General features: G+C 62.1%; 49 protein-coding genes, 1 tRNA gene and 3 rRNA genes (2 of these 53 running past the window's edge). 32 read left to right on the forward strand and 21 right to left on the reverse strand.

Annotated elements, in window-relative coordinates:
* The 11 genes from LA321_RS07105 to LA321_RS07155 all read left to right on the forward strand — a co-directional run.
* A 23S ribosomal RNA gene (locus LA321_RS07105) occupies positions 1-2,666 on the forward strand; it begins 223 nt to the left of the window's first position.
* A gap of 119 nt (positions 2,667-2,785) precedes the next feature.
* Positions 2,786-2,900, forward strand: a 5S ribosomal RNA gene (rrf, locus tag LA321_RS07110).
* Positions 2,901-2,947: 47 nt separating this feature from the next.
* A tRNA-Thr gene (locus LA321_RS07115) sits at positions 2,948-3,023 on the forward strand.
* Positions 3,024-3,050: 27 nt separating this feature from the next.
* Positions 3,051-3,165: ribosomal RNA gene (gene rrf, locus LA321_RS07120) — 5S ribosomal RNA — on the forward strand.
* Positions 3,166-3,331: 166 nt separating this feature from the next.
* Complete coding sequence (gene ebgR, locus LA321_RS07125) at positions 3,332-4,297, forward strand: transcriptional regulator EbgR (protein WP_042072618.1); 966 nt, start codon at positions 3,332-3,334, stop codon at positions 4,295-4,297.
* A 319-nt stretch (positions 4,298-4,616) separates the two neighbouring features.
* Positions 4,617-7,691, forward strand: coding sequence for a beta-galactosidase subunit alpha (gene ebgA / locus LA321_RS07130; protein ID WP_042072616.1), 3,075 nt, complete (start codon positions 4,617-4,619; stop codon positions 7,689-7,691).
* Positions 7,688-8,143: a beta-galactosidase subunit beta gene (locus LA321_RS07135; RefSeq protein ID WP_042072614.1), complete on the forward strand. Its 456-nt coding sequence runs from the start codon at positions 7,688-7,690 to the stop codon at positions 8,141-8,143. The genes ebgA and LA321_RS07135 overlap by 4 nt, the downstream gene beginning before the upstream one ends.
* 106 nt (positions 8,144-8,249) lie before the next feature.
* Positions 8,250-9,695 (forward strand): amino acid permease, encoded by a 1,446-nt coding sequence (locus LA321_RS07140; protein WP_042072612.1) that lies wholly within the window; start codon positions 8,250-8,252, stop codon positions 9,693-9,695.
* A gap of 103 nt (positions 9,696-9,798) precedes the next feature.
* On the forward strand, positions 9,799-10,137 hold the full coding sequence (locus tag LA321_RS07145) for a tRNA-binding protein (protein ID WP_042072611.1): 339 nt from the start codon (positions 9,799-9,801) through the stop codon (positions 10,135-10,137).
* Between the two features lie 171 nt (positions 10,138-10,308).
* The gene (locus LA321_RS07150) at positions 10,309-11,751 is read left to right on the forward strand and encodes an amino acid permease (protein WP_042072631.1); all 1,443 of its coding nucleotides are present in this window, start codon (positions 10,309-10,311) and stop codon (positions 11,749-11,751) included.
* A 188-nt stretch (positions 11,752-11,939) separates the two neighbouring features.
* Entirely contained in the window at positions 11,940-12,917 is a 978-nt protein-coding gene (locus LA321_RS07155) for a bile acid:sodium symporter family protein (RefSeq protein ID WP_042072609.1), read from the forward strand.
* A gap of 62 nt (positions 12,918-12,979) precedes the next feature.
* On the opposite strand, the gene ovoA is transcribed toward LA321_RS07155, so the two are convergent.
* The 4 genes from ovoA to LA321_RS07175 form a co-directional block, all read right to left on the reverse strand.
* A complete protein-coding gene (ovoA, locus tag LA321_RS07160) occupies positions 12,980-15,130 on the reverse strand; it encodes a 5-histidylcysteine sulfoxide synthase (protein ID WP_042072607.1) in 2,151 nt (716 codons plus the stop codon).
* A gap of 251 nt (positions 15,131-15,381) precedes the next feature.
* Positions 15,382-15,888, reverse strand: coding sequence for a DinB family protein (locus LA321_RS07165; RefSeq protein ID WP_042072606.1), 507 nt, complete (start codon positions 15,886-15,888; stop codon positions 15,382-15,384).
* A 75-nt stretch (positions 15,889-15,963) separates the two neighbouring features.
* Entirely contained in the window at positions 15,964-16,818 is an 855-nt protein-coding gene (gene fghA / locus LA321_RS07170) for an S-formylglutathione hydrolase (protein WP_042072604.1), read from the reverse strand.
* 48 nt (positions 16,819-16,866) lie between these two features.
* Positions 16,867-17,994 carry an S-(hydroxymethyl)glutathione dehydrogenase/class III alcohol dehydrogenase gene (locus LA321_RS07175; RefSeq protein WP_042072602.1) on the reverse strand — a complete coding sequence of 376 codons (1,128 nt, stop codon included), beginning with the start codon at positions 17,992-17,994 and terminating at the stop codon, positions 16,867-16,869.
* A gap of 120 nt (positions 17,995-18,114) precedes the next feature.
* Here LA321_RS07175 and LA321_RS07180 point away from each other — a divergent pair, with 120 nt between their 5' ends.
* Positions 18,115-19,020 carry a LysR substrate-binding domain-containing protein gene (locus LA321_RS07180; RefSeq protein WP_042072600.1) on the forward strand — a complete coding sequence of 302 codons (906 nt, stop codon included), beginning with the start codon at positions 18,115-18,117 and terminating at the stop codon, positions 19,018-19,020.
* A 115-nt stretch (positions 19,021-19,135) separates the two neighbouring features.
* On the opposite strand, the gene LA321_RS07185 is transcribed toward LA321_RS07180, so the two are convergent.
* A complete protein-coding gene (locus LA321_RS07185; RefSeq protein ID WP_042072599.1) occupies positions 19,136-19,999 on the reverse strand; it encodes a YicC/YloC family endoribonuclease in 864 nt (287 codons plus the stop codon).
* A gap of 146 nt (positions 20,000-20,145) precedes the next feature.
* On the opposite strand from LA321_RS07185, the gene rph reads away from it, so the two are divergent.
* The 9 genes from rph (at position 20,146) to LA321_RS07230 (ending at position 29,736) form a co-directional block, all read left to right on the forward strand.
* The gene (gene rph / locus LA321_RS07190) at positions 20,146-20,862 is read left to right on the forward strand and encodes a ribonuclease PH (RefSeq protein ID WP_042072598.1); all 717 of its coding nucleotides are present in this window, start codon (positions 20,146-20,148) and stop codon (positions 20,860-20,862) included.
* Positions 20,863-20,947: 85 nt separating this feature from the next.
* Entirely contained in the window at positions 20,948-21,601 is a 654-nt protein-coding gene (gene pyrE, locus LA321_RS07195; RefSeq protein ID WP_042072597.1) for an orotate phosphoribosyltransferase, read from the forward strand.
* Positions 21,602-21,779: 178 nt separating this feature from the next.
* On the forward strand, positions 21,780-24,200 hold the full coding sequence (locus tag LA321_RS07200; protein ID WP_042072595.1) for a heavy metal translocating P-type ATPase: 2,421 nt from the start codon (positions 21,780-21,782) through the stop codon (positions 24,198-24,200).
* Positions 24,201-24,210: 10 nt separating this feature from the next.
* Positions 24,211-24,600 (forward strand): Cu(I)-responsive transcriptional regulator, encoded by a 390-nt coding sequence (gene cueR / locus LA321_RS07205; protein ID WP_026457258.1) that lies wholly within the window; start codon positions 24,211-24,213, stop codon positions 24,598-24,600.
* A gap of 192 nt (positions 24,601-24,792) precedes the next feature.
* On the forward strand, positions 24,793-25,947 hold the full coding sequence (locus LA321_RS07210; protein WP_042072594.1) for a GGDEF domain-containing protein: 1,155 nt from the start codon (positions 24,793-24,795) through the stop codon (positions 25,945-25,947).
* A 30-nt stretch (positions 25,948-25,977) separates the two neighbouring features.
* The gene (locus tag LA321_RS07215) at positions 25,978-26,241 is read left to right on the forward strand and encodes a YihD family protein (RefSeq protein ID WP_026457260.1); all 264 of its coding nucleotides are present in this window, start codon (positions 25,978-25,980) and stop codon (positions 26,239-26,241) included.
* A gap of 196 nt (positions 26,242-26,437) precedes the next feature.
* Positions 26,438-27,889, forward strand: coding sequence for a cytochrome c oxidase accessory protein CcoG (gene ccoG / locus LA321_RS07220; RefSeq protein ID WP_042072592.1), 1,452 nt, complete (start codon positions 26,438-26,440; stop codon positions 27,887-27,889).
* A gap of 100 nt (positions 27,890-27,989) precedes the next feature.
* Positions 27,990-28,979 carry a serine/threonine protein kinase gene (locus LA321_RS07225; RefSeq protein ID WP_042072590.1) on the forward strand — a complete coding sequence of 330 codons (990 nt, stop codon included), beginning with the start codon at positions 27,990-27,992 and terminating at the stop codon, positions 28,977-28,979.
* 148 nt (positions 28,980-29,127) lie between these two features.
* Positions 29,128-29,736: a thiol:disulfide interchange protein DsbA/DsbL gene (locus LA321_RS07230; RefSeq protein WP_042027154.1), complete on the forward strand. Its 609-nt coding sequence runs from the start codon at positions 29,128-29,130 to the stop codon at positions 29,734-29,736.
* A 70-nt stretch (positions 29,737-29,806) separates the two neighbouring features.
* Here LA321_RS07230 and phnE read toward each other — a convergent pair whose 3' ends face one another.
* From phnE to LA321_RS07255, 5 genes are all read right to left on the reverse strand, one after another.
* On the reverse strand, positions 29,807-31,354 hold the full coding sequence (gene phnE / locus LA321_RS07235) for a phosphonate ABC transporter, permease protein PhnE (protein WP_052445749.1): 1,548 nt from the start codon (positions 31,352-31,354) through the stop codon (positions 29,807-29,809).
* Positions 31,342-32,103, reverse strand: a complete 762-nt coding sequence (locus tag LA321_RS07240; RefSeq protein WP_042072628.1) for a phosphonate ABC transporter ATP-binding protein — start codon at positions 32,101-32,103, stop codon at positions 31,342-31,344. The genes phnE and LA321_RS07240 overlap by 13 nt, the downstream gene beginning before the upstream one ends.
* Complete coding sequence (locus LA321_RS07245) at positions 32,100-32,945, reverse strand: putative selenate ABC transporter substrate-binding protein (protein WP_042072589.1); 846 nt, start codon at positions 32,943-32,945, stop codon at positions 32,100-32,102. Before LA321_RS07245 ends, LA321_RS07240 begins: the two co-directional genes overlap by 4 nt.
* 127 nt (positions 32,946-33,072) lie before the next feature.
* Positions 33,073-34,251: a nicotinate phosphoribosyltransferase gene (gene pncB / locus LA321_RS07250; protein WP_042072588.1), complete on the reverse strand. Its 1,179-nt coding sequence runs from the start codon at positions 34,249-34,251 to the stop codon at positions 33,073-33,075.
* A 101-nt stretch (positions 34,252-34,352) separates the two neighbouring features.
* Positions 34,353-34,988 (reverse strand): nicotinamidase, encoded by a 636-nt coding sequence (locus LA321_RS07255; protein ID WP_042072587.1) that lies wholly within the window; start codon positions 34,986-34,988, stop codon positions 34,353-34,355.
* Between the two features lie 74 nt (positions 34,989-35,062).
* Between LA321_RS07255 and LA321_RS07260 the strand changes: the two genes are divergently transcribed.
* Complete coding sequence (locus LA321_RS07260) at positions 35,063-35,713, forward strand: NUDIX hydrolase (RefSeq protein WP_042072586.1); 651 nt, start codon at positions 35,063-35,065, stop codon at positions 35,711-35,713.
* Positions 35,710-36,186, forward strand: a complete 477-nt coding sequence (locus LA321_RS07265; protein WP_042072585.1) for a DUF523 domain-containing protein — start codon at positions 35,710-35,712, stop codon at positions 36,184-36,186. Before LA321_RS07260 ends, LA321_RS07265 begins: the two co-directional genes overlap by 4 nt.
* Here the strand turns inward: LA321_RS07265 and LA321_RS07270 are convergent.
* From LA321_RS07270 to LA321_RS07280, 3 genes are all read right to left on the reverse strand, one after another.
* Positions 36,141-37,097: an acyltransferase gene (locus LA321_RS07270; protein WP_042072584.1), complete on the reverse strand. Its 957-nt coding sequence runs from the start codon at positions 37,095-37,097 to the stop codon at positions 36,141-36,143. The two genes, LA321_RS07265 and LA321_RS07270, sit on opposite strands and share 46 nt — an antisense overlap.
* Positions 37,098-37,103: 6 nt before the next feature.
* Positions 37,104-38,003, reverse strand: coding sequence for an acyltransferase (locus tag LA321_RS07275; RefSeq protein ID WP_042072583.1), 900 nt, complete (start codon positions 38,001-38,003; stop codon positions 37,104-37,106).
* Between the two features lie 117 nt (positions 38,004-38,120).
* The gene (locus tag LA321_RS07280) at positions 38,121-39,635 is read right to left on the reverse strand and encodes a YifB family Mg chelatase-like AAA ATPase (protein ID WP_042072582.1); all 1,515 of its coding nucleotides are present in this window, start codon (positions 39,633-39,635) and stop codon (positions 38,121-38,123) included.
* Positions 39,636-40,019: 384 nt separating this feature from the next.
* On the opposite strand from LA321_RS07280, the gene ilvG reads away from it, so the two are divergent.
* The 5 genes from ilvG (at position 40,020) to ilvA (ending at position 46,484) form a co-directional block, all read left to right on the forward strand.
* Positions 40,020-41,666: an acetolactate synthase 2 catalytic subunit gene (ilvG, locus tag LA321_RS07285; RefSeq protein WP_042072580.1), complete on the forward strand. Its 1,647-nt coding sequence runs from the start codon at positions 40,020-40,022 to the stop codon at positions 41,664-41,666.
* The gene (gene ilvM / locus LA321_RS07290; protein WP_005306810.1) at positions 41,663-41,914 is read left to right on the forward strand and encodes an acetolactate synthase 2 small subunit; all 252 of its coding nucleotides are present in this window, start codon (positions 41,663-41,665) and stop codon (positions 41,912-41,914) included. The genes ilvG and ilvM overlap by 4 nt, the downstream gene beginning before the upstream one ends.
* Before the next feature lie 12 nt (positions 41,915-41,926).
* Positions 41,927-42,871 carry a branched-chain amino acid transaminase gene (locus tag LA321_RS07295; RefSeq protein ID WP_042072579.1) on the forward strand — a complete coding sequence of 315 codons (945 nt, stop codon included), beginning with the start codon at positions 41,927-41,929 and terminating at the stop codon, positions 42,869-42,871.
* Positions 42,872-43,017: 146 nt separating this feature from the next.
* Positions 43,018-44,859 carry a dihydroxy-acid dehydratase gene (ilvD, locus tag LA321_RS07300; protein ID WP_042072578.1) on the forward strand — a complete coding sequence of 614 codons (1,842 nt, stop codon included), beginning with the start codon at positions 43,018-43,020 and terminating at the stop codon, positions 44,857-44,859.
* 104 nt (positions 44,860-44,963) lie between these two features.
* Positions 44,964-46,484, forward strand: coding sequence for a threonine ammonia-lyase, biosynthetic (ilvA, locus tag LA321_RS07305; RefSeq protein WP_042072576.1), 1,521 nt, complete (start codon positions 44,964-44,966; stop codon positions 46,482-46,484).
* Positions 46,485-46,527: 43 nt separating this feature from the next.
* On the opposite strand, the gene LA321_RS07310 is transcribed toward ilvA, so the two are convergent.
* Complete coding sequence (locus LA321_RS07310) at positions 46,528-46,980, reverse strand: HPP family protein (protein WP_042072574.1); 453 nt, start codon at positions 46,978-46,980, stop codon at positions 46,528-46,530.
* A gap of 75 nt (positions 46,981-47,055) precedes the next feature.
* Here LA321_RS07310 and LA321_RS07315 point away from each other — a divergent pair, with 75 nt between their 5' ends.
* Both LA321_RS07315 and ompA read left to right on the forward strand, forming a co-directional pair.
* Positions 47,056-47,622 (forward strand): TetR/AcrR family transcriptional regulator, encoded by a 567-nt coding sequence (locus LA321_RS07315; protein ID WP_042072573.1) that lies wholly within the window; start codon positions 47,056-47,058, stop codon positions 47,620-47,622.
* 124 nt (positions 47,623-47,746) lie between these two features.
* Positions 47,747-48,874, forward strand: a complete 1,128-nt coding sequence (gene ompA, locus LA321_RS07320; protein WP_042072571.1) for a porin OmpA — start codon at positions 47,747-47,749, stop codon at positions 48,872-48,874.
* A gap of 63 nt (positions 48,875-48,937) precedes the next feature.
* Here ompA and LA321_RS07325 read toward each other — a convergent pair whose 3' ends face one another.
* The 7 genes from LA321_RS07325 to LA321_RS07355 all read right to left on the reverse strand — a co-directional run bounded on the left by LA321_RS07325 (position 48,938) and on the right by LA321_RS07355 (position 55,397).
* Positions 48,938-49,972, reverse strand: a complete 1,035-nt coding sequence (locus LA321_RS07325) for a YeeE/YedE thiosulfate transporter family protein (RefSeq protein WP_042072570.1) — start codon at positions 49,970-49,972, stop codon at positions 48,938-48,940.
* Between the two features lie 296 nt (positions 49,973-50,268).
* Positions 50,269-50,913: a LysE family translocator gene (locus tag LA321_RS07330; protein ID WP_042072568.1), complete on the reverse strand. Its 645-nt coding sequence runs from the start codon at positions 50,911-50,913 to the stop codon at positions 50,269-50,271.
* Positions 50,914-51,023: 110 nt separating this feature from the next.
* Positions 51,024-51,845, reverse strand: a complete 822-nt coding sequence (locus tag LA321_RS07335) for an AraC family transcriptional regulator (RefSeq protein ID WP_042072567.1) — start codon at positions 51,843-51,845, stop codon at positions 51,024-51,026.
* Positions 51,846-51,911: 66 nt separating this feature from the next.
* On the reverse strand, positions 51,912-52,814 hold the full coding sequence (gene rarD / locus LA321_RS07340; RefSeq protein WP_042072565.1) for an EamA family transporter RarD: 903 nt from the start codon (positions 52,812-52,814) through the stop codon (positions 51,912-51,914).
* A gap of 125 nt (positions 52,815-52,939) precedes the next feature.
* The gene (locus LA321_RS07345; protein WP_167335337.1) at positions 52,940-53,110 is read right to left on the reverse strand and encodes a hypothetical protein; all 171 of its coding nucleotides are present in this window, start codon (positions 53,108-53,110) and stop codon (positions 52,940-52,942) included.
* A 125-nt stretch (positions 53,111-53,235) separates the two neighbouring features.
* Positions 53,236-54,732 carry an aldehyde dehydrogenase gene (locus tag LA321_RS07350; protein WP_042072564.1) on the reverse strand — a complete coding sequence of 499 codons (1,497 nt, stop codon included), beginning with the start codon at positions 54,730-54,732 and terminating at the stop codon, positions 53,236-53,238.
* A gap of 122 nt (positions 54,733-54,854) precedes the next feature.
* The gene (locus tag LA321_RS07355; protein WP_026456339.1) at positions 54,855-55,397 is read right to left on the reverse strand and encodes a cupin domain-containing protein; all 543 of its coding nucleotides are present in this window, start codon (positions 55,395-55,397) and stop codon (positions 54,855-54,857) included.
* 185 nt (positions 55,398-55,582) lie between these two features.
* Here LA321_RS07355 and LA321_RS07360 point away from each other — a divergent pair, with 185 nt between their 5' ends.
* Both LA321_RS07360 and LA321_RS07365 read left to right on the forward strand, forming a co-directional pair.
* Complete coding sequence (locus LA321_RS07360) at positions 55,583-56,914, forward strand: aspartate aminotransferase family protein (protein WP_042072563.1); 1,332 nt, start codon at positions 55,583-55,585, stop codon at positions 56,912-56,914.
* Between the two features lie 76 nt (positions 56,915-56,990).
* On the forward strand, positions 56,991-57,671 hold the 5' portion of the coding sequence (locus LA321_RS07365) for a CoA-acylating methylmalonate-semialdehyde dehydrogenase (RefSeq protein WP_042072561.1). 816 nt of this gene lie beyond the right edge of the window; 681 of the gene's 1,497 nt are visible here — the first part of the coding sequence; the start codon lies at positions 56,991-56,993; its stop codon lies beyond the right edge, outside the window.

Genomic DNA, 57,671 nt, shown 5'->3' on the forward strand with positions numbered 1-57,671 from the left:
ATCAACCGAGATTCCCTCAGTAGCGGCGAGCGAACGGGGATTAGCCCTTAAGCATCTTGGAAGTTAGTGGAACGGTCCTGGAAAGGCCGGCGATACAGGGTGATAGCCCCGTACACGAAAACAACCTTGATGTGAAATCGAGTAGGGCGGGACACGTGACATCCTGTCTGAATATGGGGGGACCATCCTCCAAGGCTAAATACTCCTGACTGACCGATAGTGAACCAGTACCGTGAGGGAAAGGCGAAAAGAACCCCTGTGAGGGGAGTGAAATAGAACCTGAAACCGTGTACGTACAAGCAGTGGGAGCCCTTCGGGGTGACTGCGTACCTTTTGTATAATGGGTCAGCGACTTACATTTTGTAGCGAGGTTAACCGTATAGGGGAGCCGTAGGGAAACCGAGTCTTAACTGGGCGTCTAGTTGCAAGGTGTAGACCCGAAACCGGGTGATCTAGCCATGGGCAGGTTGAAGGTTGAGTAACATCAACTGGAGGACCGAACCCACTAACGTTGCAAAGTTAGGGGATGACCTGTGGCTGGGGGTGAAAGGCCAATCAAACTCGGAGATAGCTGGTTCTCCCCGAAAGCTATTTAGGTAGCGCCTCGGACGAATACTACTGGGGGTAGAGCACTGTTTGGGCTAGGGGGTCATCCCGACTTACCAACCCCATGCAAACTCCGAATACCAGTAAGTACTATCCGGGAGACACACGGCGGGTGCTAACGTCCGTCGTGAAGAGGGAAACAACCCAGACCGCCGGCTAAGGTCCCAAAGTTCTGGTTAAGTGGGAAACGATGTGGGAAGGCTCAGACAGCTAGGATGTTGGCTTAGAAGCAGCCATCATTTAAAGAAAGCGTAATAGCTCACTAGTCGAGTCGGCCTGCGCGGAAGATGTAACGGGGCTCAAACCAGGCACCGAAGCCGCGGATTTGCACTTAGTGCAAGTGGTAGGGGAGCGTTCTGTAAGTCTGCGAAGGTGTGTCGAGAGGCATGCTGGAGATATCAGAAGTGCGAATGCTGACGTAAGTAACGATAAAGGGGGTGAAAAGCCTCCTCGCCGGAAGACCAAGGGTTCCTGTCCAACGTTAATCGGGGCAGGGTGAGTCGACCCCTAAGGCGAGGCCGAAAGGCGTAGTCGATGGGAAGCAGGTTAATATTCCTGCACGACTTGTAATTGCGATGGGGGGACGGAGAAGGCTAGGTGGGCCAGGCGACGGTTGTCCTGGTGAAAGTGCGTAGGCGGTACCTTTAGGTAAATCCGGAGGTGCAACGCTGAGACACGAGACGAACACACTACGGTGTGGAAGCCATTGATGCCCTGCTTCCAGGAAAAGCCTCTAAGCTTCAGATTACAAGTTATCGTACCCCAAACCGACACAGGTGGTCGGGTAGAGAATACCAAGGCGCTTGAGAGAACTCGGGTGAAGGAACTAGGCAAAATAGTACCGTAACTTCGGGAGAAGGTACGCTCTTGTTGGTGAAGTCCCTTGCGGATGGAGCTGACGGGAGTCGCAGTGACCAGATGGCTGGGACTGTTTATCAAAAACACAGCACTCTGCAAACACGAAAGTGGACGTATAGGGTGTGACACCTGCCCGGTGCCGGAAGGTTAATTGATGGGGTTAGCGCAAGCGAAGCTCTTGATCGAAGCCCCGGTAAACGGCGGCCGTAACTATAACGGTCCTAAGGTAGCGAAATTCCTTGTCGGGTAAGTTCCGACCTGCACGAATGGTGTAACCATGGCCATGCTGTCTCCACCCGAGACTCAGTGAAATCGAATTCGCCGTGAAGATGCGGTGTACCCGCGGCTAGACGGAAAGACCCCGTGAACCTTTACTACAGCTTGGCACTGAACATTGAACCTACATGTGTAGGATAGGTGGGAGGCTTTGAAGGCGTGACGCCAGTTGCGCTGGAGCCGTCCTTGAAATACCACCCTTGTATGTTTGATGTTCTAACGCAGGCCCCTGAATCGGGGTCGCGGACAGTGCCTGGTGGGTAGTTTGACTGGGGCGGTCTCCTCCCAAAGAGTAACGGAGGAGCACGAAGGTTGGCTAATCCTGGTCGGACATCAGGAGGTTAGTGCAATGGCATAAGCCAGCTTAACTGCGAGACGGACAGGTCGAGCAGGTACGAAAGTAGGTCATAGTGATCCGGTGGTTCTGAATGGAAGGGCCATCGCTCAACGGATAAAAGGTACTCCGGGGATAACAGGCTGATACCGCCCAAGAGTTCATATCGACGGCGGTGTTTGGCACCTCGATGTCGGCTCATCACATCCTGGGGCTGAAGTCGGTCCCAAGGGTATGGCTGTTCGCCATTTAAAGTGGTACGCGAGCTGGGTTCAGAACGTCGTGAGACAGTTCGGTCCCTATCTGCCGTGGGCGTTGGATGATTGAAGGGAGTTGCTCCTAGTACGAGAGGACCGGAGTGAACGAACCTCTGGTGTTCGGGTTGTCACGCCAGTGGCACTGCCCGGTAGCTAAGTTCGGAATCGATAACCGCTGAAAGCATCTAAGCGGGAAGCGAGCCCTGAGATGAGTCATCCCTGACCCCTTGAGGGTCCTGAAGGGCCGTTGGAGACCACAACGTTGATAGGCGGGGTGTGTAAGTGCAGCGATGCATTGAGCTAACCCGTACTAATTACCCGTGAGGCTTAACCATACAACACCCAAGAAGTGTTCTAAGGCTTGTAGCAAATAGAATGAACTACTCAAATTCAGTGATAGCGAAGCCAACAGGCAAATCGTTATTCACGTCAGCTTTCTGGATTGAAGATTTTGCCTGGCGGCCATAGCGCCGTGGAACCACCTGATCCCATGCCGAACTCAGAAGTGAAACGCGGTAGCGCCGATGGTAGTGTGGCATTCGCCATGCGAGAGTAGGACACTGCCAGGCACCCAATTTTAGATTACGCGGTGAGCGTGGTCTTTACCGGTTAGTGTGCTGATATGGCTCAGTCGGTAGAGCGCATCCTTGGTAAGGATGAGGTCCCCAGTTCGATTCTGGGTATCAGCACCATTTTCAAGTTAGTTTTAAAAGCTTTTGCCTGACGGCAATAGCGCCGTGGAACCACCTGATCCCATGCCGAACTCAGAAGTGAAACGCGGTAGCGCCGATGGTAGTGTGGCATTCGCCATGCGAGAGTAGGACACTGTCAGGCACCTATTCAGAAGAGGCCTCCCATTCGGGAGGCCTTTTTGCATTTCCGGTTCGCAAAAATCACAATCCGCCACCAACATTTTAGTAAAAATGCTGGGCTATCAAGGAATTGCTCGTTACTCTTTAGCCGTTGTCGATTAACAGCTGATGCTGCCAGAGAGGTATTGATGGCCACGTTGAAGGAAATTGCACAGGAGGCGGGAGTCTCTCTCGCTACGGTATCCCGGGTATTGAACGAGGATCCCAGCCTGAGCGTCAAGGAAGAGACCAAGCAGCGGATCTTCGAGATTGCCGAGCGGCTGGAGTACAAGACCAGCAGCGCCCGCAAGGGCGTCCACAAGAGCAAGCTGTACTTCCTGGTGGTCTATGCCTATCCCCAGAGTACAGAAGTCAACGACCCCTATTATCTGGCCATACGCTACGGCATCGAAACCCAGAGCGCGCGCCTCAACATCGAGCTGACTCATCTCTACAACTGTGCTGAAGGACGCGATCTGACCGCTGTGGATGGCATCCTTGTAGTGGGAAGTCTCACTCCCGAGCGTCTGGCCCAGTTGCAGCAGTGCTCAAGCCAACTGGTCTTCATCGATTGTCGCTCCCAGGGGGAGTTTGACTCGGTCGACGTGGATCTGGCCCTGATCAGCCAGCAGGTCGTCGACTACTTCATCGCGCAGGGGCACAAGCGCATCGGCTATATCGGGGGCCAGGACGATAGCCCGGATCTGCGCGAGCTCGCCTTTCTCGATTACGGTCAGCGGTTGGGGGTCGTGCAAGAGGGCGATCTCCATCGTGGGGATTTCTCCAGTGCCTCCGGCTATCGGCTGGCGAAGGAGATGCTGGCCGGGGATTGGCCCAAGGCGCTGTTCGTGGCCTCCGACTCCATTGCCATCGGCGTGTTGCGGGCCATTCACGAGAAGGGGTTGGCCATTCCCCAGCAGATCGAGCTTATCAGCGTCAACGATATCCCGACCGCCAAGTTCACCTTCCCACCCCTCTCCACGGTGCGCATTCACTCCGAGCTGATGGGTTCCCAGGGGGTCAACCTGCTGGTTGAGCGGCTGCGTGACGAGCGGGATATTCCATTGCGGGTGTTGGTGCCGAGCCGGTTGACCCTGCGTGGTACAACACGCTAATTTTAGTAAAATACATTTTTGTTTTAGTCGCGTCATACCCTTATGGCGCGACAACATCGATCCCTTCAGATCTTTCTCCATTTAAGGATGATTCATATCTCTTTGTTTTATAGAGATATAGTCCATTACCTTGATTTTCATATCAACATCCATGCCATTCGGATGGACTGGTTCATCCTTTCTCCGTCACATCTGATCTCGCTCACAAAACAGACTCTTCTGTGTGATCAGGTTAAAACTTTACCGATCTCAAACTGATATTTAGTAAATGTTTATCTAAAGTTTACCCAGTCTATGTTGTCTTGTTCCGGGAGGACATGTGAATAACTGGGAAAACGTCCACTTCGTTGGTGAAAACAGGCTGGCCCCGCGCGCCTACTTCTTCTCTTATGCCGACCACGGGCTGGCGGCCACCATGCAGCGCGAGCTGAGCCGCCGCTTCCTCTCCTTGAGCGGCCAGTGGCAGTTCCACTATTTCGACCATCCCCTGCAGGTGCCGGAGGCCTTCTATCACAGCCCCATGAGCGATTGGGGCCAGATCACTGTGCCCAACATGTGGCAGATGGAAGGGCATGGCCAGCTGCAGTACACCGACGAGGGTTTTCCCTTCCCCATCGATGTGCCCTTCGTGCCGACCAACAACCCCACCGGCGCCTATCAGCGCAGCTTCGTGCTGAGCCAGGCCTGGGACGGCGAGCAGGTGATCATCAAGTTTGACGGGGTGGAGACTTACTTCGAAGTCTATGTAAACGGCCACTACGTTGGCTTCAGCAAGGGGAGCCGCCTCACCGCCGAATTCGACATCAGCGCCTATGCCAAAACCGGCGAGAACCTGCTCTCGGTGCGGGTAATGCAGTGGGCCGACTCCACTTACATTGAAGATCAGGACATGTGGTGGATGGCGGGGATCTTCCGCGACGTCTACCTGGTGGGCAAACCGGCGGTCCATGTGCAGGACTTCTTCATTCAGACCGCGCTGGCGGATGACAACCAGAGCGCCACCCTGAGCTGTGATATCCAGCTCGAAAACCTGGGCGAGTCGGCCAAGGATCACCGTCTGGTCTGGTCACTGCTGGATCAGGGCAGCGAGATCGCCAGCGGCTCACTCGACCATCTCGCCATCGACGGCAAGTGTGATTGCCGCTTCACGCTGGATCTGGCCAACCCCCATCTGTGGAGCGCCGAGGATCCCTACCTCTATCAGTTGATGCTCTCCCTCTACAACGCTCAGGGGGAGCTGCTGGAGGTGATCCCGCAGCGGGTCGGGGTGCGCGAGATCAAGGTCAAGGACGGCCTCTTCTACGTCAACGGCCGCTATCTCAAGCTGCACGGGGTGAACCGTCACGACAACGACCATCTCAAGAGCCGCGCCGTCGGCATGGACCGGGTGGAGCGCGACATCGTGCTGATGAAGCAGCACAACCTCAACTCGGTGCGCACCGCCCACTACCCGAACGACCCGCGCTTCTACGAGCTGTGCGACCAGTACGGTCTGTTCGTGATGGCGGAGACTGACGTGGAGACCCACGGCTTTGCCAATGTCGGCGACCTCAGCCGCATCACCGACGATCCTTTCTGGGAGCCGGTGTTCGTGGATCGTATCGAACGCCACGTTCACGCCCAGAAGAACCACCCCTCCATCATCATCTGGTCGTTGGGCAACGAGTCCGGCTACGGCTGCAACATCAGGGCCATGTACCAGCGCTGCAAGGCGATCGACCCGACCCGTCTGGTGCACTACGAAGAGGATCGCGACGCCGAGGTGGTGGACGTGGTGAGCACCATGTACTCCCGCGTCTCCCAGATGAACTGCTTTGGCGAGTTCCCGATGACCAAGCCGCGCATCCTCTGTGAATACGCCCATGCCATGGGCAACGGCCCGGGGGGTCTCACCGAATATCAACAGGTGTTCGACCGCCATCCCCATATCCAGGGCCACTACATCTGGGAGTGGTGCGATCACGGCATCCTGGATCAGGACGAGCAGGGACGCCCCGTCTACAAGTACGGCGGCGACTACGGCGACTATCCCAACAACTACAACTTCTGCATGGATGGCCTCATCTACCCGGATCAGACCCCGGGGCCGGGCCTGCGCGAATACAAGCAGGTGCTCTGCCCGGTCAAGGTGCGCGCCCTGGATCTGGCGAGCGGCAAGCTTGAGCTGGAAAACCGCTACTGGTTCTCCAACCTGGACGACATCCGCCTGCTGGTCGAGGTGAAGGCGGAAGGCGAACTGCTGGCGAGCCAGCAGCTGCGGGTGGAAGGTATTGCCCCCGGCGCCACCACAGAGTTGCAACTGGCACTGCCGACCCTCGACGAGCGGGAAACCTTCGTCCAGCTGCGGGTCATCAAGGCCACCGCCACCCGTTACAGCGCGGCGGAGCACGAGCTGGGCCAGTACCAGTTCCAGCTCAAAGAGTCGACTCGCCAGCTGCAGCCCTTTGCCAATCCCAACGCCACTGCGCTGCAGATTGCCGACGAGCGGCTCGCGCTGACCCTGAGCGGCAGCGGCTTCGCCCTGCGTTTCTCACGCCTCGACGGCAAGCTGGTGAGCTGGCAGCAAGACGGCATCGAACTGATTGAACGGGCGCCTCGCCTCACCTTCTTCAAGCCGATGATCGACAACCACAAGCAGGAGTACGAGAGCCTATGGCACCCGAACCACCTACAGATCATGCAGGAGCACTTCCGTACTCTGAGCTGGCGCCAGTTCGGTGAGGCGGTGGAGGTGACGGTGGAGAGCCTGATCGCGCCGCCGGTGTTCGACTTCGGCATGCGTTGTCGCTACGTCTACACCCTGAGCCCGAACGGCCAGCTGCACGTGGCCCTTTCCGGCCAGCCCTATGGTGGTTATGACGACATCATTCCCAAGATCGGTTTCGAGCTGGGTATTCGTCAGGATCTCGACCGGGTGCACTACTACGGCATGGGCCCGGGCGAGAACTATCTGGACAGCCGCCAGAGCAACTGGATCGACTGCTTCCAGAGCACGGTGGGCGAGATGTGGGAGCACTACCCCTTCCCGCAGGACAACGGCAACCGTCAGCAGGTGCGCTGGGCAACCCTGACCAACCGTCACGGTGCCGGTCTCTACGTGCGGCCCGATGCCCCCATCAACCTGAGCGTCTGGCCCTACAGCTGGGAGCATATCCACGCGGCGCAGCACATCAACGAGCTGGAACCGAGTGGCTATCTCACCCTCAATCTGGATCACAAGGTGCTGGGGCTTGGCTCCAACTCCTGGGGCTCCGAGGTGCTGGACTCCTGGCGGGTACGCTTCGAGCCGTTCAGCTTCGGCCTGACCCTGCTGCCCATCGCCCGTGGCAACCTCAATCCGGCTGCGCTGGCCGGGCTCGATCTCACCATCAACGGCGGGAGGAACCTCGCATGATCACCCTGGACAACCTGACCCTGTTCAAAAACATCTACCGGGAGGGCAAGAAGTGGGGCCGCTGCGTGGAGGCCATCAACAACGTTGGCAACCTCAAGCCGGGGATCTGCCACTCCATCGGTGACTCCCTCACCTATCGCTTGCAGGAAGGGGCCAGCCCGGCCACCTCATTGTTCGAGGGGCAACGTCGTTACTTCGACGTCCACTACTACCTGGAAGGGGAGGAAACGGTGGAGTGGGCTGCCAAGAATGAGCTGCGGGTCGAACAGGCTTACGACGACACCACAGACCGCGAGTGGCTGGCCGGCGAGGTGCGCGAGCGCCAGCAGGTGGGCAATGGCCAGGTGGTGATCTTCGAGAACGATGAGGCTTACCGGTTCGCAGGCGACGGCCCGGTACGCAAGGTGATCATCAAGGTCACCGTCGAAGGCGGCTACTTCAAAAACAAATAACAAGCCGCTGATTTTGTACTGATAAAAAGCCGGAAGGCGCGGGGCTCACCCTACAGCTCAGGCCCCGCCCTTTCGCAGACAACTACTACAGGTCTGGAGATGCACCATGTCTGATTCCAAACGGAATACGATAGGCAAGTTCGGTTTGCTGTCGCTCACCTTTGCGGCGGTATTCAGTTTCAACAACGTCATCAACAACAACATCGAGATCGGTCTGGCGTCAGCCCCGATGTTTTTTCTGGCCACCATTTTTTACTTCATTCCGTTTTGCCTGATCATTGCGGAATTTGTGTCACTGAATAAGAACTCCGAAGCGGGGGTTTATGCTTGGGTGAAGAGTTCCCTTGGCGGTCGCTGGGCCTTCATCTCCGCCTACACCTACTGGTTCGTGAACCTCTTCTTCTTCACATCCTTGCTGCCGCGGGTCATCGCCTACGCCTCTTACGCCTTCCTGGGTTACGAGTACATCCTCACTCCGCTGGCCACCACGGGCCTGAGCATGATCCTGTTCGCCTTTGCCACCTATGTCTCTACCAACGGCGCCAAGATGCTGGGCCCCATCACCTCGGTGACCTCGTCCCTGATGCTGCTGCTGACTCTCTCCTACATTCTGCTGGCAGGCGCGGCCCTGATCGGCGGCGTGCAGCCGGCCGACCCCATCACGGTGGAAGCCATGGTTCCCGATTTCAGCTGGGCCTTCCTGGGTATTACCACCTGGATCTTTATGGCGGCCGGTGGTGCCGAGTCGGTGGCGGTCTACGTCAACGACGTCAAGGGCGGCTCCAAATCCTTTGTGAAGGTGATCATCGTCGCTGGCATCTTCATCGGCGTGCTCTACTCCATCGCCTCCCTGCTGATCAACGTGTTTGTCCCGAGCGATACCCTGAAATACACCGGCGGCTCGGTGCAGGTGTTCGAGGGGCTGGCCTCCTACTTCGGTCTGCCTGAAATCCTGGTGAACCGTTTCGTGGGTCTGGTCTCCTTCACCGCCATGTTCGGCTCCCTGCTGATGTGGACTGCGACTCCGGTGAAGATCTTCTTCTCCGAGATCCCGGCCGGCATCTTCGGCAAGAAGACGGTCGAGCTGAATGAGAACGGCGTGCCGGCTCGTGCGGCCTGGATCCAGTACCTGATCGTGCTGCCGTTGATGGTGGTGCCGACCCTGGGCTCCAACACCGCGCAAGATCTGATGAATACCGTGATCAACATGACCGCAGCCGCCTCCATGCTGCCGCCCCTGTTCATCATGCTGGCCTACCTGAATCTGCGCCTGAAGCTGGATCACTTGCCGCGGGACTTCAAGATGGGCTCACGCAATACGGGGATCGCCGTGGTCTCGGTGCTGATCGCCATCTTTGCGGTGGGCTTCCTGGCCTCCACCTTCCCGACCGGCGCCGACATCATGACCATCATCTTCTACAACGTGGGCGGGATTGTGATTTTCCTCGGCTTCGCCTGGTGGAAATACAACAAATACGAAGCCTCCCTGAGCGATGAAGCGCGCGCCAAAGAGGCCCAGCCGGCCGCGCAGGTGTCGCTCCAGGCGTCATGAGCCGCATCCCTGAACAGACAGGCCCGAGGGGCCAACACAAGCAAAGCGGGTGGCCGATGGCCACCCGTACCCCGTTAAACCCAACAAGAAAAGGAAGAACACAATGAGCGAGGTGATCGAGTTTGCCGAATTCAAGCGAGTCGAGATGAAGGTGGGCAAGGTGCTGGAGGTGGTGCGCCACCCAGGCGCCGACAAGCTCTATATCGTCCAGATCGATGTGGGTGGCGAGCGCCCCCTGCAGACCGTCACCAGCCTGGTGCCCTACTACAGCGAAGCTGAGCTGCTGGGCAGCCAGGTGGTGGTGCTGACCAATCTCAAACCCACAAAGATGCGCGGAGAGCGCTCCGAGTGCATGCTGCTCTGCGCCGAGACCCCGGACGAGAGCCAGAGCGTGCTGCTGCAGCCCCGGGTGCCGATGGCGCCGGGTACCCCGATTGTATGAGTGATTGACGGCGCCGGCGCGACCACTGCGCGCCGGCTTGCCGCAAGGCCGCCACAGACGGCCAGTTTGACCATAACAAGAGAGTAAAGGGCGGGGCCGACAGACCCTTGCCGAACACATTCAGAGTCATCAGCGCCTCACAGAGGAGGCGCGATTCCATTGGAGGACATCATGTCTGAATCCGTACGCGGTACCATAGGCAAGTTTGCCCTGTTGTCGATGACCTTTGCCGCCGTGTTCAACGTGCGCAACATCGTCAACAACAACATCGAGTTGGGGTTGAGTTCCGCCCCCATCTTCCTGCTGGCGACCCTCGTCTACTTCATCCCGTTTGTTTTCATCATCGCCGAGTTCGTCTCGGCCAACAAAAACTCCGAGTCGGGGATGTATGACTGGTTGAAAAAGCCGCTCGGCACCCGGATGGCCTATCTGGGCTCGTTTCTCTACTGGTTCGTGAACCTGTTCTGGTTCGTCTCCCTGTTGCCCAACGTCATCGCCTACGCCTCCTACGCCATGCTGGGGTATGAGTACAACTTCTCACCTATGGTCACTTCGATCATCTCCATCGCCCTGTTCGCAGCGGCGACCCATATCTCCACCAAGGGGGCGAGCTGGCTCGGCAAGATTGCCGAGCTGGTAGCCTACGGCGTGTTTGCCCTGTTCGCCATCTATGTGCTGGGGGCCCTGATGGCGCTCGGCGGTGACCATGTGCCGGCCCAGCCCATCACCCTGGAGGCGATGACCCCCACCGTCAACTGGGCAACCCTCGGTATCATGTGCTGGATCTTCCAGGCGGCCGGTGGCGCCGAGACGGCGGCGGCCTACCTCAATGACGTGAAGGGCGGCCAGAAGTCTTTCATCAAGGTGATCATCAGCGCAGGTATCGTGATCGGTGCCATGTATGCCCTCGGTTCCCTTTTGGTGAACGTGTTCGTGGCGCGCGAGAGCCTCACCTATGCCGGCGGCATGGTGGAGATCTTCACCGGCATGGCCCAATACTTCGGGCTCTCCGAGGCGCTGGTGGGTCGCTTCGTCGGCGTGGTGCTGTTCATCGCCATGTTCGGCTCCATGATGATGTGGACCTCGGCGCCGGTGAAGATCCACTTTTCCGAGATCCCGCAGGGGGTTTACGGCGAGAAGACCACCGAGCTCAACCAGCACGGGGTGCCGGTGCGCGCCGCCTGGTGGCAGTTCGTCTTCGTATTCGCGATGCTGGTGGTCAACGGTTTCGGTTCAGAGTCGGTGCAGCAGATGATGAACACCGCCATCAATCTCACCGCCGGTACCGCCATGCTGCCGCCGATTTTCATCATGGTGGCCTACTTCGTGTTCCGCTGGAAACATGACGACACTCCCCGTGAGTTCCGCATGGGATCGCGCAAGTTCGGCATGGGGGTGGTGTCGGTGCTGATCGCCATCTTCGTGGTGAGCATGAGTGCCTCCGCCTTCCCGACCGGGGTGGATCTGGTGCGCGCTTTCTTTATCAACGTCTTCATGACGGCTGTCTTCTCGGCGCTGGCCTACTGGTGGATCTCCCGCTTCGAGAAGCGCCAGGCAAGCAAACTGGCGGCCGGCAAGTCCGCTGACGGCGTCAATCTGGCCCGCCAGCCTTGAACCATGCCCGTGCGAGGGGATAACCCCTGACAAGGCCAGTCACGGTGCGGCTTTGCGCCGGTAGGTGATCGGGGTAAGCTGGGGACTCGTTGCAGCAGGAGGTGTCAAACACCTCCTGCTGTGTTTTTTGCCACCCTGGCGCCCGCTCACCCCATGGTGACGGTCTGCCTCTTTGCCGGAGACGGTTCGTGCGTCTGGATCCCTTTACCTCGGTGCTGATCCTGGTGGTCGCCCTGGCCTCCTTCTTCCCCTGCGAGGGGCCGGTGGCCGTCTGGTTTGGCTGGCTGACCAAGCTGGCGGTGGCGTTGCTCTTCTTCATGCATGGCGCCAAGCTGTCGCGCCAGAATCTGCTGGCGGGCCTCGGTCACTGGCGGCTGCACCTGGTGGTGATGCTCAGCACCTTCCTGCTGTTCCCGCTGCTGGGACTGCTGCTCACGCCGCTGGTGCCCCACTGGCTGAGTCCGGCCATCTACCTCGGCTTCCTTTACCTTTGCGCCCTGCCCGCCACCGTGCAATCGGCCATCGCCTTCACCTCCATGGCGGGGGGCAATGTGGCAGCGGCGGTGTGCAGCGCCTCGGCCTCCAGCATCCTCGGCATCTTCCTCTCCCCCGTGCTGGTGGGGCTGATGATCAAGGTGCAGGGGGAGGGGATCGACACCTGGCACTCGATCCAGGCCATCATGGTGCAGCTGATGCTGCCGTTCGTGGTGGGCCACCTGTCGCGCCCGATCATCGGTCGCTGGGTCGACAGCCACAGGCCGCTCATCGGCAAGCTGGATCAGAGCTCCATCCTGCTGGTGGTCTACGTCGCCTTCAGTGAGGCGGTGGTACAGGGGATTTGGCATCAAGTAGGCTGGTACGATCTGGCCAGCATAGTGTTGCTGAGCTGTGTGCTGTTGGCGCTGGTGCTGGGCTGGAACGTCTGGATCAGCCGCCGCCTCGGCTTCAACAAGGCGGATGAGATCACCATCGTCTTCTGCGGCTCCAAGAAGAGCCTGGCCAACGGGGTACCCATGGCCAACGTCATGTTCCCGGCCGCCAGCGTCGGGATCATGGTGCTGCCGCTGATGATCTTCCACCAGATCCAGCTGATGGTCTGTGCCGTGCTGGCCCGCCGCTACCAGGAGCAGGGCGCCGAGTCCCGGGTCTCACATCAGGCGGGATAAGCCGTCCGGGCAGCACAAAAGAGAGGGAGGCCAGTTGGCCTCCCTTTTCGTTTGCTGCCGCGTCAGCGTTTGCGCCACACGGTGAGCTGGGCCACCGTGTGCTGGTGCTTGCGGGCGGTCTCGCGGATGACGAAGGGCACCTCCCGCGGCGGAATATGCTCCTCGAACTCCGCCGCCAGCAGCCGCTGCAGCGCCTGATAGGTGGTGAGCGCCTCGCCGTTTTCGCGGATGCCGCCGAGCCAGTTGGCCTTGGGGGTATACTCCGTCAGCCAGGTATAGGGACTGGTGAGCACCAGCAGGCCGCCGCTGCGCAGCCTGGGAGCAATATCCCGCAGGAAACGGGCGGGTTCCCGCAGCCGGTCGATGAGGTTGGAGGCGAGCACCAGATCGTAGTGGTCATATTTGGGCTTGAGGTTGCAGGCATCCCCCTGGCTGAAGTGGATACGTTCCACCTGCTCGCGGCCCAGATCGTGGCTTGAGAGCCGCGCTTCGCAATACTCCACCAGATCCCCTTCCACCGGCATGGCGTAGCGGAAGCTGTCCTGGCTGGCCAGCGCCAGCGCTACGTCGATGAAGCGGGCCGAGTAGTCCACCCCGTCCACGTGTGCGAAGTGGCGTGCCAGTTCGAAGCTGGCACGGCCGGTGGCGCAGCCGATGTCGAGCGCTCGCTGGTGGTTGCTGCACAGTTCACTGGCCAGATCGGCCAGAGTCTTGGCGTAGTTGGCTACCCCGAAACGGGTCGGCCCGTACTGGAAGTCGAGGTATTGCGCGACGAGGGTGTCGGTTTCGTAAGGGTTCACGATGACGGGTTCCTGATAACGGGAGACCAGATAGCGGAAGCCCGCATGCTGGAAGAAGTGGCGACGAAAGGCGTAGCGGGATGACTTGAGTGCCTCGTTGCCGGTGCTAATCCAGCTGCCGCCCTTGATCAGGGTGTGCTTGCCATCGAAGGTGGGGGTGGAGAAGTCGTCGTAGAGGGGGTGCACCTTGAACCCCTCGAAGCCGTCGATGGCGGTGCCGGTCCACTGCCAGACGTTGCCCACCAGATCGAAGAAGTTGCCCTGGGGGCAAGCATCCACTGGGCAGGAGGAGGCGAAGCGGGCGAGATTGATGTTGCCGGGCGCCTCGATCCAGTCCGGCTGATCCCCAGGCACCCGCTCACGCAGCAGCATCCACTCCGCCTCGCTCGGCAGCTGGATGGGCAGCCCGGTCTGATCCGCTTTCCAGCGGCAGAAGGCGGCGGCCTCCAGCTGGTTGACCTCCACCGGCCAGTCCCAGGGCATGGCGACCTGTTCCGCCATCAGCCGCAGCTGCAGTTGGCCGGGGTTGGCCGGGTCGCCGACCCAGAAGGTGGGCATCCGGGCCCTGGCATACTGGCGCCAGCCCCAACCCTCCTCATCCCACCAGCTTTGCGTGTCATAACCCCCCGCCTGCACGAAGTCGAAATATTCGGCGTTGCTCACCAGCATGCGGCTGGCCTGGAAGGGGGCCAGCTCGATGTGGCGCTCGCCATATTCGTTGTCCCAGCCGTAGGTGGCGTCCTGTTTGCCGAGCCGCACCCGGCCGCCGGCCACCGGCAGCAGGCTGTTGGCGGGCACCTCGTTACGGCGATGGCGCGCCTCGGCGCAGACCGGCCACTGGGGCTGGCTGCGCACCCAGGCTAGCGGCAGCTGGCGGATCAGCACGCTGGAGGTCTCGAGGTGGATGCGCTCGTGTTCTATCCCCATCAGGATGACCCAGGCCGGGCTCTGCCAGTCGATGGGCAGTTCGAGCGGCATCTTCTCGATAAAGTCGACCACCAGGGCCCGCACGCGGGCGCGATAGGTGCGCAGCTCGCCGATAGCAGGCCAGTCGTAGTGGGTCTCGTCGAGATCGTCCCAGCTCATCTCGTCCACCCCGATGGCGACTATGGCCTCGATGCGGGCGTCGAGCCTGCTCTCGATGAGACGGGCCGCCAGCAGCTTGTTGATGAAGAAGGCGGCGGTGTGGCCGTAGTAGAAGATGAGCGGGTGGCGCAGAGGGATCGCCTTGTTGAACCAGGCGCGCTCGTCGGCCAGGCAGTCGAACAGCGAGTCGTAGAGATCGAAGGTCTGACAGAAGTAGGCGAGCAGCTCGCGGCGCTTGTGCTCGAGATCGCTGCCGGTCAGCAGCGGAGTACGGGTTGGCGCGGGCAGACCGACATCGGTGGAAAACAGGGGGCTGGCTTGGGTCACGCTTTGACTCCTTGTTGGCAGTGAAGACTGACAAGGCGGTGGTAAATCCATTACCGCGCTGGCGAGCTCTGTGGGCACAAAGTATCACTATTGGCTCAACAGACCGGCGCAGCAACCAAAAACTTGCACGGGTCGTCAGCCTCGCGCGTTCCGGCGCCGTGAGTCGGCAGGGCAGTTGCCCGGCGTGATGACAGATGACAAAAGGCCCCGCAGGGGCCTTTTGTCATGTCGGGCTGTCGGGGTCTGCAGCCTCAGGCGAGCGGGATTGCGAGACGCAGATCCGCGTTCAGCCGCATCAATAGCCACTGCATGCCGGCGAGATGCTGGTGGTCGTGGCTGACGAGCAGGCGTACCAGGCCATCCAGGGTTACCTCGCCATAACCGCCATAGCGGGCGCGCCGCCGCCAGGCCGGGGAGGGCAGGGCCTTAAGCCAGTCGACCGTCTCGCGGCGGGCGGCGCGAAAGCGTGCCAGTTGCACGGCGGGATCCTGCTGCCAGTACTGGTTGTCCTGTGCCAGTTGATAGCCATCGAGGGAGGCCAGCTCGGGCAGGCTCTCCTCCAAAGTGCGGCGAAAGCGCACCTGATAGCCCAGGGTTTCGATGTCCAGCAGGTGGCAGAGGTGGCCCCGGGCGCTGAAGCGCTCGGAGGGGATGCCAGCCCAGTTGACCGGCTCCCAGTCCAGATGGTCGGCTGGAACTTGTGCCAGCAGTTGCTCAAATTGATCCGGCATGGCTAGCAGGGTAGTGAAGAGAGGCATCCTTGTTTCTCGTTCCTTGTATATCAGGGCCGCCGAATCACGGCGGCCACCGGGTATGTGTCTAATGGCGAGTCGTCACTCCTGGGCCGGCTCATCCAGATGGCGGGCATGGAAGCGCAGGTGCGCCTCGATAAAGCTCGCCACGAAGTAGTAGCTGTGGTCGTAGCCGGGGTGGCGGTTGAGCTCCAGCGGCCACCCCTTGCCGGCGGCGGCATCGGCCAGGGCATCGATATGCAGCTGCTCGGCCAGGAAGGGATCGTCCAGCCCGACATCGACCCGGGTCGGCAGTGGCTTGACCGGCTCATTGCGCAGCAGCAGGCAGGTATCCCACTCCTGCCACAGCAGGGGGTTGTTGCCGAGGTAGGCGCCGAGTGCCTTCTGGCCCCAGGGGCAGCGGCTCGGATGACTGATGGGGCTGAAGGCCGATACAGAGCGGTAGCGGCCAGGCTCGCGCAGGGCGGCGATAAGCGCCCCGTGGCCCCCCATGGAGTGGCCGCTGATGGCGCGTTTCGTCGAGACCGGGAAGTGGGTCTCGATGAGCTCGGGCAGCTCGCGGGTGACGTAGTCGTACATCTGGTAGTGATCGCGCCAGGGGGTCTGGCTGGCGTTGACGTAGAAACCGGCACCCATGCCAAGGTCATAACCGGGATCGTCCGCTACCCCTTCGCCGCGAGGACTGGTGTCCGGCGCCACCAGGGCGATGCCGAGCTCGGCGGCGATGCGCTGGGCGCCTGCCTTCTGCATAAAGTTTTCATCGGTGCAGGTGAGGCCGGAGAGCCAGTAGAGCACGGGCACCTTCTGGCCGGTGAGGGCCTGGGGTGGCAGGTAGATGGCAAACTGCATGTCGCAGCCGAGCACGGTGGAGCTGTGGCGGTAGCGTTTGTGCCAGCCATCGAAGCTCTTGTTGCTGCTGATAATGTCCAGATTCATCGAGGAACTCCTGCACCCCGCCCGCAGTGGCGGGCGGGGTGATCATGCTCAGTAGTGGATGACGGTGCGGATGCTCTTGCCTTCGTGCATCAGATCGAACGCCTCGTTGATCTGCTCAAGCGGCATGGTGTGGGTGATGAAGTCGTCCAGCTTGAATTCACCCTGCATGTAGCGCTGCACGTAGCTCGGCAGCTCGCTGCGACCGCGCACGCCGCCGAAGGCGCTGCCGCGCCAGACCCGGCCGGTGACCAGCTGGAACGGACGGGTGCTGATCTCCTGGCCGGCACCGGCCACGCCGATGATGACCGATTCGCCCCAGCCTTTGTGGCAGCACTCCAGCGCCGCGCGCATCACCTTGACGTTGCCGATGCACTCGAACGAGAAGTCGACGCCGCCGTCGGTGAGCTCGACGATCACCTCCTGGATGGGCTTGTCATAGTCGTTCGGGTTGATGCAGTCGGTGGCGCCCAGCTTGCGGGCCAGTTCGAACTTGCTCTCGTTGATGTCGATGGCGATGATGCGGCCGGCCTTGGCCAGGCGAGCGCCGATCACGGCGGAGAGGCCGATGCCGCCCAGCCCGAAGATGGCCACGCTCTCACCTTCCTTGACCTTGGCGGTGTTCATCACGGCGCCGATGCCGGTGGTGACGCCGCAACCGAGCAGGCAGACCTCTTCCAGCGGGGCGGCCGGGTCCACCTTGGCGATGGAGATCTCGGGCAGCACAGTGTATTCGCTGAAGGTGGAGGTGCCCATGTAGTGGTAGATGGGCTGGCCGTCCTTGGAGAAGCGGGTGGTGCCGTCCGGCATCAGCCCCTTGCCCTGGGTGGCGCGGATCTTCTGGCACAGATTGGTCTTGCCGGATTTGCAGAATTTGCACTCGCCGCACTCCGGGGTGTAGAGCGGGATCACGTGATCCCCCACCTTGACGCTGGTGACGCCCTCGCCGACCGACTCGACGATACCGCCCCCCTCGTGACCCAGGATGCAGGGGAAGACTCCTTCCGGATCTTCACCTGAGAGGGTGAAGGCGTCGGTGTGGCAGACGCCGGTAGCGACAATGCGCACCCGTACCTCGCCAGCCTGGGGCGGCATGACCTCGACTTCTTCGATGGAGAGGGGCTGGCCCGGGCCCCAGGCGATGGCGGCCTTACACTTGATGCTTTGAACCTGTGCCATGACGGATGTCCTTATGGTTGAGCAGGGTGAACGGAATTGGGTTCGGACATCCAGTGTAGTTTCCCGCCGATTTGGTGATAATAAGGCGAAATCTCAAATCACTTTTACACATAGGTAATAATGTTCGGCTGGGAAGGGATCTGTGAATTTGTCAGCGTGGCGGAGCAGGGGGGCTTTACCCCGGCGGCGCGCAAGCTGGGGGTGTCGGTGGCGCAGGTGAGCCGGCAGGTGGCGCAGCTGGAGGATCGTCTGCAGGCCAAGCTGCTGCTGCGCACCACCCGTCAGGTGCGGCTCACCGAGCTCGGCGAGATCTACTATCGCCACTGTCGCCAACTGCTGGACAACCTCTACGAGGCGGAGCTGGCGGTGGGGCGCCATCAGGCGGTGCCGCAGGGCACCCTGCGCATCACGGCCCCCGTCTCCTACGGCGAGAGCCGGGTCGCCCCCCTGGTGAACGACTTCATGGTGCGCTACCCCCAGCTGGAGGTGACCCTCAACCTCACCAACCAGCTGCTGGACCTGGTGCACGAGGGTTACGATCTGGCACTGCGGCTCGGCCACCTCAAGGACTCCAGCCTGGTGGCGCGCAAGCTGGCGCAGCGGGTGCCCTATGTCTGTGCCTCGCCGGCCTACACCGCCCGCCACGGCATGCCCAACAGTCTCTCGGAGCTTGCCCGTCACACCTGTCTGGTGGGCAACAGCGACGAGTGGTACTTCACTCTGGATGGCCGTTCCCACAGTGTGCGGGTGCACGGCCTGCTGCAGTGCAACAGCGGGCACGCCCTGCTCGATGCGGCGCTCAAGGGGATCGGCATCATTCAGCTGCCGGACTACTACGTCAGTGACCATCTGGCCAGCGGCGAGCTTATCGAGCTGCTGCCCGAGCTGCGGGCGCTGGCGGAGGGGATCTGGGCCCTCTATCCCCACAACCGCCACCTCTCGCCCAAGGTGCGGCTGCTGGTGGACTATCTCGCCGAGCGGCTCGGAGCCCCCCAGCAACCGGCCCTGACCCGGCCGATAGGCTAGAGGAGTGCTCCAGGAGCTTGTTCCTGGGCTGCGCTGGCCGGACAAATAAAAAGCCCTTGAAATTCAAGGGCTCTTTCAATCGGTTACTGCGGCGACAGGCTCGCCTTGCGAGGCATCACTCGATGTTCTGGATCTGCTCGCGCATCTGCTCGATGAGGACCTTCAGCTCGACGGCGGACTGGGTCACTTCGGCGTTGATGGACTTGGAGCCGAGGGTGTTCGATTCGCGGTTGAACTCCTGCATCATGAAGTCGAGACGACGGCCACAGGCGCCACCCTTCTTCATGATCTTGTTGGTCTCGCTGATGTGCATCTCCAGACGATCCAGCTCTTCGGCCACGTCGATCTTCTGGGCCAGCAGCACGATCTCCTGCTCGATGCGGGTCGGATCCAGCTCGACTTTGGCTTCGGCCAGACGGTCGGTGAGCTTCTGGCGCTGCCACTCGATGATCTGCGGCAGGTGGGCGCGCACCTTGGTCACTTCCACCTGGATGCCAGCCAGACGCTGCTCGATCAGCGCCTTGAGGTTGGCCCCTTCACTGGCGCGGGAGGCGAGGAAGTCGTCCAGGGTCAGGTCGAAACCGCCCATCAGTTCGGTGGCGACCGCATCCATGTCCTGCTCGGCGGCGGCCATCACGCCCGGCCAGCGCAGTACGTCGACCGGGTTGAGCTGGCCCTGGCCTGCTTCTTTCATTACCCAGCTGGCGCTGTCGATGATGAGCCTGGCCAGCTCTTCATTGATATGAAGCTGGCTGGCGGCGGCCTGAGCGGCCTCGAAACGCAGGTTGCACTCCACCTTGCCACGCTGCAGTTTGGCGCGGAAACGCTCACGCAGTACCGGCTCCAGGCTGCGCAGTTGTTCCGGCAGGCGAATGTAGGTTTCCAGATAGCGCTGGTTGACCGAACGAATTTCCCAAACGGCTGTGCCCCAGTCGCCCTTGAATTCCTTGCGGGCGTAGGCGGTCATGCTGTGAATCATTGATTGTTCCGGGCTTGATGAAGTGTGGGGGCAGTATACCCAGCCAGGCTGGTGCCGTCAGCCGCTGCCTTGGTTTTAGCGGCTGATATTTGGGGCAGGATCACTTATACTCCTGCGCCAATTCAGCCAGCCCAGAGGTCCGTCCCATGCCACGTCCCAGCGATCGCACCGCCGCGCAAGTTCGCCCGGTTACCATCACCCGTCATTTCACCAAGCATGCGGAAGGCTCGGTGCTGGTGGAGTTCGGTAATACCCGCGTGCTTTGCACCGCCAGCGTCGACACCAGCGTGCCGCGCTTCCTGAAGGGCAAGGGCCAGGGCTGGGTGACCGCCGAGTACGGTATGCTGCCGCGCTCCACCCATTCCCGGATGAACCGCGAGGCAGCCTCCGGCAAGCAGAGTGGCCGCACCCTGGAGATCTCCCGTCTGATCGCCCGCTCCCTGCGCGCCGCCGTGGATCTGACCGCGCTCGGTGAGCACACCATCACCGTGGACTGCGACGTGCTGCAGGCCGATGGCGGCACCCGTACCGCGGCCATCACAGGGGCCTGCGTCGCCCTGGTGGATGCCCTGAACTGGATGCTGGAGAAGGGTCTGATCAAACAGAGCCCGCTCAAGCAGATGATCGCCGCCGTCTCCGTCGGCATGTTCCAGGGCGAAGCCATCTGCGATCTGGAGTACGTGGAAGACTCCGCCGCCGAGACCGACATGAACGTGGTGATGACCGAAGACGGTCGCATCATCGAGGTGCAGGGCACCGCGGAGGCCGAGCCATTCACCCATGAGGAGTTGCTGGCCATGCTGGCGCTCGCCAAGGGCGGCATCGAAGAGATTATCGCGCTGCAGAAGCAGTCGCTCTCCTGATTTCTGTTTTGAAAAACGCGGCATTGGCCGCGTTTTTTATACCCGAGACTTACCCCCACATACGCAAGCCAAGCAAGGAGCCAGAATGAAAGCCTACCAGCGTCAATTTATCGAGTTCGCCCTGGAGAAGCAGGTCCTCAAATTCGGTGAATTTACCCTGAAATCCGGTCGCAAGAGCCCCTACTTCTTCAACGCAGGCCTGTTCAACAGTGGCCGCGATCTGGCCCGCCTCGGCCGCTTCTACGCCGCCGCCCTGATGGATGCGGGCATCGAGTTCGATGTACTGTTTGGCCCGGCCTACAAGGGGATCCCCATCGCCTCCGCCACTGCGGTGCAACTGGTGGAGCAGCACGACGTGGACGTGCCCTGGTGCTTCAACCGCAAGGAGGCCAAGGATCACGGCGAGGGCGGCAACCTGGTGGGCAGCCCGCTCAAGGGGCGCATCATGCTGGTGGATGACGTCATCACCGCCGGTACCGCCATTCGCGAATCCATGGACCTGATCCAGGCCAACGGCGCTTCCCTGGCTGGCGTGCTGATCGCGCTGGACCGCCAGGAGAAGGGCAAGGGCGAGCTCTCCGCCATTCAGGAGGTGGAGCGTGACTACGGTGCCCACATCATCGCCATCATCCAGATGAGCGATCTCATCGCCTATCTGGAAGAGAAGCAGGCAGAGCAGCCGGAACTGGCTACGCAACTGACTGCCATGAAAGCCTATCGCGCCCAGTACGGCATCTGAGCTGTCGTTCATCCCGCGCAATAGCTGAATGTGGCGCCCGTTTGCTCCTGGGTAGCAAACGGGCGCCGTTTTTTCATCTGCAAAAAGTGGATCATGTGGCTTGAGTTTACCCTTACAGTAAAGGTTAGGGTTTGGTCATCGGCGCTATTTTGGCCGATTGGTTCCGGGGAGGAACAAGATGACCACTCATATTCAATTACCCATCCATCTGCAGCTGCCAATCACAGGCATGAGTTGTGCCAATTGCGCCAGCCGCATCTCCGCCGCCCTTAATCAGCTTGAAGGGGTGACGGCTTCCATCAACTTTGCGCTGGAACAGGCCGCCATCGAGCTGGACGATCCGGGCCGGCTGCCTGCGGTGCTGGAGAGCATCAAGGGGCAGGGCTACGACTACGGCAGCGAATCCTTTACCTTCCAGATCAGCGGCATGACCTGCGCAGGCTGCTCGGCCCGCCTCGAACGGATGCTGACAGCCCTGCCCGGCGTGCTCTCGGCCGAGGTCAATTTCTCCATCGAACAGGCCCGCATCACCCAGGTGCCCGGTATCCTGACCCCCGCCTCCCTGCGCGAGCAGATCGAGGCGCTCGGGTTTGGTGCCCAGCTGGCGCAAGGATCGGCCAGCGCCCGCCGCCAGCAGTTGCTGGAGCGAGAGGCGCAGGAGTCTGCCGCCGCCCACCAGGCTCTGATCCAGGTTATCGTCTCGGCGCTGCTGACTCTGCCGCTGCTGGTGGGCATGCTCGCCATGGCTGGCCTGCTGCCCTGGCATCTGCCCGCCTGGCTGGAGCTGGTGCTCGCCACGCCGGTGCAGTTCTGGGTAGGCAGACGCTTCTATCGTGGCGCCTGGCTCGCCATCAAGAATCGCTCCGCCAATATGGACGTGCTGGTGGCGACCGGTACCAGCGCCGCCTATTTCTACAGCCTCTATCTGTTGCTGACCCTGGGGATGGCCGCCAGTGGCAAGCTCTATTTCGAGGCAAGCGCCATCATCATCACCCTGATCTCCCTCGGCAAATTGCTGGAAGCCAGGGCCAAGCGCAGCACCCGCTCCGCCATTCGCGAGCTGATGGCGCTGCGCCCGGATACTGCCACCGTCTGGCGCGGCGAGAGCTGGCAGAGCGTGGCCATCGATGATGTGCTGCGCGGCGATCGGCTGCGGGTGCTGGTGGGCGAGCGGGTACCGGTGGACGGCAGGATCCTGCGCGGCGAGAGCGAGCTGGATGAGTCGATCCTCACCGGTGAGAGCCTGCCGGTGCCGCGGGGACTGGGGGAGAGCGTGCTGGGCGGGGCCATCAACCGCTCAGGGGTGCTGGAGATCGAAGCCACGACCGTGGGGGAGGACTCCAGCCTCAGCAAGATCATTGCCCTGGTGGAAAATGCCCAGATGGGCAAGGCGCCGCTGCAACAACTGGTGGACAAGGTTTCCGCCGTGTTCGTGCCAGTGGTGATGGCCATTGCCCTGTTCACCCTGCTGGCCTGGTATGCCTATAGCGGTGACTTCGGTCAGGCGCTGCTGGCCGCGGTGGCCGTGCTGGTGATTGCCTGCCCCTGCGCCCTGGGTCTGGCGACGCCAGCGGCCATCGTGACCGGCACCGGGGTGGCAGCACACCACGGCATTCTGATAAAAGATGTGGACACCCTGCAGAAGGCTCACGCCATCAAGGCGCTCATCTTCGACAAGACCGGCACTCTCACTCAGGGTCGGCCTGTGCTGGCGAGCTGGAGCGGCAACGATGAGCAGCTGCGCTTGGCTGCGGCCCTGCAGCAGGCGAGCGAGCACCCGCTGGCGCAAGCCATGCGCGAGGCGGTCGGTCAGGACGCCGTGTTGCCCCAACCGGAAGCGGTGGAGGTGCGGGTTGGCGCTGGCATCATGGGTCAGGTGGTGGGCCATGCAGTTGCCATTGGCAACACCAGCCTGTTGGCTCAGCTTGGCATTGCACAGCCGCAGCAGGATGAACAGCCCGCTGACGGGGCAACCCGGGTCTGGGTCGCCATTGATGGAGTGGCCGTGGGCATCGCCGCCCTGGCCGATACCCTGCGACCGGAGAGCCCGGCCGCCATCGCCACCTTGCGCCAGCGCGGCATCGCCAGCTGGCTGGTGAGCGGCGATGCGCCGGCGCCGGTGGCCCATATCGCCGCCAAGCTGGGGCTGGACGGGGCGTTTGACTCAGTGTTGCCGGCCGGCAAGGTAGAGAAAGTCGAGGCGCTGCGGGCGCGTACCCAGGGGCTGGTGGCCATGGTGGGGGACGGGGTGAACGATGCCCCGGCGCTGGCCGCGGCGGACGTGGGGATCGCCATGGGCTCCGGCTCCGACGTGGCGATGGAGACTGCCTCCATCACGCTGATGCGATCTGATCCGCGGCTGGTGGCCGATGCCATCGATATCTCGGCGGCCACCTGGCGCACCATTCAGCAGAATCTGTTCTGGGCCTTCGTGTTCAACATCATCGGTATTCCGCTGGCGGCGCTGGGCTACCTCAGCCCCGAGCTGGCGGGGGCGGCCATGGCCCTGAGCAGCATCACGGTATTGAGCAATTCCCTGTTATTGAAACGCTGGCAGCCCAAGGCGGGCAACCATGCTGGCACTCGAACAGACATGTAAGGAGTCATCCATGAACATCAGCAAGGTAGCCAAAGCCACTGGGCTGACCGCCAAGACCATCCGTTACTACGAGAGCATCGGCCTGATTTCGGCGCCGATCCGCAGCGACAACGGCTATCGCAGCTATACCGAGGGATCGCTGCGGGAGCTGCGTTTCGTCAAGCGGGCACGGGAGACCGGGTTCAATCTGGAGGAGTGTCAGGAGCTGCTGGCGCTCTATCGGGATGAGCACAGATCCAGTGCCCAGGTGAAGAAGCTGGCCCAGGAGAAGATCGTCGATCTGCGTGCCCGCATTGCCGGTCTGCAGGCCATGCTCAGCTCCCTCGAAGGGCTGGTCGGTTGCTGTCACGGGGATGAAAATCCTGAATGCCCGATCCTCGACGAGTTGGAAAAAGGCTGAAATCCGGCCCGGCAGACGCCGGCGTCATGATGGAAAAAAGAGGGAGGCAGGTCGTTTGTGAACGGCTTGCCTCCCTCTTTTTGGTCGGCATCCGGCTGCGGCAAAGTTGACTAACTTCTTAATAAAAGGCGCTTTATTGTTGCTCACTGGGGGGGATGGTAGACTGTTCGGCTCTTGTACAGGAGTACTCAGTTGACCCAGAGTGTGACACACCAGGTGAAGCAGGCCATCATGGTTCAGCTTTATACTCACGCCTTGTTCAGTCTTCCCTGTCTGGGCCTGCTGGCGTTTGGCTGGAGTCTGCTGTTTCATGACTATCTGCCCGTCAGTGAGGCGCTGGGCTGGTTGGCCGCTGTATTCCTGTTGCTGCTGTTCCGCTATTGGCATCTGCGCTGGCGTCAGCCCGCGTTGCGGCGAACAGCTGTGCCTGTCCTGGAGCGGGAGATGTTCATCGGGGTGACCGTCACCTCCATCATCTGGGCCCTCGGCGTGCTGCTCTACATGGACAAGTTGCCGGATACCTATCGCGCCGCCATGATGATGCTGACCAGCCTGATCCTCACCGGCAGCGCCATCATGCTGTTTGGCTCTCGCCGCATCGTCTATGGCGCCGTGCTGCCGCTGGGGTTCGCCATGCTGTTCGAACTCGGAGTGGGCAACGAGCAGGAGCGGATTGTCTCCACCATGCTGGCCGGCTACCTGTTCGTCTTTCTGCCGACCCTGCTGCGCCGCCTGCGCCGGGATCAGGTTGCCTCCCTCTATCACCGTTTCTCCAACGCCGATCTGGTGGCCGAATTGAAGGCGGTATCGGAGCATCTGCGCCTCACCTCCCGCCTCGACGGGCTGACCGGTATTGCCAATCGTGCCCATCTTGATGACTGTCTCGAGCGGGCGTGGCGGCGCTGTCATCGTGCCAGGGCGCCGCTCTCGCTGGTCCTGCTGGATGTGGATTATTTCAAACAGTTCAATGACTTCTATGGTCACCAGCTGGGCGATGACTGCCTGCAGCAGGTAGGCAGACTGCTGGCCGGGGTCGAGCGGCGGGAAGATGATCTGGCGGCCCGTTATGGGGGCGAAGAGTTTGCCCTGCTGCTGCCCTGCACCGGTATGCAGGGGGCGCTGCAGGTGGCGGACAGGATACGCACTGCACTCAAGGAATTAGGCATTCCCCATCAGAAATCCCTGGTCTCGAGCCGGGTCACCTGCAGCTTTGGCGTGGCCACCCTGATCCCGGACAACAGCATGAAAATCGCCGATTTGATCCAAAAAGCGGATGCGGCCCTCTATCAGGCCAAGCATAATGGGCGGGATCGAATCGAAGTGGCCTTGATGGGTAAGGTTGCCTGAGTTTAACGTGACAGATTGAAGAGGTTGTCTATGCAATGTCATCGTATCGAAGAGCTGCTGGAGTTGTTGCAGCCTGCCTGGATCAAGGAACAGGATCTCAGCCTGGTGCAGTTTGTAGCCAAACTGGCCAAAGAAGCGGGATTTGAAGGTCCCCTGTCCGAGCTGACCGACGACATGCTGATCTATCACCTCAAGATGCGGGAATCCGACAAGCAGGCGATGATCCCCGGTCTGGCCAAGGATCATGTGCCGGATTTCAAGGAAGCCCTGCTCAAGGCACGCGGCATCAAGTGACCCCGGGCGGTGTGCTGGACACCTGGCCTGGTTTCAGTGGAATCTCTTTGAAGGCGTTTCGTCAATGGGCGAAACGCCTTTTTTGTTACCGAAATTTGCGATCGATCGCCAATATTAGATACATCTAATCCACACAATTAGCAGGTTGTTTAAGATATAATCCGCTCCATAACAAATAAGGGAGCGATGTCTTGCAATGGCCGATCATGAAAAAATCGATATCAAGGATGTCACCGACAAGAGCGTAACCGGGACTTTCAACCCCAACACGTTCAAAGCCAGCGACGACAGATTCAACCCCGGCAACCGCATCTATGTCCGGGCCCAGACCGGGTACTGGCAGCGGGTGCGCAAGGGGATGGGATGGTTCTTCGTCGCCCTGTTCGTGCTGCTGCCCTGGCTGCGCTACGAGGGGCGCCAGGCGATACTGTTCGATCTCGCTCACCAGCAGTTCCACATCTTTGGTGCCACCATCTGGCCGCAGGATCTGACCCTGCTCGCCTGGATCTTCATGATCGCGGCCTTCGCGCTCTTCTTCGTGACCACCTTCCTCGGCCGGGTCTGGTGTGGCTATCTCTGCCCGCAGACGGTCTGGACCTTCATGTTCATCTGGTTTGAAGAGAAGCTGGAGGGGCCTGCCAACAAGCGGCGCAAGCTGGATGCGGCGCCCTGGAGCGGCGAGAAGCTGGCCCGCAAGGGGGCCAAGCATCTGGCCTGGCTGGTCATCTCGCTGGCGACCGGTCTTACCTTCGTCGCCTACTTCCAGGATGTGACCAAGCTGGTGCCCGACGTCCTGACCCTGCAGGCGGGGGGCTGGGTGATGTTCTGGGTGATCTTCTTCACCATCTGCACTTACGGCAACGCCGGCTGGATGCGCGCCATCATGTGTATCCACATGTGCCCCTATGCCCGCTTCCAGTCCGCCATGTTCGACAAGGACACCTTCATCGTCGGCTATGACACCAAGCGCGGCGAGACCCGTGGTGCCCGTGCCCGCAAGGCGGATCACAAGGCGCTGGGGCTGGGGGACTGCATCGACTGCGATCTGTGCGTGCAGGTCTGCCCGACCGGCATCGACATTCGCGACGGCCTGCAGTACGAGTGCATCAACTGCGGCGCCTGTGTCGACGCCTGCGATCAGACCATGGAGCGGATGGGCTATCCGAAGGGGCTCATCAGCTACACCACCGAGCACAAGCTGGCCAACGACTCCACTCATGTGGCGCGGCCCAAGCTGATTGGTTACGGCCTGGTGATGGCTATCATGCTGGGGGTCTTCGTCTACAACGCCATGTCCATCATGCCGATGGGGCTCGATATCCTGCGGGATCGCAACCAGCTGTTCCGCGAGAACAGCGAGGGGCTTATCGAGAACACCTACACCCTCAAGATCCTCAACAAGACCCTGCAATCCCAGACCTATCAGCTGGACGTGGAGGGGCTGCCGGAGCACGAGTGGTTCGGCCCGCGCGAGGTGACCCTGAAGGCGGGAGAAATTTATACCTTGCCGGTGAGTCTGGCGGTCGACCCCTACAACCTGAAGCGGCCGGCGCTGGACATCCAGTTCGTGCTCAAACGCGAAGGTGCCGCCGACGATGACAGCAAGGGCACCCTGCGTCAGGCCAGCAAGTTTATCAGCCGGCTATAACGGCAGGGGGGACAGTCAGCACTCATCAAAGTGGTTGCCCGGTTCAGGCATCCATCTCAACGAGTGGTGATAGAATGGGGCGCTACAGCGCCCCTTTCTCATGGTGGATGACATGCGTTTCAACTATTCCGATCTCACACCCGACCTCATCATGGATGCGCTGGATCTCAGCGGTCTGCGGCTCGACTCCGGCCTTATCGAACTCAACAGCTACGAGAACCGGGTCTACCAGTTTCAGGACGAGGATCGTCGCCGCTATGTGGTGAAGTTCTACCGCCCCGGCCGCTGGAGCCGGGCCCAGATCCTGGAGGAGCACGAGTTCGCCGCCCGTCTGGCCGAGGCGGAGATCCCGGTCGCCGCGCCTCTCTCCTTCGCGGGGGAGACCCTGCTGGAGCATCAGGGCTATCCGTTCGCCATCTGGCAGAGCGTCGGTGGCCGCCAGTTCGAGGTGGACAACCTGGATCAACTGGAGTGGGTGGGGCGCTACCTTGGCCGCATCCACCAGATTGGTGCCAGCAAGCCGTTTCACCATCGCGTCCGACTGGATGTGGAGAGCATGCTGCACGAGCCGCGTCAGCTGCTGGCGGCCGGTGAGTGGCTGCCGAGCGGGCTGGCCAAACAGTTCTTCGGCGTGCTGGACGAGCTGATCAAGCATGTCGGCGATGCCATGAGCCTGGATGTCTCCCACATCTCCCTGCATGGCGACTGCCACCCGGGTAACATCCTGTGGCGCGATGGCCCCCTGTTCGTCGATCTCGATGATTGCCGCACCGGTCCCGCCATCCAGGATCTCTGGATGATGCTGAGCGGCGAGCGCCACGAGCAGCTGGTCCAGCTCGATACCCTGCTGGCGGGTTACGAGGAGTTCATGGAGTTCGATCCGCGCGAGCTGGCGCTCATCGAACCGCTGCGGGCCATGCGCATCGTCCACTACATGGCCTGGCTGGCGCGGCGCTGGGAGGATCCCGCTTTCCCCCGTCACTTCCCCTGGTTCAATACCGAGCATTACTGGCGTCAGCAGATCGCGACCCTGCACGACCAACTGGAGGCGCTCAAGGCACCGCCCCTGACTCTGACGCCGGGTTGGTGATAGGGGCGCAACCCGGCTGGTGACGAGCGCGGGAGGAGGGATCCCTGGTCACTTCTTTGCCATTGACGGCGAAGGGGGGACGCAATAGGCTTGGCACTGCTTCGGTTCGCCGGGCGTGCCTCACAGTGATCCCTTAACAGGAAACATCATGAAAAAAATCCTATTTTTCCTCGCTGCCATGCTGATGATGCCCATGGTTCACGCCGCCCCCGAATTCAAGGAAGGCGTTAACTATGACGTGGTCAAGCAGACTGGCACCGCCCAGCCGGAAGTGTTGGAGTTCTTCTCCTACTACTGCCCGCACTGCTCGACGTTCGAACCGATCGTGGAACAGCTGAAGCAGGATCTGCCACAGGGCGTTCCCCTCAAGAAGAACCCGGTTGCCTTCCTGGGCCGTGAAATGGGCCCGGAGATGCAGCGTGCCTACGCGCTGGCGACCCTACTGAACGTTGAAGGCAAGCTGACTCCGGCCATCTTCAACAAGATCCATACCCAGCGCAAACCGCCGATGAGCCGCGATGACGTGAAACAGATCTTCGTGGACAACGGCGTGCCGGCCGAGGAGTTTGACGGTGCCGTCGACAGCTTCGCCGTCTCCGGCATGGTTTCCCAGTTTGACCGCAACACCGAGAGCTACAACATTCGCGGTGTGCCAGCCTTCCTGGTAAACGGCAAGTACATGGTGAAAATCGAATCCATTACTTCCCAGGAGCAGTTCAACCAGCTGGTGAAATTCCTGCTGGCCAAGAAAGACTGATCCAGAGTGACCCGATGAAAAAAGCCCGCCGGTGCAAACCGGCGGGCTTTTTGTTTATCAGGAGCCTGCGTCAGATCTGGCAATCCCGCTGGGTGGGAGCCGGGCGTGGCAAGCGGGTGCGGCGGCTGATGGCCTCCGCCAGCCAGACCAGCAACAGTATGGCCAGCAGCAGGGTGGCGGTCTGATCGTAGCGGAACAGGCTCAACGATACATAGAGCTGCTGTCCCAGGCCACCGGCACCGACTACGCCGAGTATGGTAGCGGCCCTCAGGTTCATCTCGCCGCGATAAAGGCTGTAGGCCAGCCACTGGCGTGTGACCAGGGGAAACAGCCCATACCAGAAGCTGGCAATGGATCCGGCTCCGCTCAGTTGCAGGGCGAGGCGGGGGGCGGGATCCGCGTTCTCCAGGGTCTCCACGAAGAGGCGCGCCAGCACCCCCGTGGTGTGCAGGGTCAGCGCCAGTATGCCCGCCACCGGCCCCAGCCCGACCGCGATCACCAGCAGGCTGGCGAAGATGAGCTCGGGCACGGAGCGCAGCAGGTTGAACAGCAGGCGCAGCGGCCAGCAGTGACGGGCGAGACAGGCGAGCGGCAGGGCCAGCAGGGCGCTGAAGAGGGTACTCAACAGCGCCATCTGCACCGTATCGAGCAGGCCGCTGGCCACCGTCTTGAGGAAGGGCCATGACCAGTCCGGTCGCAAAAACTCCTCCACGAAGGAACCCAGCCCGCTCAGGGAGAAGCTCAGCATGCGCCAGTCGAGCTGGTACAGGGCGAGAGCTGCGGCCAGTCCCAGGCAGATCAGCAACAGCAGGCCGGGGGAGCGGCTGTGGCGCAGCCAGGCGCTGAGACCATCCGCCAGGGTCACCAGCAGGATAAAGGCCAGCAGCAGGGTCACCACCTCGCCACCGGCAAACATGCGCAGGGAGAGTTCGAGCTGCTGACCGAGCCCGCCGGCCCCGACGAAGCCCATGATGACGGAGGCGCGCAGGGCGCACTCCCAGCGATAGACGGTGTAGGAGAGCAGCTCCTGGCGCACCGCAGGCAGCACGCCATACCAGAGTGCCTGCAGCCGGCCGCTGCCGCCGAGCAGCAGGGCGCGGGCCGGTTGCTGGGCACCGCTCTCCATGATCTCGTTGTAAACCTTGGCCAGCATGCCGCCGTAGCTGACGGCGATGGCCAGGATGGCGGCCAGCGGCCCGAGTCCCGACAGGCGCACGAACAGCAGTGCCCAGATGAGCTCGGGCAGGCTGCGCAGCACGATGGCGACAAGGCGCGATAAGCCCCGCAAGGCGCCGCGCAGCGGACTGGGAACGGGACCCAGTTCGGCCAGCGACAGGGCGCGCGAGCCGAGCAGGGCAAAAGGGACGCCGAGCAGCAGGGCGCCCGCCAGCCCCAGAGTCGCGACGGCCAGGCTCTCCAGGGTCGCGGTCAGGGTCAGGGTGAGGAAGTCCCGATCAAAACGGGGTGGCCAGCTGGTGGCGAGGAAGTTGCCCATCTGCCGCCAGCTCTGGCCGTCGAACAGGCCGAGCCAGCCATCGGCTTGTTGCCACAGGCTGTAGCCGATCAGCAGCAACAGCCAGGGCAGGGGATGGCGCCAGCGGTGGGTCAGTTCAAACACGCAGCCGCCTCGTCATCACCGGCGTAGAGGTCGGCCAGCATGGCCGGAGTAACGGCTGCCGCCGGACAATCGAACTGCACCCGCCCCTCGCGCAAACCGATGATGCGGGGGAAACGGCCGAGCGCCAGCTCGACCGCATGCAGGTTGGCGACAAGGGTGCTGCCCCGGGCGCGGGCCTGGGCCAGCAGGGCATCCAGACTGCTCTGAGCGAGCACTGGGTCGAGGGCGGAGACGGGTTCGTCCGCCAGGATCAGATCCGGCTGTTGATAGAGCACCCGAGCGATGCCGACCCGCTGTAACTGGCCACCGGAGAGCTCGCCGCAGCGTTGCTGCCACTTGTCGGCAAGGCCGAGGCGGGCCAGCTCGGTCCGCGCGCCTTCGGGGTCGCAGGGACGCAGCAGGGAGAGTAAGGAACGGCCGAGAGACCACTGGCCGAGCCGACCGGCCAGCACTGCGGTCACCACCTTCTGGGAAGCAGGCAGCGGAGGCTGCTGCCAGACCATGCCGATCCGGCTGCGCAGCCGCTGGCGGTCCCGGGTAGAGAGGGTCCAGGGATCCTGATCCCAGAGGGCGAGCCTGCCTTCGCCGCGCAGCTCGGTGCCGATCAACCGCAGCAGGCTGGTCTTGCCCGCGCCGCTTGGCCCTATGACGGCCACGCACTCGCCCGCCGCTATCTGCAGGCGAAACGGCTGCAGGATGCGGCTCTGGCCGAGCCGCAATCCTTCCCCGTCCAGCGCGACGGCGATCACTTCAGCAGGCCGGCCTGGGTTGCGGCGGCTTCGATGCCCAGGTAGTTCTCGGGCTTGGTCTCGATGAAGCGGCTGGCGCGTTGCAGCTTGAGGATCTCGGCCTGGGCGGGTACCGCCGGATCAAGGCTCAGGAAGGCCTGCTTGATCTTCTCTTGCAGGGCCGGATCCATGTCGCCGCGCACGGTCCAGTTGTAGTCAAAGTAGGTGGGGGTGGTCCAGATCACCTTGACCTTGGCGGTGTCGACCTTGCCCTCTTCCACCAGTTTCTCCCACACGGAAGCGTTGAGCGCGCCAGCCGGCACCTTGCCGGAAGCGACCCAGGCGACGGTGGCGTCGTGGGCGCCGGAGAAGGCGACGTGGGCGAAGTCACGCTCCGGGTTGATGCCCTGTTCGGCCAGGAAGTGGCGCGGCATCAGGTGACCCGAGGTGGAGGAGGGAGAGCCGAACGCGAAGTCCTTGCCCTTGGTGTCGGCCAGGGTCTTGATGCCGCTGTCGGCATTGGCGATGAACTTGGAGGTGAACTGGGCATCTTCCTGGCGCTGCACCAGCGGCACGACCTTGTCGGCACGGCGGTGGGCCTGCACATAGGTGAAGCCTCCGAGCCAGGCCATGTCCAGCTTGCCGGCGGCCAGCGCTTCGACCACGGCGGCGTAGTCGTTGACCGGCACGAACACTACTTCACGGCCCGTCTTCTCGGCCAGGTAGTCACCCAGCGGAGCAAACTTGCGCTGCAGCTCGGTGGGGGCTTCGTCCGGGATGGCGGAGACCCGCAGCGGCTCGGCGGCGACGGCGCTCAGGCTGGCGAACAAGGTGGTGAGGGCGAGTATCCATTTACGGGTCATGGCGCATTCCTTTGTGGTCTGTCGTTCGAGTAATAGAAAGGCCCGACACGAGTCGGACCTTATCAGGGGGGGTCATGGTAGGGGGCCTGTGGCCCCGGGCGCAAGATGCTCCCCGCAAAAATGGGGGCTACACCCCGACGTGGAAGGCCTGCTTGAGGTTGCGGATAAAGTCCGCATCCCGGCACAGGGTCTTGCCCGGACTGTCGGAGATCTTGGCGACCGGGCCACCGTTGCACTCCATCATCTTGAAGACGATGTTCATCGGGGTGACCCCGGGCAGATCGCAGGTGAGCTTGGTGCCGATGCCGAAACTGGTGTTGATGCGACCGCGGAAGTGGCGCATCAGCTGCACCGCCTTGTCGAGGTTGAGACCGTCGGAGAAGACCAGCGTCTTCTCGGTGGGGTCGATGCCGAGCCGCTGGTAGTGGCTGATGGCCTTCTCGCCCCACACCACAGGGTCGCCGGAGTCGTGGCGCAGCCCCTGATAGCGGCTGGCCAGCTCGAAGTCGAAGTCACGCAGAAAGGCATCCATGGTGATGCAGTCGGTCAGGGCGATCCCCAGATGGTCGGTAAACTCGTCCAGCCAGCTGGTGAGGGCGGCGCGCTGGCTGTGCTCAAGCGGGAAGCCGAGCTGCTGGTGGGCCTGGAACCACTCGTGGGCCTGGGTGCCCACCGCCGGCAGCCGGTATTTCTGGGCCAGCTGGTAGTTGCTGGTGCCGCGAAACGCCGGCAGGCGCTCCTTGAGGCGGCCCACCACGGCATCCTGTACCGCGTGGGAGAAGCGGCGGCGGGTGCCGAAGTCGATGAGGTTGAACTCCTTCATCTCTTCCGGGCTGAGATCCCGCTCCAGCTTGTCGATCTTCTGGTCGAGGCGTTCTAGCGCCTGGCTGACGCCAAACTGGGGGTAGCGGAAGCGGTTGCGCATCTCGCTGATGATGGCGAGCACCGGGATCTCCCACAGGATCACGTCCTGCCAGGTGCCTTCGACCCGCACATTGATGCGGCCATCCTGCTCGAACACCTTGAGCAGGGAGGCATCCAGCGGCTTGCGGCGCAGGTGATCGAGATAATCGGTGGTGAAGAAGGGGCGCTCGGCCAGGAAGTCGAGCTCGGGTCGGGTCAGCCGCAGGGAGCCGGCCAGGCGCAGCTGCTCCTCGATCTGGCCCATCATGGGCAACAGGTCTTCTTCGTTGCGGCTGTGGAATTCGGCCACCACCTCGGCATCCGGATAGCGATGGAACACCGCCTGCTGCATATGCAGCTTGTAGGCATCGGTGTCGAGCAGGCTGTTGAGTATGGGCAGCATATCAGTATCCCCGCAGGCCGGTGAGCCACATGGCCCACCCCTGCTGCATAGGTAGTTTGCAGACGCCGCTGTCGGGCAGACCCATGAGGGTCGGGGACATATCAGGCGTCCAGCAGGCGTTGTACATCGGTCAGGGTCTGGGCCAGTTCGGCGCCAGCCTCGATCATCTGGGTGCAGGCGCTGGCAACCGTCCCGGCGGCGATGCCACGGCAGGCATCGAGGTGGACGATCACCCGGAAACCGGCGCGGCGTAGTTGCAGCACGCTGGTCTTGACGCAGTAGTCGGTGGCCAGGCCGCCGACCAGCAGGGTCTCGACCCCGCGGGCTTGCAGGAATTCGATGAGCCCTGTGCTGCGCCGCTCCGCCAAATCGTGGAAACAGGTGCCATAGGGATGCAGATCCGGCTCGACCCCCTTCCAGACGAAGAAGTCATAATCGACCGGGGCCGGCAGGCCGTCGAGCAGCTCGAAGCCGCGGGTGCCCGGCACGCAGTGCACCGGCCAGGTGAGGTCGGCGTTGGGCAAATCCAGCGGCAGCAGCATGCCGGCGGGATCGGATACCGCCCAGTCTGCATTGGCGGGGTGGGCGTCCTTGCTGCCGATGCGTAGCGAGGCGAGAGCGGCCTGGGCGTTGAGCGCAGCCACAATATCATCCCCCCCTGCGACGGGCAGTTCATTCGGGCAGAGGGGAGTGAATCCCTTCTGCGCATCAATATCCAGGCTGGCGATGATTCCCATGAGTGGCTCCTGCACATATTATTCGTGTGATATTATCTACCAAACATTAATGGAAGGCGAGCAGGGCGATCGACATGTTGAGAATGAGTCTGGATATGGTGGTGTTGCGACTGCGTGACGAGCGGCTGGAACTGCTGCTGGAGACCCGCGATCGCCCCCCCTTCGCCCACTGCTGGCAACTGCCTGCCCTGCGCATCGACGAGACGCGGGACCGGGATCTGGACGCCGCCCTGCGCCGTCTGCTGGCTGAATGGGGGCTGGGCCACTGCTACAGCGAGCAGGTCTGCACCCTTGGCAATCTGGAGCGGGATCCCCGTGGCTGGTCCACCACGCTCGTTTATCTCTGTCTGGCCGAGCCCGATGTTGAAGTGACGCGCGGCTGCTGGCATCCGCTCTCGGCCCTGCCCGGTCTCAGCCTCGCCTTCGACCATCCCCAACTCATCGCCAGAGGGCTGGAGCGGCTGCGGATCAAGAGCCGCTACAGCACCCTGCCGCTGCAACTGCTGGGGACGGAATTCACCCTCTCCGAGGTGCAGCGCGCCTTCGAGATCATCCTGCAGACCCCCATGAATACGGCGGCGTTTCGCAAGCGGATCCATCGCGCCGAGATACTGACGGACACAGGCCGCAAACGGACCGGCAAGCAGCGTCCGGCCATCCTCTACCGGCTGGAGAGCCCCTGCTGCGTCATGTTCGATCAGGTGATGAATGGAGCGGAAGCATGAGTGATACGAGGGCGCACAAGGTGCTGGTGAGTGCCTGCCTGTTGGGACAGCCAGTGCGTTACGATGGCCAGAGCAAGGGCATCGTCAGCGACTGGTTGGCAGAGTTGGGAGCCGAGGGGCGGGTGCTGGCCTTCTGTCCCGAGGTGGCGGGCGGCCTGCCGACCCCTCGCCCACCTGCCGAGCGGCAGGAGGAGCTTGTGGTGACCGCAAGCGGGCTGGATGTGACGGCGGAGTTTGCGCGCGGCGCCGTGCTGGCGCTGGAGACTTGTCAGCAGCAGGGGATTCGCTTTGCCCTGCTGAAAGAGGGGAGCCCCTCCTGCGGTAGCGGCCGCATCTACAACGGCCGCTTCGAAGGGGTTTCGGTGGCGGGCGAGGGCATGACCACTGCCCTGTTGCGCCGCCACGGCATCGCCGTGTTCAGCGAGGATCAGCTGCCCGAGCTGGCCTCGGCACTCGCCTTGTCGGCAACCTGACGGGACCCGGTTGTCATATCATCTTCCTGCCACTGGGCCAGCACGGCGTCCTTCTCCTGCCAACGCTGGTTCAGCCACTCCTGAAAGCCGCGTTTGAACTGCTTGTCGTTGAAGTAATCGCCGATCAGTGCCTCATCGATCGGCAGCTCCTCGATCCGCACCCGGATCCGCTTCATCCGCCCCATCAGAAAGTCCTTGAAGGGGGTCTCGGTGTTGTCCGGGTAGCTGATGGTGACGTTGATCAGGCTGTTGAACTGATCGCCCATGGCCGCCAGGGTAAAGGCGAGCCCGGCCGCCTTGGGCGGCATCAGGTGGCGAAAGCGAGAACGGGAGGCGTCGCGTTTCTGCTCGGTGAAGCGGGTCCCCTCCACGAAGTTGATGACGGTGGTAGGGATGTGGCGAAACTTCTCGCAGGCGTTGCGGGTGGTCTCGATATCCTTGCCCCGCAGATGCGGATTGCGCAGCAAAAACTCCCGTGAGTAGCGGCGCATAAAGGGCATATCCAGCCCCCAGCAAGCGAGCCCCAGCAGCGGGATGTAGATGAGCTCGTGCTTCATGAAGAACTTGGGTACAGGCAGCCTGTCCCGGAACAGATGGCCGAGCACGACGATGTCGGCCCAGCTCATGTGGTTGCTGATGATGAGATACCAGCCATCCTTGCGCAGCCGGGTGTCGTCCTCCACCTGCCAGTCGATGCGGGTGGTGAGGCGGATCACCAGGGCGTTGCAGCCGAGCCACAGGCGCATGAAGCGGTTGTTGAGCCGGCTGCAGGCGCGGCCAAAGGCCGGCACGGGCAGCAGCAGTTTGGCCAGCGAAACCAGCAGGATCAGGCTGGCGCACAAGGCAGTAAAAAGAATGGTCAGGCCGGCGCTGATGAGCAGCACCAACGGGCCGGGAAGCAGGGATAACATGGGTGTTTACTGTGCCTTGGTTGCCAGCAGCTGGGTCAGGGTCTGGTCTTTCTCGCGCCAGATCCCGTTCAGCCACTGTTGAAACTCTTGTTGGAAGTCGGGGTCATTGAAGTAGTCCCCCACCAGCTTGCGGTCGATCGGCAAATAGCGGATCTGGACCTTGATCTCCCCGACCCGACCGCACATGAAATCCCAGTAGCTGGGAATGCCGTCCGGATAGGCGATGGTCACATCCACCAGTTGATGCAACTGATCACCCATGGCTGCCAGGGTAAAGGCGATGCCACCCGCCCTTGGATGGAGCAGGTGCCGGTAGGGTGACCCCTGCTTCTGATGCTTGGTCGGGGTGAAACGGGTGCCTTCGACAAAATTCATCACACTCACCGGAATGTGGCGGAATCTGGCACAGGCTTTACGCGTCGTTTCAATGTCTTTTCCCTTCAAATGAGGGTTCTTTTCCAGAAATTTTCTGGAATATCGCCGCATGAAGGGGAAATCGAGCGCCCACCAGGCCAGACCGAGAAAAGGTACCCAAATCAGCTCTTTCTTGAGGAAAAACTTCAGGAAGGGGATTTTTTGATTAAAAACCCGCTGCAGTACCAGTATGTCGACCCAGGATTGATGGTTGGCAATCACCATATACCACTCATTCCGGCGCCCTTTGTCCACTCCGACCACATCGAAAGGGGTTCTGATGATGGTTTTCTGGATCAGGTTGTTGAAACCAATCCAGCAGCCGGCACAGCCATCCAGCAACCAGTTGCAGAAGGTTCGCCAGCCCCTGACGGGCAGCAACAGCTTGAGCAGGCCCAGGGAGAGCACGGGGATAAACCAGAACAGGGTATTGAAAAAGTAGAGCAGGGTGGAGAGGCTGCCGCGCAGTCGCTCTATCAGCTTGTTGGGCATGATTCGGGTCCGTCTTGCAGTCTGTAGCGACGCATCAAGTGGTCAGATCTGTGGCCATAATATCAGCCGACGCTTTCCAAGACCACGGACAGGCCCTTGGTGAGACGCTTCCTCAGCTCAGCCGCTGCGCAGCCTGGAGAGCAGCCGGTCCATGGCACGATAGCCGAGCGCCTCGATCAGGTGCTCCTTGCCGATGATAGGCTGCCCCGCCAGATCGGCGATGGTACGCGACACCCGCAGGATGCGGTGCCAGGCCCGGATGCTGAGCCCGAGCTTCTGGATGGCGTTCTCCAGAAATTCGGCATCCTGTGACGATAATCGGCAAATGTCTTCGATTTCACGGCTATCAAGCAGGTTGTTGAGCTTGCCATTGCGACTCAGCATGCGCTCGCGCGCCGCCAGCACCCGCTCGCGGATCTGTTGGCTCGATTCCCCCCGCTCCGCCTTGCCGGTCAGGCTCCCCTTGGGCAAGAGCGGCACCTCCACCGTCAGGTCGAAGCGGTCGAGGAAGGGGCCGGAGAGCTTGCCGAGGTAGCGCAGGATCTGATCCGGGCTGGAGCGGGTCTGGCCATCGCCGTAGTGGCCGCAGGGGCTGGGGTTCATGGCGCCGACCAGCTGGAAGCGGGCGGGAAAATCCACCTGACGGGCGGCCCGGCTGATGGTGATGTGGCCCGTTTCCAGCGGCTCGCGCAGGGAGTCGAGCACCTTGCGCTCGAACTCCGGCAGTTCATCCAGAAACAGCACCCCGTTGTGGGCCAGGGATATTTCGCCGGGCCGCGGGTGGCTGCCGCCGCCCACCAGCGCCACTGCCGAGGCGCTGTGGTGGGGCGTACGATAGGGCCTGTGGTGCCAGTGACCGGCGCGCGGGGTGAGACCGCCGATGGAGTGGATGGCGGCGGTCTGCTGCGCCTCCTGCTCGCTCAGCGGCGGCAGAATGCCGGGCAGGCGGCTCGCCAGCATGCTCTTGCCGGTACCGGGCGGGCCGATGAACAGTAGGTTGTGGCTGCCGGCGGCGGCGATCTCCAGCGCCCGCTTGGCCTGGGACTGGCCGATCACGTCCTGCAGGTCCGGCACGTCGGGCAGGCTCTCCGCGCTCTGGGGATCCGGCAGCGGCAGCTCATACTGACCCGCCAGCCAGGCGGTGACGGCCAGCAGCTGATGGGCGGTGCGCACCTCGGCGTCCTGGATCAGCGAGGCTTCCGGGCCGTTCTCTCGCGGAACCAGCAGGGTGCGACCCGCATCGCGGCAGGCGAGCACGGCGGGCAGCACACCGAGCACGGGGCGGATCTCGCCGGTCAGGGCCAGCTCCCCCAAAAATTCGTGATCAAGCAGGTATTTTGCGGGTATCTGCTTGGAAGCTGCGAGAATACCGATGGCGATAGCCAGATCGAAACGGCCCCCCTCCTTGGGCAGATCGGCGGGGGCCAGATTGACCGTGATGTGCTTGCTCGGGAACTCGAAATTGCCGTTGAGCAGGGCGCTGCGCACCCGATCCCGCGACTCCTTCACCGAGGTTTCCGGCAGGCCCACCATGTTGAAGGCGGGCAGACCGTTGGAGAGGTGCACTTCCACCGTGACTTGCGGGGCCGCTATTCCCAGGCTGGCACGGCTATAAACCACAGCTAATGACATAAATCCCGTCCTTGGTTTGATGTATATGCTGGTTAACCGTTTTTTATTAGTTTTTTGTTCCAATTGACGCGATTGGACTCAGTGAAAATCAGAGTCTTGTCAGGCAAAAAACGCTTGCCCAATAAAATTCACCGTGCTAGTTCTAATAGCCATTCGCGGTAAAAACCGCCCCAATTTCACAGGATTTCCGGTTGTAACTATGAACATGGCCTCCCGTTTCGTCAGCATTATTGTGGTCCTAGTGGTGATTATTATCTCACCGCTCGGGGCTCGTTTAGCTGCACGGAACAAGGGATAGACCCACCACCGGACAGAACGAAACAAGCGACCCCCGAGCCTCACGGCCCGGGGGTTTTTTTTCGACCAAAGGACAGGATTTTCCAGATGAACGGCGCGCAGTTTTTGGTACAGGCTCTCAAGAAACAGGGTGTGACCCAGGTGTTTGGTTACCCGGGCGGGGCCATCATGCCGGTCTACGATGCCCTGTATGACGGCGGTCTGGCACACCAGCTCTGCCGCCACGAGCAGGGGGCCGCCATGGCGGCGGTGGGCTTTGCCCGCGCCTCCGGTCAGGTGGGGGTCTGCATCGCCACCTCGGGTCCGGGCGCCACCAACCTGGTGACCGGCCTCGCGGAGGCGCTGCTCGACTCGGTACCGCTGGTGGCCATCAGCGGCCAGGTGCCCTGCGCCGCCGTGGGAACCGATGCGTTCCAGGAAGTGGACGTGCTCGGCATGTCTCTCTCCTGCACCAAGCACTCCTTTATGGTGACGGACGTGGCGGATTTGCCTCAGGTGATTGCCGAGGCGTTCGCCATCGCCAGTGAAGGGCGCCCCGGCCCGGTATTGATAGATCTGCCTAAGGACGTGCAACTGGCCGAGGTGCCGGCCCAGAGTCCGCTGTTTGCGGTGGCGGAGCCCGAGCATCTCAATCCGGCCGAGCTGACGGCCGCTCGCACCCTGCTGGCCGCCGCCGAGCGCCCGGTGCTCTACGTCGGTGGCGGAGTGGGGATGGCCAACGCCGAGCAGCAGCTGCGCGACTTTGCCGTCGCCACCGGCATGCCTGCAGTCACCACCCTCAAGGGGATAGGGGCGCTCGATCCCGACAGCCCCGTTTATCTGGGCATGCTCGGCATGCACGGCACCAAGGCCGCCAACTATGCGGTGCAGCAGTGCGACCTATTGCTGGTGGTGGGCGCCCGTTTCGATGATCGGGTGACCGGCAAGCTGGAGGAGTTCGCCCCCGAAGCCAAGGTGATCCACCTGGATGTGGACGCCGCCGAGTTTGGCAAGCGCCGCGCCGCCGAAGTGGGCATCACTCAGGATCTCAAACAGGTGTTGCCGCGTCTCGCCATGTCCCTCTCCATCGATCCCTGGCGTGAGCACTGCGCGAACATGGCCCGCGAGTACGCCTTTCGTTACGACCATCCCGGCCAGCCCATCTATGCTCCGGCGCTGCTCAAGCAGCTTTCTGCCAGGTTGCCGGAGAGCAGCGTAGTGGCCTGCGACGTGGGTCAGCACCAGATGTGGGTGGCCCAGCACATGCGCTTCACCAGCCCGCGCAACCACCTCTCCAGCGCCGGTCTCGGCACCATGGGCTTCGGTCTGCCCGCCGCCATCGGCGCCAAGATGTCGCGCCCCGAAGATGAGGTGGTGCTGGTGAGCGGCGACGGCTCTTTCATGATGAACGTGCAGGAGCTTGGCACCATTCGCCGGGCCCAGCTCAAGGTGAAGATGGTGTTGCTGGACAACCAGCGCCTCGGCATGGTGCGCCAGTGGCAGGAGCTGTTCTTCGACGGCCGCTACAGCGAGACCATCCTCTCCGACAATCCCGATTTCGTCGCCCTGGCCGCCGCCTTCGGCATCCCAGGCGAGACCATCACATGCAAGGAGGAGGTCGCACCTGCGCTTGACCGCCTGCTGGCGAGTGAGAGCGCCTATCTGCTGCATGTGGCCATTTCAGAGGAAGAAAACGTCTGGCCCCTGGTTCCGCCAGGAGTCGCCAACCACCAGATGATGGAGCAACGCCCATGAGTCAGTTCAATACCTTGCAAATCCATGCCCAGCCCAGACCCGAAGTGATGGAGCGGGTGCTGCGGGTGGTGCGCCACCGCGGTTTCAACCTCTGCGCCCTCAACATGGAGCAGGATTGCCAACAACTGCGGATCACGGTTACTGTCGAGTCGGTGCGTCCCATCCAGCAGTTGTGGAGCCAGCTGGTCAAGCTGGTGGACGTCTCCCGGGTCGATGCACTGGAACAGCAACCCCGGATCAGAGCTTAAGGAGCCAAGCCAATGTCACAGCCTTCCCAATCCGCCACTCATCCCCAATACATTTGGTTCAACGGCAAACTGGTGCCCTGGCAGGATGCCCAGGTGCACGTGATGAGCCACGCCCTGCACTACGGCTCCTCGGTGTTTGAGGGGGTTCGCGCCTACCACACCCCCAAGGGGACCTGCATCTTCCGTTTGCAGGAGCACACCCGCCGCCTGTTCGACTCCGCCAAGATCTACTGGATGGAGGTTCCCTACAACGAGGCCGAGATCAATGAGGCCTGCCGCACCGTGGTGCGCGAGAACGGCCTGAAAAGCGGTTACCTGCGCCCGCTGGCTTTCATCGGTAACGTGGGCCTTGGCCTGCATCCTCCCAAGGATGCCAAGGCCGACGTGATCGTTGCGGCCATTCCCTGGGGCGCCTATCTGGGGGAAGAGGGACTGAAAAACGGGGTGGATGTGTGCGTCACCTCCTGGAACCGGCTCGCTCCCAACACCATTCCCACCGGTGCCAAGGCGGGCGGCAACTATCTCTCCTCCCAGCTGATCAGTCGCGAGGCCAAGCGCAACGGCTTCGCCGAGGGGCTGGCGCTGGACGTGAACGGTTACCTGAGCGAAGGGGCGGGAGAGAACCTGTTCCTGGTGAAGAACGGCGTGCTGTTTACCCCGCCCGCTACCGCGGCCATTCTGCCCGGCATCACCCGCGACACCATCATGACGCTGGCCCGTGACTTGGGATACGAGGTGCGTGAGCAGGCGTTGCCCCGTGAGGCTCTGTATGTCGCAGACGAGATCTTTATGACCGGCACGGCAGCCGAGGTGACGCCGGTGCGCTCCGTCGATCGCATGCAAGTGGGTGCCGGTTGCCGCGGTCCGGTGACCGAGCAGCTGCAGAACGCCTTCTTCGGCCTGTTCAACGGCCAGACCGAAGACAAGTGGGGCTGGCTGACCCCCGTCAACGACTGATGAGAGAGGGGAGGTGTCATGCCTCCCCGAGTCGCTTCCGGTCAGGGCACTGCGCTGTGCCCTCACCAGGATCGATTCCCGATCCGAGAGTCACTTTTTCATTTCCAAAGATAATGAGCCCGCTGGGCATTCAGGGAGTAGAGACAATGCCGAAGTTGAGATCCGCCACCACCACCCACGGACGTAACATGGCCGGGGCCCGCGCCCTCTGGCGTGCCACCGGCATGACCGATCAGGATTTCGGCAAGCCCATCATCGCCGTGGTCAACTCCTTTACCCAGTTCGTACCGGGCCACGTCCACCTCAAGGATCTGGGCCAGCTGGTGGCCCGCGAGATCGAGGCCGCCGGCGGCGTCGCCAAGGAGTTCAACACCATCGCCGTGGATGACGGCATCGCCATGGGCCACGGCGGCATGCTCTACTCCCTGCCGTCGCGCGAGCTTATCGCCGACTCGGTGGAGTACATGGTCAACGCCCACTGCGCCGACGCCATGGTCTGCATCTCCAACTGCGACAAGATCACCCCGGGGATGCTGATGGCCGCCCTGCGCATCAACATCCCGGTGATCTTCGTCTCCGGCGGCCCGATGGAAGCGGGCAAGACCAAGCTCTCCGATCAGATCATCAAGCTGGATCTGGTGGACGCCATGATCCAGGGCGCCGACCCCAAGGTCTCCGATGCCCAGAGCGAACAGGTGGAGCGCAGCGCCTGCCCCACCTGCGGCTCCTGCTCCGGTATGTTTACCGCCAACTCCATGAACTGCCTGACCGAGGCGCTTGGCCTCTCCCAGCCGGGCAACGGTTCGCTGCTGGCGACCCACAGCGACCGCGAACAGCTGTTCAAGCTGGCGGGCCAGCGCATCGTCACTCTGGCCAAGCGCTGGTACGAGCAGGACGATGCCTCGGCACTGCCGCGCAACATCGCCACCAAGGCGGCGTTCGAGAACGCCATGGCGCTCGACATCGCCATGGGCGGTTCCACCAATACCGTGCTGCACCTGCTGGCTGCGGCTCAGGAGGCGGGCGTCGACTTCACCATGGCCGACATCGACCGCATGTCGCGCAAGGTGCCGCAGCTGTGCAAGGTGGCGCCCTCCACCCAGAAATACCACATGGAAGACGTGCACCGTGCCGGCGGCGTCATCGCCATCCTGGGCCAGCTGGAAAAAGCGGGTCTGGTGCACGGCGACGCCCGCAACGTGCTGGGCACCTCGCTGGTGGAGCTGCTGGCCGAGTATGACGTCAGCCGCCAGCCCAGTCAGGAGGTGGTGGACTTCTACCGCTCCGGCCCGGCTGGCATCCGCACCACCAAGGCGTTCAGCCAGGATTGCCGCTGGCCGGAGCTGGATCTGGACCGCGCCGAGGGTTGCATCCGCTCGCTGGACAACGCCTACAGCCTGGAGGGGGGCCTGGCCGTGCTCGCCGGCAACCTGGCGCTGAATGGTGCCATCGTCAAGACCGCCGGGGTGGACGAGGAGAACCTCACCTTCCGTGGCCCGGCCCGGGTATTCGAGAGCCAGGACACGGCGGTCGCCGGTATCCTGGATGGCACAGTCCAGGCAGGTGAAGTAGTGGTGATCCGCTACGAGGGTCCGAAAGGGGGCCCCGGCATGCAGGAGATGCTCTACCCCACCACCTATCTGAAATCCATGGGCCTCGGCAAGGCGTGTGCGCTGATCACCGACGGCCGCTTCTCCGGCGGCACCTCGGGTCTCTCCATCGGTCACGTCTCGCCGGAGGCGGCCTCTGGCGGCACCATAGGTCTGGTGGAGGATGGTGACATCATCAACATCGACATCCCGGCTCGCAGCATGGTGCTGGAGGTGGCCGACAGCGTGCTGGCCGCCCGCCGCGTCGCCGTCGAGGCCCGTGGCTGGAAGCCGCTCGATCGCCAGCGTCAGGTCTCCTTTGCCCTGCGCGCCTACGCCATGTTTGCCACCAGTGCCGACAAGGGCGCGGTGCGCGATCGCACCTTGTTGGGGGAATAAAGATGAATTCCAATATGAACTATGAGCAGTCGACCCGACTGGTCGGTCTTTGCGCCGACAAAGGGGTGATGTGGCGCGATCGCTCGATGCTGGGGGAATAAGTCATGGTCTCTGCGGCGGATTATCTACGCAAGGTGTTGCTCTCCCCCGTCTACGAGGCGGCGCGGGTCACCCCTTTGCAAACCCTGAAGAAACTCTCCGAGCGGCTCGGCAATCACGTCAGCTTGAAGCGGGAGGACCTGCAACCGGTCCACTCCTTCAAACTGCGCGGCGCCTACCACAAGATCGCCACCCTGACCCAGGAGCAGAAGGAGCGCGGCGTCATCGCCGCCTCTGCCGGCAACCACGCCCAGGGGGTCGCCCTGTCGGCCGCCAGGCTCGGCATCAAGGCGATCATCGTGATGCCCAAGACCACGCCGGACATCAAGATCGATGCGGTGCGCCGCCAGGGCGGCAACGTGCTGCTGTTTGGCAACAGCTTCGACGAGGCCTACGGCGAGAGCCGCCGTCTCGCCGAGTTGGAGGGCTACACCCTGATCCCGCCGTTTGACGACGTCGAGGTGATCGCCGGGCAGGGCACCATTGGCAAGGAGCTGCTGGAGCAGGATACCCATCTCACCCACGTCTTTGTGCCGGTGGGGGGCGGTGGACTGGCCGCCGGGGTGGCGGTCTACATCAAACAGCTGCTGCCGGATGTGAAGGTGATCGGGGTGGAGGCGGAGGGCTCCGCCTGCCTCAAGGCCGCGCTGGCGGCCGGTGAGCCGGTCAATCTGGAGCGGGTCTCGCTGTTTGCCGACGGGGTGGCCGTCAAGCGCATCGGTGAGGAGACCTTTCGCCTCTGCAACCAGTATCTGGACGAGGTGGTGACCGTCTCCAACGACCAGATCTGCGCCGCGTTGAAAGACATCTTCGACGACTGCCGCGCCATCGCCGAGCCGTCGGGAGCCCTGTCGCTGGCCGGTCTCAAGGCCTACAGCGAGCGGGAGCAGGTGAAGGGTGGCCGGATGGCGGCCATTCTGTCCGGCGCCAACGTCAACTTCCACAGCCTGCGCTACGTCTCCGAGCGCTGCGAGATTGGCGAGAAGCGCGAGGGCATGCTGGCGGTGACCATCCCCGAGCGCAAGGGGGCCTTCCTCGACTTCTGCCGCAATCTGGGGCCGCGCATGGTGACCGAGTTCAACTACCGCTACGCCGATGCCGAGCAGGCCTCGCTGTTCGTCTCGGTGCGCCTCAGTGGCGGTGACGAGGAGCTCGGCCAGATCATCGATCAGCTCGGCGGCAACGGTTATCCGGTGGTCAACATGACCGAGAGCGAGCTGGCCAAGAACCACGTGCGTTACATGATTGGCGGCCGCCCGGCCCGGCCCCTCGGTGAACGTCTCTACAGTTTCAAGTTTCCGGAGCAGCCGGGCGCCCTGATGCGCTTTCTCGAGACCCTCGGCTGCCGCTGGAACATCAGCCTGTTCCACTACCGCAACCACGGCGCCGACTATGGCCGGGTGCTGTGCGCCTTCGAGCTGCCGGACGAGGATGTGGCGTCTTTCCACGACTACCTGCACGAGATTGGCTACGGCTGGAAAGAGGTGAGCGACGACCCCGCCTACCGGCTGTTTCTGGCTAGCTGACGGCAGAGCAAAACAGAGGGAGGCGTCAGCCTCCCTTTTTCATTCAGGACATTTGCGGGCGAGGCCGCCTGAGCCACTGAAAACCGTAGGCCAGCGCCATCAGCAGCAGGGTGCCGGGCAGCACAGTCTGCCACAGGAAGGGCAGGTCCAGTCCCGTCATCAGGATCAGCAGAGGGTTGGCGCCCGCCGGAGGGTGGATGATATCCAGCTGTTGCATCAGGGCGATGGCCAGCCCCACCCCCAATGCCATCTGCAGCTCCACCGGCAACGGCAGCCAGGAGACGGCCAGGCCGACACAAGCCGCCAGCAGGTGGCCACCCAGCACGTTCTTCGGGCGAGCGAGAGGGCTGTGGGGCAGTGAAAACAGCAGCACGCAGCTTGCCCCGAAAGGCGCCATCACCAGCGCCGCATGCCAGCTGAGGTTCATCCAGCCCAACAGGCCGATCGCCAACGCCGCCCCGCTTCCCGCCCATAGTGAGCCATACCATCTTGTCATTGCAGTTCCCTCTTGGTTTGTCAGTCGTGATTAGGCACATTAGGTAGACAGATCGGTGTACTTCAAGAGGCAATCATGAGTGAAAAGCGTCAGCAACTGGTGGAGACGGCCTATCGCCTGTTCAACCGCCATGGCTTTCATGCCACCGGTGTGGATCGCATCTGGGCCGAAGCAGGCAGCACCAAGCGCACCCTCTATCGCCACTTTCCCACCAAGGACGCGCTGATCGAGGAGGTGCTGATCTCCCGTGACCGGGAGTTCTTCGCCCTGCTCGACCAGAGGCTGGCCGGGCTAACGGGGCGCGAGGCTCGCCTGCAGGCGCTGTTCGACGGCTTCGGGGAGTGGTTCGGCCGCAGCGATTTCTATGGTTGCAACTTCATCAACGCCAGCGCCGAGTTTGCCGACCCGCGCCATCCGGTGCGCAAGCTGGTGGTGGCCCACAAGCAGGCGCTGCTGAACTGGGTGATGCACCGGTTCGACTGCAATCTGGCGCAGGCCACCGGGCTTTGCCTGCTGCTGGAGGGGGCCATAGTGATGGCGCACAGCTATCAGCAGCCGCCGGCGCTGGAGCAGGCTCGTGCGCTGGCACAAGCCATTTTGGTCGACGATGCGGCGATAATGCAGCCAAGTTCACACTCCTGACTTGCTGGCCATTTGAGGCTTCTTCGGGATGGGATACCCTGAGTGGCGGCGAGGCCGCCTGACGGCTTCACACAGGGAGAGTGCGCACTCAGGCGCCCATAACGACTTATTGCAGAGGCTAAAAATGAAAAAATCGATGCTTGCCGTTCTGGTCAGTGGTTTGCTGGCAACGGGGGCGGTACAGGCTGCCGCCCAGGACAACACCTGGTATGTCGGTGGCAAGGCCGGTTGGTCCAACTTCTATGGCGTTGACTACGACCAGCAGGTCAAGGAAGTGCTGGATGCGGTGGATGCCAACGAGAAGGGGAACGAACTTGGCCTTGGCGCCTTTGCTGGCTATCAGCTGAACCAGAATGTGGCGTTCGAATTTGGCTACGACTGGCTTGGCAAGTACAAGGTGGATCAGCACTACTCTGGCAATGGCATCAATGCCGGACTGGAAGGTGAAGCCAAGGCCCAGATGCTGCAGGCCACCATGAAGATTGGCTTCCCGGCCACCTCGGCGCTGGATATCTATGGCCGTCTGGGGGGCGCCTATGCCTGGACCGAGAGTTCACTCGATGCCTGGATCAGCGATGGGACCAATTCAGTTTCCGGTTCGAGCAAGGGCAACAAGTATCACGGTGCCGCCTTTGTCGGGGCGCTGGGTATCGAATACGCCATCGACAAGGATTGGGCCGCCCGCCTCGAGTACCAGTACACCACGCCGCTCGGCAAGACCTCGCTGGATGAGTCCGGCATCGAGCTGGACAACGGCCTGCTCTCCGTCGGCATGCTCTATCGCTTCGGTCAGGTCGGCGATACGGTCGCCGCGCCGGCACCGGCCCCCGTGGTTGCCGAACCCGCTCCCGTGGTGGCGCCCAAGACCTTCAGTCTGAGCTCTGACGTATTGTTCGAGTTCAACAAGGCAACCCTGAAGCCGGAAGCCAACCAGGCGCTGGACAACCTGTTCAGCCAGATAGTGGCGGCCAATCCGAAAGACGGGGAAGCCACCGTCGTGGGCTATACGGATCGCATCGGTTCCGACACCTACAACCTCTCCCTCTCCGAACAGCGTGCAAGAAGCGTGGCCAACTATCTGGTCAGCAAGGGCCTGTATGCCGACAAGGTGCGGGTCGAGGGGCGTGGCAAGGCCAATCCGGTGACCGGTGACAGCTGTGCCAGCCAGTCCCGGCAGCAGCTGATCGCCTGTCTGGCACCGGATCGTCGGGTAGAAATCCATCTGGAAGGAGTCTCCCAGCCGGCGCAGTAACAACCGCAGAGACGACAACGGGAGGCCTGGCCTCCCGTTTTTTATGGTGTTTCGTGTGGCAGATCAGAGCCCGAACAGCGGCCGCAGGCGGATGCCGATCAGGCTGCCGGCGAGGGCCATCAGCATCCAGACCCAGCCGTGCAGGCTGCCCGACGCCGTGCCATCGAAGAAGCCGCCCAGGTTGCAAGCGCTGTACATGGCCCCCATGCCCATTAGCAGGCCGCCGAGAATGGCCGCCATGCTGTTGCCGAGGCGGATCGGGGCGAAGTTGCCGCCACCGCTGATGCAGCGTGCCAGCATGGCCCCCAGGATGCCGAGCCAGAACATGCCGACCATGGGGTTGATAAACAGCGGCTGGGCCAGTTTCGGGTTCCCCTCGAACAGGCCGAACAGGGAGGCGCCGCGTAGCGCCATGTCATAGACGGCGCCGGTGATGGTCCAGGCCGAGCCGTGCAGGGCGACCACGCTGGAGTTGAGCAGGGCGATGAGGATGCCGCCGGTCAGCACGGTGAAACGACCGTCACGCCAGAACAGGTTGCCGCCGCTGAAGATGGGCTTGATCTCGCCGGTGTACTGCCGCTCGCTCTTGCGAAACAGCAGGAACAGCACGGCGACCAGCGCCAGGTTGAGCAACATGCCGCTCCAGAGGTTGCCGGTCAGATCCTTGGCCAACACGACCTGACTGGAGAAGGTGGCCTCCAACTCGGGGCGGAACTGGTTGCTGATGAGGGTGCCGATGCCATAGCAGAGCAGCACCAGCCAGAAGCGGGGTTGCCCCTCGCCACAGCAGTAGAGAGTGCCGGTGGCGCAGACGCCTGCCAGCTGCATGCCGATACCGAACAGGAAGGCGCCGACGATGAAGGGAATGCCGATAGCCATCACGTTGCCCACTATGGCATCACCAAACAGGGCGTGGCTGAAGGAGAGAAAGGTGGTGAACAGCAGGATCTCGATGGCGATAGTGAGCAGGTGTACCCGCACGTAGTAGCTGTTGCGCTTGGTCAGCATTTCACGCCAACCGAAGACGATGCCGAAGCGGCTGAAGGAGAGGGTAAAACCGAAACCGAATCCAATCAGGGCCATCAGAGCCCATTTCATACCAAAGGTGTTGCCTAGCCAGAGTAACGCTCCCCCCGCGATTGCCACGATGGGGAGCGACCATTTTCGATTCATGATGTTGTTTCCTATGTGTCATGGAAGATAGCCGAGCATCCTATTCCTCCACGACAAATGGGGCCAGCTCTGATTGGAGCTTTGCGTTGAAAGTGAAAAGAAAACCCCATCCAGATCAATTTACTGTGCGGCTTGCTCGCAGGGTGAACAGCAGAGTGGGGCTAGTCTGCCGACATGGTGCACAGCAGGGGCCAGCACGACAGGGGGCGGCGCTTCACTGATCAGGAGAAGGCGCGGGAGAGTTCGCCCAGCATGCCACCCAGGATGGAGAGGCTGACGGCGCCAAACAGCAGGCCGGTCACCAGGTTGAGGGGGCGCTGAACCCGGCCGAGCAGGCGTTGTGCCCGGACGGTGGAGAGACTCCAGGCCAGGGCTCCGAACCAGAAGAGCGACAGCAGGAACAGCTCCAGCACCAGCAAGCCTCGGGTCAGGCCGTCCACCTGGGGCGTCACCATGGCGGCCAGCAGCCCCATGAAGAACAACAGCGCCTTGGGATTGAGCAAGTTGGTGGCCAGGCCGCTCTGCACCCCCTTGCGCCAACCGGCGCGCTCGCCACCGGCCTTGAAAGCCAGCTCACCCGCCCCTTGCCAGGCGGCCATCAGCGCCCCCCAGCCGAGCCAGCCCAGATAGAGGGCGCCGACCATCTTCACCGCCATGAACAACCAGTAATGCTCGGCGATCAGCAAGCTGATGCCGGTCAGGCTCAGGGTGGCGTGCAGCAAGATGGCGAGCGCGATACCGAGGGCCGCGCCAAGGGCAGTGGGCCTGTGCAGGCTGGTGCGCAGGATCAGCGCGAAGTCGGGGCCCGGGCTCGCCAGGGCAACGAGATGGATGAGACCTATGGTCAGAAACAGGCTGGTAAACATGGGCATAACCTCAACGACATGATGAGGTCACAGGATGAAGGAAGCGGGGCCGGTTTGATTGTAAAAGATTGCACCGATCGTCGCGGATCAGTCCGTGCCAGTGGCCGTCATCAGTCCGGTACGACTGAGACGGGGCGCATCTGCTGGCGATATTCGGCGGGGGTGAGGCCGAAGGCCTGCCGGAACCCGTGGTGAAAGTGGCTCTGATCGAAGAAGCCGACCGCGAGCGCCACCTCGCTCACCGGCAGGCCGCTGCCGAGCAGGCGCTTGCTTCGCTCCAGCCGCAGTCGCTTGAGCCAGGCGTAGGGGGTCATGCCAGTCTTCTTCTTGAACTGGCGCAGGAAGGCGAAGCGATCCAGCCCGAACAGGGCGGCCAGATCCTCCAGGCTGTGGCGCTCGTCCAGCCGGGCCAGCAGATGGTCGCGCAGGTATCTGAGCTGGGTATCCGCCAGGGCGTGGCGTTCGGGGGCGAGATGCAGCAGCTCGCCGAGTAGGGCCAGCAGCTGGCTCTCCGCCAGCAGGCCGTCAGGTTCGGGAGCCTCGCCCAGATACATGTGCAGGCGGGCGAAACCCAGATAGAGGTCGGGGCGGCTCTGCAGTCCCTTGTCGAAGAAGGGTTCAGGGCTGTCCGGCAGCCAGATGGCCAGTTGTTCGGGGGCGATGGCGAACACCCGCACCTCGTACCCTTCCGGCAGCAGGCTCAGGCCGTCGTGCATCTCGTCCGGGTTGACGGTGGAGAGCTCGCCGCGCACCAGGTTGTGGCTGTTGCCCTTGTGGATGAATTTCTGGCCGCCCTGCTGCACCAGACCGATGTGATAGTCGAGGTGAACATGGCGGCCATAGCTGAACTCCCTGTGGTGGGAGTGGGAGAGTTCAACCCCCGGCAGCAGCCGGGATTGCCAGTAGTGGATGCGGGAGTGGGGTGTGCTCATCGTCTATTGATAACCTGAAAGCCGGCTCAAGGCTTGTAGATTATTGCAGCGCGACGAGCCATACCATCAATCCTGCTGTGTCACCGGCCGGCGGCTGCCGCTGCGCAGCCCGTCCAGACTGAACAGCACCAAGGCGCTCCAGATGAAGGCGAAGGTGACCATCTTGTCCAGCGCCAGCGCCTCGCCGTACAGGGTGACTGCCAGGATGAACATCAGGCTGGGGCCTATGTACTGGAAGAAGCCCAGGGTGGAGAGCTTGAGCCGGGTCGCGGCGGCGGTGAAGCAGAGCAGGGGGGCCGTGGTGACTACGCCGGCGGCGATCAGCAGCAGATTCAGGTGCCAGCTGTTTTCGGTCATATGGCTGGTGGGGCTGTCCGCCACTCCCCACAGATAGAAGGCGGCCGGGGGCAGCATGATCAGGGTCTCGATCAAGAGGCCGGTGAGGGCGTCGAGGGCCAGTTTCTTGCGAATGAGTCCGTAGATGGCAAAGCTCGCCGCCAGCACCAGGGCGATCCAGGGCAGGGAGCCGAACGCGATGATCTGGATGGCGACGCCGATCGCCGCCAGCCCGACCGCCCACCACTGCAGGCGACGCAGCCTCTCGCTCAGAAACAGCATGCCGAGCAGCACGTTGAACAAGGGGTTGATGTAGTAGCCGAGGCTGGCATCCAGCATGTGGCCGTTGTTGATGGCCCAGATGAACAGCAGCCAGTTGCCGCCAACGGTCACCGAGGTGAAGGCCAGGGTGAGCAGCACCCTGGGCTGGCGCAGCACCGCCTGTACCTTGTGCCACTGGCGGCCGAGCAGGGTCAGCACCATCAGCAGGGCGCAGGACCAGATCATGCGGTGGGTCAGGATCTCGGCGGCCGGTACGGCCGAAATCGTCTTGAAGTAGATGGGGGCCAGGCCCCAAAGGGTATAGGCGCACAAGGCGTAGATGACGCCCTGGCGCTGAATTTGTTGCTGCATGCGGATAACCTTCACTGGAGAGTCGGATGCGAGAACGCATCGCAAAAAACCAGTGTAGCGATCCTTTAGGAGGGACAGAAGCGAATAAATGGGGAAAGATGGATGGTGACGATATGTTTTAACGTCTAGCGGCCACCGCGCCGGATCTTGTCGACGTCTCGCAGCAGCCACAGCATCAGGGCGATGGCCGAGATCCAGGGGCCCCAGGTCACGTAGGCTTCACCATGTCCCAGTGCGAAAAACAGCAGGGGTAGGCCGATCACCAGAAACAGTACACTTCCCAGAAAAAATAACATTTTTATCTTAATATTTAACGACTTGCCTGTTTGATAATTATATCGATTGAGACGTGCGATGAAAGGGGAAAAATGAAAAAGGGGGTTTTAACCCCCTTTTGCGAAGATGGAAGCTGTTTCTGCGATTATTCCAGCTGGATCCAGGTACTTTTCAGCTCGGTATATTTCTCCAGCGCATGCAATGACTTGTCGCGCCCGTTGCCGGACTGCTTGAAGCCGCCAAACGGCATTGTCATGTCGCCGCCATCCCAGTTGTTGACGAACACTGTGCCTGCGCGCAGGGCGCGGGAGCCCTTGACCGCCTTGTTGAGATCCGCCGTCCAGATCGCCGCGGCCAGGCCGTAGTCGGTGTCGTTGCCAAGGGCGATCGCTTCCTCCAGGGTATCGAAGCCGGTCACCGCCAGCACGGGGCCGAAGATCTCCTCGCGGAAGATGCGCATCTCTGGGGTCACCTCGTCGAAGATGGTGGGCTCGATGTAGAAGCCGCCGCTCTCCTCATTGGTGCGCTTGCCTCCCAGCAGCAGTTTGGCCCCCTCTTGCTGGCCGATATCGATATAGCGCAGCACCTGCGCCATCTGGATGTCGTCCACCATGGCACCGATGCGGGTGGTGGGGTCGAGGGGGTTGGCGGAGATCCACTCCCGGGCGTGGGCCAGCAGTCGCTCCATGAATTGCGGCTTGATGCTGTTTTGCACCAGCAGGCGGGAGGCGGCGGTGCACACCTCGCCCTGGTTGTAGAAGATGGCGCCGGCGGCGCTTCGGGCGGCGGCGTCCAGATCCGGCACGTCCGCCAGTATGATGTTGGGGCTCTTGCCGCCGCACTCCATAAAGGCGCGCTTGAGGTTGGACTTGCCGGAACACTCCACCAGATGCTTGCCGATTTTGGTGGAGCCGGTGAAGGTGATGCAGTCCACGTCCATGTGCATGGCCAGCGCCTCGCCTACCGTGTGGCCAAAGCCGGGCAGTACGTTGAACACCCCGTCCGGAATGCCCGCCTCTTTGGCAATGCCCGCGATGCGCAGGGCGGTGAGCGGGGATTTTTCGGAGGGTTTCAGGATCACCGAGTTGCCGGTGGCCAGCGCCGGACCCAGCTTCCAGCAGGCCATCACCAGCGGGAAGTTCCAGGGCACGATGGCGGCCACGACGCCGAGGGCCTCGCGGGTCACCAGCGCCAGCGCGGACTCCTCCACCGGGGCGACCTGATCGTAGATCTTGTCGATGGCTTCGGCGTTCCAGGCGATGCAGTTGGCGGCGGCAGGGGCATCGTAGCCCATGGCATCACCGATGGGCTTGCCCATATCCAGCGACTCCAGCAGGGCCAGTTCCACCAGATTGAGGCGCATCAGCTCGGCGAAACGCAGCAGGATCTGCTTGCGCTGTTTCGGCGACAGGCCGCTCCAGCGCTTGTCATTGAAGGCGGTGCGGGCAGCCTGCACCGCCAGTTCGGCGTCGGCGGCGTCGCAGGCGGCGACCTTGGTCAGCAGCAGGCCGTTGGCCGGATTGATGCAATCGAAGGTGGCGCCATTGATGGCGTCCCGGTAGCTGCCGTCGATGAAGGCTTGCGAGGGCAGGGTCAGGTGGGCGGCCTTGTGTTGCCACTGGGCCAGGGTCAGGTCACTCATGTTCACTCCTTGAACCGGTCTTAAGTCAGTTCCCGCGTATCAATATGCTAAACAACCCGCCACTTGTAAATCAATCTTGTAACAATTTCTTAAACACTGTTCCCTGCCGAGGAGGCCGTCGTTTAGAAGCTGGCGGGGGTGTTGGCCGAGATCAGCACGCACTCCTGCTCGCCCACGTTGCGAAACCGGTGCGGGGTGCGGCTGTCGAAGTAGTAGCCATCCCCGGCCGCCAGCAAGTAGATCTGCTCGCCCACCGTGACCTCGACTTCACCGCGGATGATGATGCCGCACTCTTCCCCTTCGTGGCTCAGCATGTCGTCACCGGTGTCGGCGCCCGGCGGCAGTATCTCCTGCAGCATGCCGATGGCGCGGTTGGCACGGCTGTGGCCCACCAGGCGGTAGCTGATGGGATGAGTGCCGAGATCCGGCATCTCATCGGCGCGAAAGACCACCTCGGAGTCCATTTCTGTCTCGTCGGTGAAGAAGCTGGCTAGGGACATGGGAATGCCTTCCAGCACCTTGCGCAGGGAGGCGACGGAGGGACTTACCTGATTCTTCTCGATCTGGGAGATGAAGCCGTTGGTCACGCCCGAACGTTTGGCCAGCTCCCGCTGGGAGAGGGCGGCCTTGGTGCGAACCGCCTTGAGACGGTGACCGATATCCATCGATAGACACTCCTTGCTGTTTACTATTATTAAATTTGTGTTAAATATCTTATACCACCCTGCTCATGCCATCTAGCCGGGGTGACACCGGACAGGGCAATAATGAGCCCTTTTTTAGGAATTCAGGTGTTTAATTTAATAGGCGATAGCCGAGAGTTGCTAAACACCTTAAGGATGAGGTGACCATGAAACCGATCAGCGACATCAATACCCCCTCCGACATGTCCGCCTTCTGGATGCCGTTCACCGCCAACCAGCAGTTCAAGGCGGCGCCGCGCATCCTGAAGTCGGCAGAGGGGATGTATTATCACTCAGAGGATGGCCGCAAGATACTGGATGGCACGGCCGGGCTCTGGTGTTGCAACGCGGGTCATGGTCGCCGCGAGATCGCCGAAGCGGTCTCCCAGCAGATTTCCCACCTCGATTTTGCTCCCACGTTCCAGATGGGCCACCCCCTGCCGTTCGAGCTGGCCAACCGGCTGGTGGAGATAGCCCCCAAGGGATTCGGCCACGTCTTCTATACCAATTCCGGGTCTGAATCCGTCGATACGGCGCTGAAAATCGCACTGGCCTGGCAGCGTGTCCGGGGTCAGGGGACCCGCACCCGGCTCATCGGCCGCGAGCGCGGCTACCATGGTGTCGGCTTTGGCGGCATCTCGGTGGGTGGCATTCCCGGCAACCGCAAATGGTTCGGTTCCCTGCTGACCGGGGTGGATCATCTGCCCCACACCCTCAACATCGCCAAAAACGCCTTCACCAAGGGACTGCCTGACGAGGATGTCACCCTGGCCGACGAGCTGGAGAAGATCGTCTTTTTGCATGACGCCAGCAATATTGCTGCAGTCATCGTCGAGCCCATCGCCGGCAGTACAGGCGTCATCATGCCGCCCAAGGGTTATCTCAAGCGCCTGCGGGAGATCTGCACCAAACACGGCATCCTGCTGATCTTCGACGAGGTGATCACCGGTTTCGGCCGCCTCGGCTCCCCGTTTGCTGCCCAGGAGTTCGACGTCATCCCCGACATGATCACCTGTGCCAAGGGGCTCACCAACGGCGCCATCCCCATGGGGGCCGTGCTGGTACAAAACCACATCTATGACGACATGATGGCGGCGGGCAAGGGGGCCATCGAGCTGTTCCACGGCTATACCTACTCGGGTCATCCGGTGGCTGCGGCCGCGGGCCTGGCGACCCTCGAGATCTACCGCAACGAGAACCTGCTCAGCCGCGCCGCCGATCTGGCGGGCTACTGGGAGGAGGCGGCTCATTCGCTCAAGGGCTGCAAGCACGTGAAGGATGTGCGCAACTATGGTCTGGTAGCGGGTATCGAGCTCGAATCCATGCCGGATGCGCCGGGCAAGCGTGCCTACGAGGTGTTTGTGCGCTGCTTCGAGAAGGGGGCCCTGATCCGGGTCACCGGCGACATCATCGCCCTGTCGCCGCCCCTCATCATAGAGCGCAGCCAGATCGACGATCTCTTTACCCTGCTGCAGGATGCCCTGCAGGCCCAGCCCTGATCCCGCCAATGGCCCCGCTTCGGCGGGGCCTTGAGCAGGTCGGGCGCACCCAGCCATTACCCATCACGGAGGATACATGACATACAGGGTCAGCAATTTTATCAACGGCGTACGTCAGGAGAGTCGCAGCGAACGCCAGGGGGCCATCTTCAATCCGGCCTGTGGCAAGCAGCAGGGAAGCGTGGGACTGTCGAGCGCGGCGGAGTGCCAGGAGGCCATCGCTGTGGCCCAGCAGGCCTTTTCTGACTGGTCGCAGACCCCACCGCTGGTGCGGGCGCGGGTGCTGTTTCGCTTCAAGGAGCTGATGGAGCAACACAGGGACGAGCTGGCGGAGCTCATCAGCCGCGAGCACGGCAAGGTCTTCTCCGACGCTCAGGGCGAGCTGACCCGGGGACTGGAGGTAGTGGAGTTCGCCTGCGGCATTCCCCATCTGCTCAAGGGGGAGCACTCCCTCAACGTGGGGCGCGGGGTGGACAGCTACTCCATGATGCAACCGGTCGGGGTGTGCGCCGGCATCACGCCGTTCAACTTCCCGGCCATGGTGCCGCTGTGGATGTTCCCGGTGGCCATTGCCTGCGGTAATACCTTTATTCTCAAGCCGTCCGAGAAGGATCCGTCCCTCTCCCTGCGCATGGCCGAGTTGCTCAAGGAGGCCGGCCTGCCGGATGGCGTGGTCAACGTGGTGAACGGCGACAAGGAGGTGGTGGACGTGCTGCTGACCGATCCGAGAGTCGGTGCCGTATCGTTTGTCGGCTCC

It is taken from the genome of Aeromonas enteropelogenes (assembly GCF_020097295.1).
GTDB lineage: Bacteria > Pseudomonadota > Gammaproteobacteria > Enterobacterales > Aeromonadaceae > Aeromonas > Aeromonas enteropelogenes.

Bases quoted from the DNA above. Each gene is read 5' to 3' on its own strand.
- LA321_RS07325 (WP_042072570.1), bottom strand. From the start codon at position 49,972: ATGAAATGGGCTCTGATGGCCCTGATTGGATTCGGTTTCGGTTTTACC.
- ebgR (WP_042072618.1), top strand. From the start codon at position 3,332: ATGGCCACGTTGAAGGAAATTGCACAGGAGGCGGGAGTCTCTCTCGCT.
- LA321_RS07140 (WP_042072612.1), top strand. From the start codon at position 8,250: ATGTCTGATTCCAAACGGAATACGATAGGCAAGTTCGGTTTGCTGTCG.
- LA321_RS07175 (WP_042072602.1), bottom strand. From the start codon at position 17,994: ATGGCACAGGTTCAAAGCATCAAGTGTAAGGCCGCCATCGCCTGGGGC.
- LA321_RS07350 (WP_042072564.1), bottom strand. From the start codon at position 54,732: ATGAGTGACCTGACCCTGGCCCAGTGGCAACACAAGGCCGCCCACCTG.
- LA321_RS07145 (WP_042072611.1), top strand. From the start codon at position 9,799: ATGAGCGAGGTGATCGAGTTTGCCGAATTCAAGCGAGTCGAGATGAAG.
- ilvD (WP_042072578.1), top strand. From the start codon at position 43,018: ATGCCGAAGTTGAGATCCGCCACCACCACCCACGGACGTAACATGGCC.
- pyrE (WP_042072597.1), top strand. From the start codon at position 20,948: ATGAAAGCCTACCAGCGTCAATTTATCGAGTTCGCCCTGGAGAAGCAG.
- LA321_RS07280 (WP_042072582.1), bottom strand. From the start codon at position 39,635: ATGTCATTAGCTGTGGTTTATAGCCGTGCCAGCCTGGGAATAGCGGCC.
- LA321_RS07355 (WP_026456339.1), bottom strand. From the start codon at position 55,397: ATGGATATCGGTCACCGTCTCAAGGCGGTTCGCACCAAGGCCGCCCTC.
- LA321_RS07135 (WP_042072614.1), top strand. From the start codon at position 7,688: ATGATCACCCTGGACAACCTGACCCTGTTCAAAAACATCTACCGGGAG.
- LA321_RS07265 (WP_042072585.1), top strand. From the start codon at position 35,710: ATGAGTGATACGAGGGCGCACAAGGTGCTGGTGAGTGCCTGCCTGTTG.
- fghA (WP_042072604.1), bottom strand. From the start codon at position 16,818: ATGAATCTGGACATTATCAGCAGCAACAAGAGCTTCGATGGCTGGCAC.
- pncB (WP_042072588.1), bottom strand. From the start codon at position 34,251: ATGCTGCCCATACTCAACAGCCTGCTCGACACCGATGCCTACAAGCTG.
- LA321_RS07245 (WP_042072589.1), bottom strand. From the start codon at position 32,945: ATGACCCGTAAATGGATACTCGCCCTCACCACCTTGTTCGCCAGCCTG.
- ccoG (WP_042072592.1), top strand. From the start codon at position 26,438: ATGGCCGATCATGAAAAAATCGATATCAAGGATGTCACCGACAAGAGC.
- LA321_RS07315 (WP_042072573.1), top strand. From the start codon at position 47,056: ATGAGTGAAAAGCGTCAGCAACTGGTGGAGACGGCCTATCGCCTGTTC.
- rph (WP_042072598.1), top strand. From the start codon at position 20,146: ATGCCACGTCCCAGCGATCGCACCGCCGCGCAAGTTCGCCCGGTTACC.
- ilvG (WP_042072580.1), top strand. From the start codon at position 40,020: ATGAACGGCGCGCAGTTTTTGGTACAGGCTCTCAAGAAACAGGGTGTG.
- ilvM (WP_005306810.1), top strand. From the start codon at position 41,663: ATGAGTCAGTTCAATACCTTGCAAATCCATGCCCAGCCCAGACCCGAA.
- LA321_RS07215 (WP_026457260.1), top strand. From the start codon at position 25,978: ATGCAATGTCATCGTATCGAAGAGCTGCTGGAGTTGTTGCAGCCTGCC.
- rarD (WP_042072565.1), bottom strand. From the start codon at position 52,814: ATGCAGCAACAAATTCAGCGCCAGGGCGTCATCTACGCCTTGTGCGCC.
- LA321_RS07185 (WP_042072599.1), bottom strand. From the start codon at position 19,999: ATGATTCACAGCATGACCGCCTACGCCCGCAAGGAATTCAAGGGCGAC.
- LA321_RS07230 (WP_042027154.1), top strand. From the start codon at position 29,128: ATGAAAAAAATCCTATTTTTCCTCGCTGCCATGCTGATGATGCCCATG.
- LA321_RS07225 (WP_042072590.1), top strand. From the start codon at position 27,990: ATGGTGGATGACATGCGTTTCAACTATTCCGATCTCACACCCGACCTC.
- ilvA (WP_042072576.1), top strand. From the start codon at position 44,964: ATGGTCTCTGCGGCGGATTATCTACGCAAGGTGTTGCTCTCCCCCGTC.
- LA321_RS07260 (WP_042072586.1), top strand. From the start codon at position 35,063: ATGTTGAGAATGAGTCTGGATATGGTGGTGTTGCGACTGCGTGACGAG.
- LA321_RS07150 (WP_042072631.1), top strand. From the start codon at position 10,309: ATGTCTGAATCCGTACGCGGTACCATAGGCAAGTTTGCCCTGTTGTCG.
- LA321_RS07295 (WP_042072579.1), top strand. From the start codon at position 41,927: ATGTCACAGCCTTCCCAATCCGCCACTCATCCCCAATACATTTGGTTC.
- LA321_RS07255 (WP_042072587.1), bottom strand. From the start codon at position 34,988: ATGGGAATCATCGCCAGCCTGGATATTGATGCGCAGAAGGGATTCACT.
- LA321_RS07270 (WP_042072584.1), bottom strand. From the start codon at position 37,097: ATGTTATCCCTGCTTCCCGGCCCGTTGGTGCTGCTCATCAGCGCCGGC.
- LA321_RS07275 (WP_042072583.1), bottom strand. From the start codon at position 38,003: ATGCCCAACAAGCTGATAGAGCGACTGCGCGGCAGCCTCTCCACCCTG.
- LA321_RS07360 (WP_042072563.1), top strand. From the start codon at position 55,583: ATGAAACCGATCAGCGACATCAATACCCCCTCCGACATGTCCGCCTTC.
- LA321_RS07330 (WP_042072568.1), bottom strand. From the start codon at position 50,913: ATGTTTACCAGCCTGTTTCTGACCATAGGTCTCATCCATCTCGTTGCC.
- cueR (WP_026457258.1), top strand. From the start codon at position 24,211: ATGAACATCAGCAAGGTAGCCAAAGCCACTGGGCTGACCGCCAAGACC.
- LA321_RS07180 (WP_042072600.1), top strand. From the start codon at position 18,115: ATGTTCGGCTGGGAAGGGATCTGTGAATTTGTCAGCGTGGCGGAGCAG.
- LA321_RS07310 (WP_042072574.1), bottom strand. From the start codon at position 46,980: ATGACAAGATGGTATGGCTCACTATGGGCGGGAAGCGGGGCGGCGTTG.
- LA321_RS07165 (WP_042072606.1), bottom strand. From the start codon at position 15,888: ATGCCTCTCTTCACTACCCTGCTAGCCATGCCGGATCAATTTGAGCAA.
- LA321_RS07335 (WP_042072567.1), bottom strand. From the start codon at position 51,845: ATGAGCACACCCCACTCCCGCATCCACTACTGGCAATCCCGGCTGCTG.
- LA321_RS07200 (WP_042072595.1), top strand. From the start codon at position 21,780: ATGACCACTCATATTCAATTACCCATCCATCTGCAGCTGCCAATCACA.
- ompA (WP_042072571.1), top strand. From the start codon at position 47,747: ATGAAAAAATCGATGCTTGCCGTTCTGGTCAGTGGTTTGCTGGCAACG.
- LA321_RS07345 (WP_167335337.1), bottom strand. From the start codon at position 53,110: ATGTTATTTTTTCTGGGAAGTGTACTGTTTCTGGTGATCGGCCTACCC.